Below are 57135 nucleotides of genomic sequence, written 5' to 3' on the forward strand. Positions count from 1 at the left end.
CGTGCTCCATCGCCATCAAGGAATGACGATCCAACTCGATATGGCTGTGTTCCGTTTCACGATCCAACAATGTCAGGCGCGCAAGACCGTTGCGCCATTCGCATTTCATCACGGAGCTGCCATCACGGGACTCAATGATCAATGTGCCACGATCGGCGAGTTCTATGATCTCTTTTTGAAGTGTTGGGAATTTTGAGATCGTTACCGATAAAAGCCGTGACCAATCCGAGCCGACATCGGCGGCTGCCGCAAGCACGCTTTGCGCGGAGGCCGTCGCGTTTACCAGTTTTTCGTCATCGAACAGAAAGACGATGTCATTGTCCTGATCTTTCAGAGTGATCGCCTCTGACTTTTCTTTCCTGGCAGCCATCCAGGCAAACCCATAGAGCGCCAAAAAGGCAATGCACAGGCTTCCTATGATGAGGGACGCAAGAGTGGAGAGGAGTTCGACCGACATGTGATTCCCGACAAAAATACGCTTCTGCGACGGGATGATTTTGGGTAAGGATAGTTAACGCACCGTTAAAATCCCAAGAAATCATGCATCAAATCGGGCATTTTCACCCAAAGCCTTGTTTTGTTCACCTTCCTGGACGCTGATCCGCTCTTTGGGCCAACTCAGTTCGACAATTGCGCCAGACCGACGACCGGCATGCAGATGGAGGTCGTGGCGGTCCGATCCATTGGCGAACGCAATCTCGGCCCCGGTTCGCTCCAAAAGCGTTTTGGCAATAAAAAGCCCAAGCCCCATACCCTCATAGCCCGGACGCCGGTCAATCTCGCGCTCGGTGCGGCGGCGGCGCATGAAGGGGTCGCCAATCCGGCCAATCACCGATGTCGGAAATCCGGCCCCATCATCAATGATCCGAAGCGTGATGGTGCGCGCGTTCCATGTAATATCAATCCACGCCGTCGTTTCAGAAAAATCCACCGCATTTTGAACCAGATTGCGCAACCCATGGATGATCTCTGGACGCCGGTAGACATAGGGCTGCGGTGTCCCGTCTTCGCTACCCAGCACTTCAAGTTTGACTGTTTTGCCCCGCGCAACATGCGGCTGTGCGGCCTCTTCGACCACGGCCTGAAGCGGCGCAAACCGCATATGTAGATCATCTTTGCCGGCCTGCCCCATCGAGCGCAAAATATCACGACACCGATCCGCCTGTTCATTGATCAACTGCGCATCCTCGCGCAAAACGTCATGGTCTGCCAGATCGTCGACCAACTCGCTGGACACCAGTTTGATCGTGGCCAGAGGCGTGCCCAATTCATGTGCTGCAGCGGCAATCACACCCCCTAAATCCGTCAGTTTCTGTTCGCGTGTGAGCGCCATTTGGGTTGCCAAAAGTGCCTCTGACATGGTGTGAATTTCAGAGGCGACTTTCCACGAAAATACTCCCAAAAACACCACACCAATCACAATCCCTGCCCAGCTCCCAAATAGGAAAATTCGTGGCATGCGCAGGATTTCACCGTCTAAAAGCTCAAGCGGGACGTGATAAAGCGCGGTGATTGACACCAAGGCGATGGCCGCACCCCCCGTCAACACCGATGATTTTGGCCGAAGTGCTGAGGCCGAAATTGACACAGGCGCCAAGATCAAAAGGGCGAATGGGTTGTTCAACCCCCCTGACAGATACAAAAGCGCTGACAATTGCACGATGTCGAACAACAACATCAGCGTTGCACCATGTTCGCTCAACCGGGTGTTTTCCGGGTAAATGAACGTGACCACGATGTTCAAAATGATCGACGCGCCGATCACAACGGCAAAGCCGCCCAGATCAAATTTGAGGTGAAATACCGTCATCGCCAAAATAATCGTGGCAATTTGACCCGTGATCGCAATCCATCTCAGCGCAGTGAGAGTTCTCAGGCGAACCCAATTGGATCTGCGCTCTTCGGTGATGAGATCGTCACTATTTTCAATCATTGACAGGTTTTTGATCCAACTGCGGCATTAAACCCCTTGTTAGTCCGTGCTGATGCGCCGATCAATGCGTCGCACACATGAGGAGAGAAAACATGTCGACAAAATCTTTCGCCATTGTCGCCGGTGTTGCCGTTGTCGCCTTATTGGGCGCAAGCGCTTGGTATGCCACACGCCCGGCTGGTGATGATCAATTTGCCCAATGTCGCGGCTCCGCTGTCAGCGGTGGTGCGGGGTCCATTGGCGGGCCTTTTGAGCTCGTGAGTGAAGATGGTGTGACCGTCACCGATCAGGATGTGTTCACCAAGCCAACGATCCTCTATTTCGGCTATACCTTCTGCCCCGATGTCTGCCCGCTCGACAATGCGCGTAACGCGGATGCGGAGCGTCTCTTGGACGAACGCGGCTATGACACACAAACTGCTTTTATCTCCATCGACCCGGACCGTGACACGCCTGAGGTGGTCAAAGAGTTCACCGATCTTTTCCACGAAAACATGATCGGCATGACCGGCTCTCCTGAACAGGTGAAAGCCGCTTCAATGGCCTACAAAACCTATTACAAGAAACAAGAAGAGGGTGATCCGGAATATTACCTCGTGGATCATTCGACCTTCACCTATCTGGTGTTCCCTGAAATCGGGTTTGTCGATTTCTTTAAACGTGATGACACGCCAGAGCAGATGGCGGATCGTGTCGCCTGTTTTATTGATGCGGCCAAATAGAACGCCGGGTAGAAATTGACCCGCCGCCATCCGCACTCTAGGTTGATACAAATTCAGATAATCACGCACATTGGCGCAAGGGGGTCCCATGGCCGGGGATGAAATGATGGACTTGGGTGTGGACAAGTCACTGTTGCTGGTCGATGACGACGAACCGTTTTTGCGTCGCTTGGCGCGGGCCATGGAAAAGCGCGGCTTTGAGGTCGAAATGGCGGGTTCTGTCGCGGCCGGTAAAGCCATTGCGACCGCCCGCCCGCCTGCCTATGCCGTGGTTGATCTTCGGCTTGAGGATGGCAACGGGCTTGATGTCGTTGAGGTGCTGCGGGAAAAACGCCCCGACAGCCGCATCGTGGTCTTGACCGGATATGGCGCGATCGCCACCGCTGTGGCGGCCGTCAAAATCGGTGCCACGGATTATCTGTCAAAGCCGGCTGACGCCAATGACATCGTCAATGCGCTTTTGGCAAATGGCGATGCCTTGCCCCCACCGCCCGAAAACCCGATGTCGGCGGATCGGGTGCGTTGGGAACATATCCAACGCGTCTATGAGCTTTGTGATCGCAACGTGTCCGAGACGGCGCGACGCCTCAATATGCACCGACGCACTTTGCAGCGCATTTTGGCCAAACGCAGCCCGCGCTAACGCGAAAGTACTAAGGCAATAAGACTTGGAAAGACCTGCTTGGGCGGGTCTTTTTTATGGCTTTGATTGTGGCCCCAAGGTCTTGAGCCAATCAATGAACAGCCGGGTCGAGGTCCGTTGCGGGCCTTTGGGTGTGACGGCGAAATAGGAAAAATCGGCGTCAATTTCAAACGGCACATGCAAAAGTGCGCCAGAGGCAAGGTCATCACTCACCGCGATTTCAGAGACAAAGGTTACCCCCAATCCGCGCACGACGGCTTGGACCGCATCGGATTGCCCCTCGATAAAAATTGCCGGCGCTTTGTGGCCATCGACGCCACCCTTTTTCATGTAAGCCAAATCTTGGCCATGAGCCTGCGACCTGATCCAAGGCATTGTCTTTAAAGGAAGATTGTTTACATCCCCACCGTATTTTGTGACCAAAATCGGACTGGCGACAAGGATGAATCTCGTCCTCCAAAGCAATTCAACATCCACGTCGGGCCAGTTGCCCGACCCAGAGCGAATGCCAACATCAAATTGCCGCCGCTTCAGGTCGTCGACCGTGCCGGACGGGGTCAGGGACACCGGGATATTTGGATGCGCATCCCAAAATTGGCCAAGGCGCGGAATGATAAACGCATAGGACAAAGCGGGCGTACAGGTGACCCTTAGCCCACGTGAACGCGGCCCATTGCGCAGGCGCTCGACACCCTGGGCAATCGTCGAAAATCCCTCGCCCAAAGCCTCGGCCAATTGCGCACCCGCTTCAGTCAACGCCATGCCTCGCCCTTCCCGCTGAACAAGGACCACACCAAGTTCTTTCTCAAGCGTGCGCACCTGCTGCGTGACTGCCGCATGGGTCACGTTCAGCGCGCGTCCTGCGGCGGTAAAACTGCCCAGCCGTGCTGTCGCCTCAAAGGCGCGCAGCGTAGAGAGAGACGGAATTTGACGCCAATCGATGTCACTCATGTGTAATCACAGCTTACATGTTCAAAAAATCGTTGAGTCGCGATAGAAGACTATAAGCGATAAATAGGGATCATACCCAAAGATTTGGAGAGATCAAATGTTACAGATTATCGCGCCTGACATCATGCGTCAGCCGGAGGCGACGCCAGAGGTTCAACATCGGCGCGCCCTCATGGAGCGTCAGCATGTTCAGGCCCAAGCTGCGCGTGCAGTTTGGCTCTCGGAGCTACGGATCTGGGCTGGAAAGCTCGGCTTTGTGCCTCGGCTCAAAGCGCGGCCATCAATTCGGCGTGTCGCGCCGTAAAGGCCGTGCGCGCATAGATCGGCGGACGCAGGTGAATCCGCAGATCGCGCACCAAATCCGGGTTCATTTTTCCAAAAATCTTATTGCCTTCTTCAACGGAAAACCCGGCGATTTGTGTCGCTTCGAGCCATGCTGAGACTTTATCCGCCTGTTTGATCTTTTTCTTGATTGCCACGGGGATTTTTGCGGGCAACCCAAATCGAATGTGAATGGCCGCAGTGAGGCGTTCATCCAACTCACCGTAATTCGGCCCAACAGCAGCCTTCACCGGTGAAATCATATCGCCGATGACATATTCGGGCGCGTCATGCAAAAGCGCTGCCAGTTGCCACTTAACTGGCTCCGATGGGTAGAGTTTGCGAAAAATCTCTTCAACCAAGACGGAATGTTCGGCCACGGAATAGGCAAAATCACCGCGTGTTTGTCCGTTCCAGCGCGCCACAAAGGCCAGCCCATGGGCAATATCTTCGATTTCAATATCCATTGGAGTGGGGTCCAAAAGATCAAGTCTCCGACCCGATAACATCCGTTGCCACGCGCGTGGTTGAGCCATGGTTGCCTCATCTGTGTTTGGCCTTTGGTAGCGTCTGAGCAGCACAGTTTCTATGATTTTTCTCGACTTAACCGGAAATCAATGCCTCTGCGTTGTAAGGTGTGCCTCAAGCTGGTAACCAGCGATCAAATTAACCGTATTTATGCAGGAGCCAGAGATGGGCACCGATTACATCGTGAAAGATATCGCGCTCGCCGCTTTTGGGCGCAAAGAGTTGGATATCGCAGAGACCGAAATGCCGGGCTTGATGGCGTTGCGTGAGGAATTTGGCGTAAGCAAACCGCTCAAAGGGTCCCGCATTGTTGGCTCGCTGCACATGACGATCCAGACCGCTGTGTTGATCGAAACGCTCGTGGCACTGGGCGCCGACGTACGCTGGGCTTCGTGCAATATTTTCTCAACACAGGACCACGCGGCGGCGGCCATTGCCGAAGCAGGTGTGCCGGTGTTTGCCATCAAAGGTCAGTCTTTGGTTGAGCATTGGGATTACCTCGACCGCTCGTTCCAATTCCCGGAAGGTCCGAACCTGATTTTGGATGATGGCGGTGACGCAACTCTTTACGTTCTCTTGGGCGCGCGTGTTGAGGCGGGTGAAACCGATCTGATCGAAGTGCCGACCTCTGAGGAAGAAGTCGCAGTTTTCGCCCAAATCAAAAAGCGCATGAAGGAGAGCCCGGGCTGGTTCACCAAAATGCGCGGTCAAATTGTTGGCGTTTCCGAGGAGACCACCACCGGTGTCCATCGTCTTTACGATCTGGTGAAAAAGGGTCAACTCCCCTTCCCCGCGATCAATGTCAATGACTCTGTGACCAAGTCGAAATTTGACAACAAATACGGCTGTAAAGAGAGCCTTGTGGATGGCATCCGCCGCGCGACCGACACGATGATGGCTGGCAAAGTGGCGGTTGTCTGTGGCTATGGCGATGTGGGCAAAGGTTCCGCCGCCTCGCTGCGTGGTGCTGGAGCGCGGGTGAAAGTCACCGAGGTTGATCCGATCTGTGCGCTTCAGGCTGCGATGGACGGGTTTGAGGTTGTTGTGCTTGAGGATGTTGTTGGTGACGCCGACATTTTCATCACCACCACGGGCAACAGAGACGTGATCCGCATCGAACATATGCGGGCGATGAAAGACATGGCGATTGTCGGCAATATCGGCCATTTCGACAATGAAATCCAAGTCGCGGCGCTTAAAAACCACAAATGGACCAACATCAAAGATCAGGTCGACATGATCGAGATGCCATCCGGTGCGCGTCTCATTCTGTTGTCCGAAGGTCGTCTTTTGAACCTTGGCAACGCCACGGGCCACCCGTCCTTTGTGATGTCTGCCTCTTTCACCAACCAAGTGTTGGCGCAGATCGAGCTTTGGACCAATGGTGACAGCTATGAGAACCAAGTCTACATCTTGCCGAAACACCTCGACGAGAAAGTGGCGCGACTGCACCTTGCTCGCATTGGCGTGAAACTCACCGAACTTTCGAAAGATCAGGCGGATTATATTGGCGTGACCGTCGAGGGCCCGTTTAAGCCGGAGCATTACCGCTACTGAGGTCAAGCATAGAACGAGACAGAAACCGCTCATGGGAACATGGGCGGTTTCATTATGAGTTCATTCGCCAAATTTTCCCTTTTTAAAGCACTGTGATCCCACTAGGCTTTGCGCGAGCCTTGTTTGGGTTCCGAGATGAATGACATAACACTTTGAATGGTGGGAGAATAAAATGGGAAAACGTGACGATCTGATCGCCAAATATGCAGAGGATCTGAAATCCAAATGTGGTGTCGAACCTGACATGGATTTGTTGACCAAAGTGACCATCGGTTGTGGGCCTGCGATCTATAAAGAAGATGCGTCCACAGTGGCAGCCTCGCAAGAAGGCGAACTCGAAACGGTCAAAGCCAATTTCCTCATGAAAAAACTAGGCCTCCCAGACAGCCCCGAGCTTATGGATGCGATCAATGTTGTGATCGACACATACGGTCGCTCTGAGCGCAACAAATATCGTGCCGTTTTCTACTACATGCTTGTTAAGCATTTCGGCAAAGAAGCCGTTTATAGCTGATTTCGTTTCGATCTATTGAGAGCCGCCTCGATTGTTCGGGGCGGTTTTGCGTTGGTTGTTTCTCATTCGAGTTAATCGAAGGTTTCAAAATCAGATTCAACCCTAGCTACTTCAGGTTTGCAGTGAATCAGCAAAGCGCCTAGGTTGATTACACGGGCCAGGACGGACCGGACCTTATATCGAACACGTGTGGTGCCTAAGGGAGCACGTGGGGTGGTGGAGGGTCCCGGGGGGTCGGGACCCTCCTTTTTATTGAAATTCAACTTTGAAACGGCGCAAGGTCAGGTCGATCAAAGCGCTACTCCGGATCAGTGTCTCCCAACTCACATATAATCGCCCATTCCGCCTCCGACACGGGTTGAACGGAAAGGCGCGAGTTGTTCACCAAAACCATCTCCGACAGGCGTGGATCGGCTTTACACATGGCAAGGGTCACGGGCGTCTTTAATGGACGCACTGCTTTGATGTCGACGCATTCCCACCGTTCGTCGTCGGTGGTGCTGTCCGGATGCGCAAGTGCACAGACCTCAACAATTCCAACGATTTCTTTTTCCGCCCGCGAGTGGTAGAAAAACCCGCGATCGCCAATCTGCATCGCCCGCATGTTGTTGCGAGCCTGATAATTGCGTACGCCGTTCCATTCCTCGCCAGCGTCACCTTTAGCAACCTGTTGATCCCAAGACCAAACTTCCGCTTCGGATTTAAAAAGCCAATATGCCATCAGCCAATCACCTTGTTCCAAGCTTCAATCCGCACATCCGCAAACAGCCCGGCCTTGGCATAGGGGTCGTTCGCGGCCCATGCGTTAGCAGCGTCAAGATCATCCACTTCGATGATCACAAGTGAGCCGCACATCTTGCCCTCCGAGTCCAAAAATGGCCCGGCCTGTTCAACAACGCCACAGGATTTCAAATAGGCGACGTGATCCGGGCGTGTGTCAGTGCGGATGTGAAGCGAACCGGGTTTGTCGGTGCAAATGACAGCGTATTTCATGGGTTACTCCCTTTTGAGTGGGCGGGAAAGCAACAGCTCTACCGCCTCAGAAATCGAAATGTGACCATCCAAAATCTGCGTGATGGTCGTTGTGATGGGCATGTCCAGGTCCAGGGTACGCGCGAGGTGCATGACGGCTTTGGCAGTGGCCACGCCTTCGACCGTTACATTTGGGTCGACTGTTGCGCCGGTGCCAAGTTTGAAACCATGCGAAAAGTTGCGCGATTTATCAGAGGTGCAGGTCAACACAAGGTCGCCAAACCCCGAAAGCCCCGAAAGCGTCGCAGGATCGGCCCCAACGCGGGCTGCAAGCCTCTGCATTTCGGAAAAGCCACGCGTCATCAGCGCCGCACGCGCGCTTTCGCCAAGCCCGGCTCCCATCGCAAGGCCACATGCTATCGCAATCACATTTTTCAAGGCCCCGCCAAACTCGACCCCCACCGGATCGAGGCTTGAATACAGTCGGATAGTGTCGGTGGTCAGCTCTGATTGCAGCATATCAACCACGTCTTTGTCTCTCGCAGCAAGAGTCAATGCGGTGGGCAGGCCGTCTGCGATGTCGACAGCAAAAGAGGGGCCGGACAGAATGGCCACCCGTGCGTCTGGCATCAAATCTTCAAGAACAGCCAGAGGACCGCGATCCGATTTAAGATCAATCCCCTTACAGCAGGCAACGAGGCTTTTATACTGGATTAGGCTCTTGTTTAGGGCTGCGAAATCCGCCAGCTGTTGCATGGGAACAGCCAAGAGAAGGATGGGTGCTTTGCAGGCCTGGGTAAGATCGGAGGTGGCACTCAAGGATGCAGGAAAAGGTTTTCCCGGCAAGCGGCCAATGTTTTCGCGCGCGGATTGCATGGATCGTGCGGCATCTTCCGAGCGTGCCCAAAGGGTGACAGTCTTACCTGATCGCGCAAGGGAGATGGCCAAAGCCGTCCCAAATGCACCGGCGCCGAGGACAGAAATCTGATCCACGTGCTGCGTCTCCTCACCCAGTCTCATCGGTCGCCCTCCGTTGAGCGTTGTTCAGATGCACTTTGGGAGGTATCACCGAGTGAACCGTCAGACAATCCCGAGACCGATTTTGCCCAGAACCGTCCTGATCACACGCCCCAAAGATGACGCCAATCGATTGGCGCAGGAATTGCGCGCGCTGGAGCCGGGGGTAAATGTTCTGATAGCGCCGGTTCTAGAGATCGTGCCTTGCGCCCCCAAACTCATGGCGGAGCAATATAGCGCGGTTATTTTGACTTCACGCCACGCGGCGCAAGCTACCGCAGAGGCGTTTCCGAAATTGACGGCCTATTGTGTTGGGGATGCGACGGCACAGGCGGTGCGGGCGCTTGGCGTGACGGCTGTGTCCGTTGCAGGGTCGGCGGATGATTTGATCTCGCATCTTGCGGGGAAGTCCCTATCGCGCGCCATCCACCTCCACGGCAAACATACGCGCGGCGATGTGGCGCGCCGATTGACGGCCAGCGGCATAGAGACCCACGAAGCTGTGGTCTACGATCAGCGCGCCCGAACATGGACGTCAGAGGAACGGGACAGCGTGGCGCAGGCGCAATCTCTCGTGGTTCCCCTCTATTCTCCCCGCTCGGCGCAGATTCTGTCGAAACGACTCGAAATCTATATTGGGCCGTTGACCCTTGTTGCCATGTCGCAAGCCTGCATTGATGCTTGGTCAGGGCCTGTTCCTATCTGCTCTGTTGTTGCGCAACGCCCCGACGGTGCGACGATGACGCAGGCCGTTGCATCGCAATTGACCTGATCATCGCTTGAGGCGCAGTGGCTCAGGGTCTAAGTTCCAGAGGTAGTTGTGAAATTGGTTCTGGATTCGAAAGGTTGATCTTTTGGCACGAGACAAAAAAACTCCGCAAAATGATGTGAGCACCGAGGCGGAAACGGTTCAGGATCAAGAGGATGCCTTGGCGGTAGAGGCAGTGCCCTCGGACGTCGGTACATCAACGGAGATGGCTTCTGAAGAGCCAATGGCAGAGGGTGATGCGGCTGATCCAGAAGCTGAGGTTTCTGAAGAGACGCATATCGAAGATCAGGATGATACGTCTAAGACGGATGAGTCGACACGGGGCGAAGACATTCCCAAAGCTGAGCGCGCTGACGCGCGGCCTGCGATCGAAAAGAGTGCGGTCAAACGAGGCGGCCTTGTTCCGACGCTTTTGGGGGGTGTAATTTGTGTGGCATTGGGTTACGCGGGTGCGCAATTTATCAAGCCTGAGGGCTGGCCATTCCCCGGAGCCAATACGGATGAGTTGGCACAGCAGCTCACCGACCTGTCGGCGCAATTGGCGGACCTGAAATCCAGCACACAGGATCAAATCGCGGCGACCCAGTCGGCGCAGGACAGGTTGAAATCCGAAATTGAGGCGCAAATTGCCGCCATTGATCCGGGCCAGGCAATCCAGCCGCTTCAAGATCAATTGTCCAACTTTGAATCGCGTCTGACCGAATTTGAGGCGCGCCCCGTGGCGGAGGCGGTGGTCTCACCGGAGGCGACAGCCGCTTATGAGCGTCAATTGGCCGAAATGCAGGACTTGCTCACCGGCGAGATTGCACGACTTGAAGCCGCCAAAGCACAGTCCGTGGCCGAGCAAAAAGCCGCCACAGCCGCAACACAAAAGGCCCGGTTGCAAAGGCTTGTGGACGCCGGCGATCCTTTTGCCTCTGTTCTTTATGAGCTTGAAGAGGATGCGCCCGCTGCACTTAAAGAGGCTGCGCAGAATGGGATTGCCAGTGTGACGGAGTTGCAGGACACCTATCCAGATGCCGCAAGGGCGGCTCTCATGTCAGCATCGCGCGCGGCCTATGAAGCGGGCGAACAGGGCTGGTTTGACACCGCACTTCAAACGCAACTCGGTCTCAGATCGACGAAGCCAAAAGAAGGCGATGACGCCGACGCGATCCTGTCCCGGGCCGAAGATGCCGTGCGCAAAGGTCAGTTTGCATCAGCAATCACCACGCTTGAGGCTTTGCCTGAGGCAGGTCAGGCGGAGATGCAGCCCTGGATTGAACAGGCGCAAAAACGGGTGGATGTGATGGCTGCTCTCAATGAAATGCTTGGTCAGTAAGGTAGGCGAAACATGCTTTGGTCTCTCGTTAAAATCATTCTTTTCGTCATTCTTGTGGCTGCGCTCGCCTATGGCGGAATGCTTCTCATGGAAACCGAAGGTGGCGCTCAACTGAGCTTTGGGAATTTCGAAATCACCCTCACGCCGCTCAAAGCCGTGCTGGCGCTGATTGTCTTGATCGTTGCGTTTTATGTGGCGCTCAAACTTATCGGGCTGTTGATCGCTGTGGTGAAATTCCTTTTGGGCGATGAAACCGCAATCTCGCGCTATTTCGACCGCAATCGTCAGAAAAAAGGTATTGAAGCGCTGGCGGATGGGATGATGGCGCTGGCCTCAGGCGAGGGTCGCGTGGCACTGACCAAGGTTGCGCGTGCTGAGAAATATTTACAAAAACCCGAACTGACCAACCTGCTCAAAGCGCAGGCTGCGGTGATGACTGGCGACAAAAGGACGGCCGAGCGTGCCTACAAACAATTGGTCGCGGATGACCGCACCCGCTTTATTGGCGTTCAGGGCATCATGAAACAGAAGCTTGAGGATGGTGATACCGCGACCGCGCTGAAGCTCGCGGAAAAAGCCTTTGCCCTCAAACCGAAACATGTTGAGACACAAGACATCTTGCTCCGGCTTCAGGCCGAAAAGGGCGATTGGTCGGCGGCGCGTTCGACCCTGTCGGCCAAGTTGAAACATGGAGCAATCCCGCGCGATGTTCACAAACGTCGCGATGCGGTTTTGGCCCTGTCAGAGGCCAAGGGGGTGTTTGAAAAAGGTGCCACGATTGAAGCGCGCGAAGCCGCGATTGAGGCCAATAAAAAGTCGCCGGATCTCATCCCTGCCGCTGTGATGGCCTGTGAAGAATATGTTGCTGATGACAAGCCGCGTCCGGCTGCCCGCGTCATCAAAAAAGCATGGGAGGCGCAACCGCATCCGGATCTGGCCGCCGCCTTTGCGGCGATTGTGCCGGATGAAACCCCGGAGCAACGGATCAAACGCTTTGCGGTGCTGACCAAAATCCACCCGGAAGATCCAGAGACTAAAATGCTGCTCGCAGAGCTTAACATTGCTGCCGAAGATTTTCCGGCGGCGCGCCGCGCGCTGGGCGATCTGGCGGAGATCAACCCAACCGCGCGCAGTCTGACAATTTTGGCGGCGATCGAACGCGGCGAGGGTGCGGATGACGTGGTTGTCCGCGGCTGGCTGACCCGAGCGCTGACAGCGCCGCGTGGGCCACAATGGGTCTGTGACAATTGCCAAACGATCCATTCGGAATGGGGCCCGGTTTGCGAGCATTGCGGCGGATTTGACACGCTGAGTTGGCGTAAACCGATGCGTTCCGAGGTCGCGATGCCACAAGGAACCGAAATGTTGCCGATGATTGTCGGCGCATTGCCGGAGCCAAAAGTGGATTTTGTCGATCCGATTGAAGAGGAGTCACAGGACGCGCCGAAAGGTATGGTAGATGTGACCCCGGTTGAAGAAGATGAAAACCCCAAGGTCGAAAATTAGGGCTACACACCTTTGAAAGAGGGTGATAAAGACCCGTTCACGTCACGCGCGATTGCGCCTGACAGAGAAGAGTGCCGCTGTAGCTCAGCTGGTAGAGCACGTCATTCGTAATGATGGGGTCGTAGGTTCGAGTCCTATCAGCGGCACCACTTTTCTACTCGCTGCCGGGAATTTCCCATGCAGAAAAGCCTCCCCGAAGGGAGGCTTTATTACTTTTAGATTGACCAAAATTAACTGCGCGGACGTTCCTTTTTAGGATCGTAATGCGGGAAGGCCGTGACCTTGGCGCTGTAGCGTTTCAAATGACCGTCCAATTGGCCAACTTCGACCTCTGTACCCGGCTCAGAATGCGCAACATCGACCCGTGCCAAGGCGATGACTTGACCGGTGCGTGGGGATCGCATCGCGGAACAGACCTCTCCCACTTGTGCGCGCCCAATGCGGATGCAATCGCCATGGGCAACGTGGTTTTGACCTTCAATCTCAAGCCCGACAAATTTGCGGGCGGGATGCTCTTTGCGCCGCAAAAGCGCATCTCGACCAACGAAATCTACAGTCTTTGATTTGAGCGGAACGGTGAAGCCAATCCCGGATTCAAACGGATCAGTCTGATCGGAGAAATCGTAGCCTGCAAACACAAGCCCCGCCTCAATCCGCACAAGGTCAAGCCCGGCAAGTCCCATCGGACGTATCCCGTAGGCCTGACCTGCTTCCCAAACGGCCTTGAACACCGCGTCGCCGTCTTTGGGGTGGCAAAAGATTTCATAGCCCAGCTCACCCGTGTAGCCCGTCCGAGACACCACGACAGGCACGCCCTCATGATCGCCAATCCGGCCCACGGTAAAGCGGAACCAGTCGAGATCGGAGATCGGCGTTTGATGCGGGGCGGTCCAGATGATTTCTTTCATCAGATCGCGGGATTTTGGACCTTGGACAGCGAGGTTGTGCATCTGGTCGGTGGAGGTGCGGATCATCACATTTAGATCGAGCTTTTCGGCCTGTTCCCGCATCCAAACGCCACCTTCGTCCGAGCCACCAATCCAACGGAAATTCGTCGGACCAAGGCGGAAAAGCGTGCCATCGTCAATCATGCCACCATGCTCATAACACATGGCCGAATAGACCACCTGACCGACTCCGAGCTTTTCGACATTGCGGGTCAGAACCCAGTTCATCAGTGCTTCGGCATCCGGGCCGGTGACCTCAAATTTGCGCAGGGCAGAGAGGTCCATGACCACAACATCGTCACGGCAGGCCCAATAGCCCTCGATCGTGTCGGTTTGACGGAACGAATTTGGCAGCCAAAAGCCACGATACTCGACGAAATCACTCGTCAGCGTGGCAAAGTTATGATGAAAGGCGCTTTCACGGGTCATGACAGGGTCCTCGTCTGGAGTGGCGCGCCAAGCCACGGAGCGGCTGAACCGCTCCTGGGCGGCATAGGTGCGCACATGAATGTCGGTCAAATTCCAGCCATTGGCCGGGGAGGTGTCATCGGGGCAGGCGGAAGACACACAGATCAGATCGGTGAGCGCGCGCAACAACACGTAATCGCCCGGACGCGACCACGGTTCGTCAGCCAACAGAACGCCATGTTCATCGACATGGGTGTTGAAGAAAAAATTCGCCGCCATCCATCCCTTGCGGCCAGGAATGTCATAGGCCGAAAGCGCGCCATTGAAATTGTCGGAACAATTGGCGTGACCGGGATAGCCGATGTCATCGTAGTATTTGGATGAACAGGCCATGGCGAAAGCGTCGTGCCGACCGCAGGTGTCCTGCACCACTTCGATGAGGGGTGTCATGTCCTGATCGAAATATTTTCCATGCAGTCCGGGCATCGGGTAGGCGTGGTTGAGGATGGTGCGCGTGGTGGTGACATCAAGGGGAAGGTAGTCGCCACGATCCGCTTTGCGCGCGTCGAAACATTGGAAATCAGTACATTGGCGACCATCGACATCAAGGATCTGGATGAACTCGCCTTTGCGTACAAAATAGGCCTGAGCCGTGGCGGATTTGACCCGCAGGTCTTGAACGGGATCGGCCAAAGGATCGGGCAGGGCGAATTGACCGGGTTGGCGCGATTTGGCACGGGTTAGGGTCACACGCAGCGGTGTTGTGGTGTCTTGCGTTTCGAAATCCATCACATCGCCGGGGGCGGCAATGATGGCCCAGCCTGAACCCTGCGCCGTAAAGGTGGCACTGTCTTTCGCGGGGCTTTCTGCGCCAAAAAGACCGACGGCACTTGCGCCCGGCAGATCAATATTACGCTGGATTAGACCCTTTTTAAGCCGATCAAAGCCCGACAGAGGTGATAGCAGCATCGCGCGCAGGCCTGAGGCGGACGTGTTTGCGGCTGCGCCCAAAAGGCCACAATCCAAGCGCCCATTGGGATGCGCGCTCAGAAGTTCGCAACGCTGGCCACCTTCGATATTCTCAATCGTGATCTGATCGCCTTGGGCGAGTTCGACCATGACCGCGCCAGAACCGGGAACGGTCACGCGCTCTTCGTTGGATTGAAGCCCATAGGCCGCCGTGCGGCGTGGGCGCGAGGCGGAGGGCGGTCCGGGGCGCAACAGGGTTGCGGGAATGTGCGTTTGCATTTTTTGTCCTTGTAAAAAGGAGAGAGACGGGCCCCGCGAAAGGCCCGTCCATTGCGTCACATGTTAGATCAGTTTTGAAGATAGGCTTCCATGGAATCGTCCAGCGCATCTTTCCACGGGGTATGGTGCGCGGGTGCCATGGTTCCGGTGATCACCGATTTATAGCTGTGATTGCGAAAGCCCATAATGTCCTCGACCTTATGGTGCTTCCATTCAAAGAAAGCCTCGCAAGCCCCATCCACATCGAAGGATGGATAGTCGGTGTCGGCGATCAGTTCTTTGACGTAATCGCCCTGATAGACGATCGCGTATTTCACATCATCCTGACGTTCTTCGCGCTCAACGCGTTCTGCAACATCGGCCAAAAGCACCTCTTTGTCAGAGGGCACCTCGATGCGGCCCATGATGATGTCCCGCACATACCAAGCCTGCGCATCGAACATGTTAAAGGTGAACCACTGATCCTGCATCCCCAGATAGAACATCTTTGGATTGTGGACATAGGCGACGCCTTTATAGAGGTCGGCCGTGGCCAAACGGTTGGCCGTTTTCAGGCGCAGATCGTCAGGCAGGAATGGGAAGTAGTGACGATAGCCAGTGCAAAGAATGATCGCATCGACATCCTTGGTGGAGCCATCTTTGAAAAAGGCGGTTTTGCCGTCGACTTTCACCAGCGCAGGTTTTTCTTCCCAATTGTCCGGCCAGTCAAACCCCATGGGTGCGGACCGATAGGAAGTTGTGATCGACTTGGCGCCGTATTTCCAACATTGTGATCCGATGTCTTCCGCCGAATAAGACGCGCCCACCAAAAGCACATCTTTGCCCGCAAATTCGCGCGCGTCGCGGAAATCATGAGCGTGGACGATGCGGCCATTAAATGTCTCGAACCCAGGGTATTCGGGCACATTTGGCGAAGAGAAGTGACCTGAGGCAACGATCACATGATCAAACACCTCTTTGTACATCCGGTCCTCTACCATGTCATGGGCGGTGATGGTAAATTTGCCTGTGTCCTCATCGTAGTCGACCCAGCGGATTACGGTAGAGAACCGAATCCAATCACGCACTCCGGCCTTTTTCACCCGACCTTCGATATAATCAACCATGACGGCGCGCGGCGGATAGGAGGCGATTTGTTTGCCGAAATGTTCCTCAAAGGAATAGTCGGCAAATTCCAAACCTTCTTTCGGACCGTTGGTCCACAGATAGCGGTACATCGAGCAGTGCACAGGTTCGCCATTTTCATCGACGCCGGTGCGCCATGTGTAGTTCCACAACCCACCCCAATCGGATTGTTTTTCAAAACAGACAACGTTGGGAATCTCTGCGCCTTTTTGCGCGGCGGATTGAAAGGCGCGGAGCTGTGCGAGACCGGAGGGACCTGCTCCGATAATTGCGACACGTTTGGTCATGAGTGTCTCCCTTGGACATTAGAATTCATTGGATTGAACCGAATTCATTAATTGGTTCAATCGGTATGAACCAAATGAGGACCAACTTTTTTCGTGGTCAATGAATTTTCTTTGTGGGAATATATTTGCAGGGGCCATTTGGCCCTGATGATCACAAAATTAGGCCAATGATGAAAATATGAGCATCTCCTCCCTCTCTCAGCGCCTGCTTGTGACAGGGTCCTTGCCGAAACTCGGTGGGCAAACCCGCGCGCCCATTCGGATTGGCTTTTTGATTCCCATGTCCGGGGATGAACAGGCTTGGGGGCTGCCGGGTTATGAGGGCTGCAAGATCTGGGTGGACTGGATCAACACTCATGGCGGGCTCATGGTGGGCGGTCGCAGGCACAAGATCGAAATGCGTGTGCATGATAGTGCAATTGGTCCAGACCAAACTTTGGCCGCGGCCCGCGATATGGTTGAAAAAGATCAGATCCCGCTGATCGTCACGCTCGGCGGAAATGATGTGGCACAGGCGATTGATTACCTGATGTCGCGAAAAGTACTTGTCGCGACCCTATTGCCCAGCGATCTGTCGCCGGACCGGCCTTATTTGATCGCACCGGCTGAGGTGCATCCCCTGTACAATGTCGCGGGTATTGAGTGGTTGGTGCGCACCCAACCTCAGGCCACGCGCGTCGCATTATGTAGCCAAACTGATTTGATGGGCTTGCCCTCACTCGCGGTCTATCGCGCCGGGTTTGAGGCGGCAAAGCGAGAAATCGTCAAAGACATTCAATACAGCGCAGACACCAAAGACGCACTTGGCATTGTCAAAGCCATGATGGCCGAAGCCCCCGATATTCTCTGTTGGTGTTCTTCGCCGCCGCCCATGGTCAAGGCTCTGACCGAAGCCGCCTACAAACTTGGCTTTGAGGGCCATATCCTGTCCTGTACCGGCGACAACTATAACAGGTTGATTGCGCGCACGTCGGCTGCGTTCATGGAGCGTTTTGTCTTTCAGTTCCCGGATTTTGATGACCCAAAACTGGCGGATAACGCGTTTTTCTTTCGTCAACCCAAAGCCTTCTTTGACACCTATTGCAGTCGCTTCCCTGGCGCATGGGGTGCGGTGAGTTGGGAATATGCGTCGATCTTGGATCTGTGGCACAATGCGGTTGAGCTCGCGGATTCGACCAATTCCGTGTCGGTATTGGCGGCGATGAAGCGGGGGCGCCGGATGTCACATGTCTTTGGTCCAGCCCGATGGTGGGGCGATGAGATTTTTGGGATTGATAATGCCTTGGTCGGAGATTGGCCGGTGGTTACAATCCGCAATGGCAAGGCCCGGATTGAAGACTTCGTGTCCGTTTTGGACTGGCTGGAACACAATGGACCACGTTTAAAACGGCATATGGAAGAGCTTGGGCAATTGTGGGATCAACGACTTGCCCCAGATCGCAGTGCCAATGCCACGTCACAGTAAACAGGGCACAAATAGAAGACCAGTTTCGAGACAGGATGCCGAATGACAAAATCACAAACCACCCTCCAACAAAATCCCCATGCTGTTCGTGAGGCGCGCGAAAAGAACCTTGAAGTGGCGATTGGACGTCAGGTGCGCGAGTTGCGCAAGCGTCAGCGCATGACGGGCGCGGATCTTGCGGGGCAGGCGGGTCTGTCGGTTGGGATGCTGTCCAAAATCGAAAACGGTGTGATTTCACCCTCTCTGAACACGATTCAAACCCTCGCCAATGCGCTGCGCGTGCCACTGGTTCAACTGTTTTCCGGCTTTGAAGAAGAGCGCGGTTGTATGCATGTGAAAGCGGGCGAGGGTGTTGAAATCGAACGCGCGGGGACACGCGCGGGGCACCAATACAACCTGTTGGGGCATATTGGGTCGAACAACTCCGGCGTTGTCGTTGAACCCTATCTCATTACCTTGGACAACGAGAGCGACCGTTTTCCGGCCTTCCAGCATGAGGGCATCGAGTTGCTCTATATTCTTGAAGGTGTGATCGACTATCGACATGGCGATAAACGGTACATCTTGGAACCGGGTGACTCGCTATTGTTTGATGCAGATTCGCCGCATGGGCCAGAGGCGCTGATTGAGCTTCCCGCGCGCTATCTTTCGGTCATCACCTACCCCCAACAAAAATGATGCGTTCTAAGGAAGTCTGTTTTTTGTGCGATGGCTGCTGCCCACGCCCTATTTCGCGACATTTCCGGGCGATTATTTCCCAAACAGAAAAACTTGCTCCTGTAGAGAAAAACTTTCTTGATGAGAAATAAGATTTCCCTCTAATCAGATCATAACGGCGATTGGGCCGAAGACTCTGATGGAGGGATATATGTGTGGCATTGTAGGCCTGTTCCTTAAAAAGGACGAACTGCGCCCCAAGCTGGGCGACATGTTAACCGATATGCTGATCACCATGACCGACCGCGGCCCCGATAGTGCAGGGATCGCGATTTATGGTGATGAGACGGGCGGCATCAAAATTACCGTTCAGTCGGATACGCCGGAGACGGCATTTGCCGATCTCGACGCCGATCTCTGCGCGGTAATCGACGGGCCTGTGACGATCAAGTCGATCAGCACGCATGCGGTGCTCACTGTCCCCGCCGGATCGGAAAAAGCAGCGATTGCTTTTCTGGAAGACAAAGGGTTGCGCATCATGGGGTCGGGCGAGTCCATGGAAATTTATAAAGAAATCGGCCTGCCCAAAGATGTGGCGGCTCGGTTTAACCTGCGCGAGATGGGTGGCAGCCACGGTATCGGTCACACCCGCATGGCGACAGAATCCGCCGTCACAACCATGGGCGCGCACCCGTTTTCGACCGCAGATGACCAGTGTCTCGTGCACAACGGCTCGCTGTCCAACCACAACCAAATGCGCCGGGTTTTGGCGAAAAAAGGTGTGTTCACACGCTCGGAAAACGACACCGAAGTGGGTGCGGCCTATATCTCCTCACGCATTGCGGACGGCGCGACGCTTGGCGAGGCTTTGGAAGGCACGCTGAAGGATCTCGATGGGTTCTTCACCTTTGTCACTGGGACGAAAAACGGCTTTGGCGTTGTGCGCGACCCGATCGCCTGCAAACCCGCCGTGATGGCCGAAACAGACGACTACGTCGCTTTCGCCTCCGAATACCGCGCGTTTGCCGACCTGCCGGGTATTGATGCCGCCCGCGTTTGGGAGCCGGAACCCGCAACTGTATATTTCTGGGAGCGCTAATCCATGACCAACACGCTCGATATGACGCAGACAGAACTGCGCGACATCAACAGCACGCTCCAGGCCGCTGCGAAAGCACAGGCCAATGCGGAATATATCATCACCAATCCGCGCGGCAGCCACGCTATGGCCTGTGGTCTCGATGGTCCGCTTGACGTGACGATCCAAGGGTCTACCGGCTACTACTGTGCTGGCATGAACAAAGAGGCGACGGTCACTGTCAAAGGGTCCGCGGGTCCCGGTGTGGCCGAAAACATGATGTCTGGCACTGTCACCATCGAAGGCGACGCCTCGCAATATGCCGGCGCAACCGGACATGGCGGTCTCTTGAACATCAAAGGCAATGCGTCTTCGCGCTGCGGCATTTCGATGAAGGGCATCGACATTGTCGTGCATGGCAACATCGGCCACATGTCCGCGTTTATGGCGCAAAAGGGCAACCTTGTGGTGCTGGGCAACGCAGGTGACGCACTTGGCGACAGCCTATATGAAGCGCGGCTTTTTGTGCGCGGGACCGTGAAATCCCTCGGCGCCGATTGCATCGAAAAAGAGATGCGCCCGGAACACATCGAAATCCTCAAAGAGCTTCTTGAAAAAGCGGGTGCCGATGCAAAGCCCGAAGAGTTCAAGCGCTACGGTTCCGCCCGCAAACTCTACAATTTCAACATTGACCACGCAGACGAATACTGAGGAGCGCGACATGGAAAAAACACCACAAACCGAACCGCGCCAGTCGTGGACCTTTTCAAAGGATGTGAATGCTGAAATCCGTCGGGCGGCGGCCACCGGGATTTACGACATCCGGGGCGGTGGCGCGAAACGCCGTGTGCCGCATTTCGATGACCTGCTGTTCATGGGCGCGTCGATGTCGCGTTACCCGCTCGAAGGCTATCGCGAGAAATGTGATACCTCCGTCACCCTCGGTACGCGTTTTGCGAAAAAGCCGATTGAGCTGAAAATCCCGGTGACCATCGCGGGCATGTCCTTTGGTTCTCTGTCGGGTCCGGCAAAAGAGGCGTTGGGCCGCGGCGCAACCCTTGCGGGCACCTCGACCACCACGGGCGACGGCGGCATGACCGAAGAAGAGCGCGGTCATTCCGAGAAACTCGTTTATCAATATTTGCCGTCGCGCTACGGCATGAACCCGGATGATTTGCGCCGCGCCGATGCGATTGAAATCGTGGTGGGTCAGGGCGCAAAGCCCGGCGGCGGAGGAATGCTTTTGGGTCAAAAGATCACCGAACGGGTCGCGGGTATGCGAGATCTTCCGGTCGGTATCGACCAACGCTCCGCCTGTCGCCACCCGGATTGGACCGGTCCGGATGATCTTGAGATTAAAATCCTTGAAATCCGCGAAATCACCAATTGGGAAAAGCCGATTTACATCAAAATTGGTGGCGCGCGCCCCTACTACGACACCGCTTTGGCGGTCAAATCCGGCGCGGATGTGGTGGTTTTGGACGGGATGCAAGGCGGGACCGCCGCCACTCAAGACGTGTTCATAGAACATGTCGGTCAACCCACTTTGGCCTGCATTCGCCCCGCCGTTCAGGCGCTGCAAGACCTGGGGATGCATCGCAAAGTTCAGCTTGTTGTCTCCGGCGGCATTCGCACCGGGGCCGATGTGGCCAAGGCGTTGGCGCTAGGCGCGGATGCGGTGTCCATCGGAACAGCGGCTCTTATTGCTTTGGGGGACAATGACCCGAAATGGGAATCTGAGTACCAAAAACTCGGCACGACCACAGGTGCTTACGATGATTGGCATGAAGGTCGCGATCCGGCTGGTATCACCACCCAAGACCCTGAGTTGATGAAGCGCCTCGACCCGGTCGCAGCCGGTCGTCGTTTGCAAAACTACCTCAATGTCTTGACCTTGGAATGCCAAACACTGGCCCGCGCCTGTGGTCACAACCATGTCCATAACCTTGAGCCAGAGGACCTTTGCGCTCTGACCATGGAAGCTGCCGCAATGGCCCAAGTGCCGCTTGCGGGGACCAATTGGTATCCGGGCAAACCGGGCTTTTGAGTCAGCGATAAAAGGGGAGGGGCCACGTGCCCCTCATCCTGCCAACAGGGACTAGAAAAAAGGACAAGACGATGAGCGTTCTTGCAGATTTCGCCGCAAAGACCGGCGTAAAATATTTCATGATCTCCTATACCGACCTCTTCGGCGGACAGCGGGCCAAGCTCGTGCCCGCGCAGGCGATTGCCGATATGGAAGAAGACGGCGCAGGCTTTGCGGGTTTCGCAACCTGGCTTGATTTGACACCGGCGCACCCCGACATGTTGGCTGTGCCGGACGCCTCCGCCGTGATCCAATTGCCGTGGAAGCCCGATGTCGCGTGGGTGCCCGCCGATTGCATCATGGAAGGCGTGCCCGTTGAACAAGCGCCGCGCAACGTGTTGAAAAAACTCGTGGCCGAAGCGGCTGAAGCGGGCCTGCGGGTTAAAACCGGGATCGAAGCGGAGTTCTTCCTTTTGACGCCTGAGGGCGATCAAATTTCCGACCCTTTCGATACGGCGGCAAAGCCATGTTACGACCAGCAGGCGGTGATGCGCCGCTATGATGTGATTGCGGAAATCTGTGATTACATGTTGGAAATGGGCTGGGGCCCGTATCAAAACGACCACGAAGACGCCAATGGTCAGTTCGAAATGAACTGGGATTTTGACGACGCGCTCGTGACCGCCGACCGCCACAGCTTTTTCAAATTCATGGTAAAGTCCGTGGCCGAAAAGCACGGCTTGCGCGCAACCTTTATGCCGAAACCGATCGAAGGTCTGACCGGAAACGGCTGCCACGCACATATTTCGGTTTGGGATTTGGAGGGAAAAACCAACGCCTTCGCCTCGAAAGATGGCAAGGGGCAAGTGGGCGAAGTTGGCCTCTCTGAGCAGGGCGGTTACTTCCTTGGCGGCATCATGAAACATGCTGAATCCTTGGCTGCGATCACCAACCCGACGGTGAACTCCTACAAACGTATCAGCGCCCCGCGAACCATTTCTGGCGCAACATGGGCCCCGAACTCGGTCACATGGACCGGCAACAACCGCACCCATATGGTGCGCGTACCGGGTCCGGGCCGTTTTGAATTGCGCCTGCCGGATGGCGCAGTGAACCCCTATCTGCTGCAAGCCGTGATCATTGCGGCGGGCCTGTCTGGCATCAACTCCAAAGCCGATCCCGGTCAGCGTTACGACATCGATATGTACGCCGAAGGCCACCTTGTCAAAGACGCGCCGCGTCTGCCTTTGAACCTGCTCGACGCGATCCGCGCCTATGAAGAAGATGAAGGGTTGCAAGCCATGATGGGGACCAGTTTCTCGGCCTCCTATTCCAAGATGAAGATGCAGGAATGGAATTCCTTCGTCTCCCACTTCTCGCGTTGGGAGCGCGAGAACACGCTTGATATCTAAGCGTTTTCCTCTTCCCAGTTTCCTTGGCGGCCCCTTCGGGGGTCGCCTTTTTGTCAGCTCCTGCGCAGCGCCGAGGGCGGTTGACCAAACTGGCGGCGGAAGCTTTCGGAAAAATGCGCCTGACTGACAAATCCAGTCATCATCGCGATCTCATGAATACGCAGCTGGGACTGGCGCAGCAAATCCCGCGCCGTTTCCAGGCGAATGTCGCGATAGGTCTCCATGACCGAACTGCCGAGGCTTTCGGAGAATTGGCGCTGCAATTGTCGCGAAGAAAGTCCCGATAAGTCAGAAAGTTGAGAGATGTCGAGCGGATCGGCGATATGGGATTCCATCAATTCAATCGCGGCCAAGACCGGCGTGGGCAAGGCACCATATCGCGCCATGATGCTGGCCTGTTGCGGTGCTTCAGACCGGCGCACTTCGGTTTGAATAAACCAGTCGCTGATCCGTTGCGCAAAGCCGACCCCGTGATCACGCGAAATGATCGCGTGCATCATGTCCAGCGGCGCAGTTCCCCCGGCACAGGTGTAGCGGTCCCGGTCAATCACGAACAATCTGCGCTCAAGCAAAAGCTTTGGGAACAGCCTTTGAATATCCTCATAGTGATGCCAATGCAGCGTGAAACGACGATTGTCCAAAAGTCCGGCCTTGGCCAAAATTGCCGCCCCGCCAGAAATACCCCCAAGTGCTGAGCCTGCGCGCGAAACACGCCGCAACCATGTCTCTAATTCAGGATCGTTGACGGATAAAGGGTCACCGCCTGCAACCACAAACACGAGATCGAAATCGGTGCCCGCCGCGTGTAGTGGCGTTGCCGTAAACATGCTTCCGGCGGAGGAGTGCACCGCCGTATTTCGGGGTGACAAAACCTGAATATTGTAGAGCGGTTCGGAGCCAAAAAGATTGGCCGCGCGCAACGGTTCAAGGGCCGCTGCCGTGGACATAAGAGCATGGCCTTCGAGCAAGACGAATCCGATTTTCCTCATGCGCTCACTGCCCAGTGTTTTGTCCTTAGTAAGAAAATAAATGTCTTTTAACGAAAAGAATAGGGGAAATTTACGAGGTACAACAATCTTACCCGAATGGAGCGATACGCATGAAATTCTCCGGATTTAAGGTCATCAAAGAGGCTCTGACAGGTCACAAAGGCTGGACGCCCTTATGGCGCGATCCCGAGCCGCAATCAGCCTATGACATTATCATTGTCGGCGGTGGTGGGCATGGGCTTGCCACAGCCTTTTATCTTGCCAAAACCTTTGGACAGGCGCGGATTGCGGTGCTTGAAAAGGGGTGGCTCGGGTCGGGCAATATTGGCCGGAACACCACCATCATTCGCTCCAATTACCTCTTGCCGGGCAATGAACCATTCTACGAATTCTCAATGAAACTCTGGGAAAAACTGGAACAAGAAACCAATTTCAATTCCATGGTCAGTCAGCGCGGGATCATCAACTTGATCCACACCGACGCACAACGTGACGCCTATCGCCGGCGCGGCAATGCGATGCGGTTTGCGGGCGCGGATTCGGTGCTTTTGTCGCGAGAAGAACTGCGTGAGAAAGTACCGTTTTTGAACTACGACAACGCGCGCTTTCCGATCAAAGGCGGCTTGATGCAGCCTCGCGCAGGCACAGCGCGCCACGACGGTGTTGCTTGGGGTTATGCCCGTGGCGCCGACATGCGCGGCGTCGATATCATCCAGAATTGCGAAGTCACCGGGTTTAAAATCGAAGCCGGCAAAGTTTTGGGCGTTGAGACCTCGCGTGGGTTTATCGGCGCGAAAAAGGTCGGTGTGGCTGTGGCAGGTTCGTCCAGCCGCGTCATGTCGATGGCTGGAATGCGCCTGCCGATTGAAAGCCATGTGCTTCAGGCGTTTGTGTCCGAAGGCCTCAAACCGACCATTCCCGGCGTGATTACATTCGGTGCCGGGCATTTTTACATCAGTCAATCTGACAAGGGCGGGCTTGTGTTTGGGGGCGACATCGACGGCTATAACTCCTACGCCCAACGCGGCAATCTTCCGGTGATCGAAGATGTGCTCGAAGGTGGCATGGCGCTTATGCCGATGATCGGCCGCGCCCGCCTTTTGCGCGGCTGGGGCGGTGTGATGGACATGTCGATGGATGGCTCTCCGATTATTGATCGCACCGGGATCGAAGGCCTCTATTTCAACGGCGGCTGGTGTTACGGCGGGTTCAAAGCGACGCCTGCCTCGGGTTATGCCTTCGCACATTTGCTCGCCACCGATCGCCCACATGACACAGCCAGAGCCTACCGTCTTGATCGTTTTGCCAAGGGCTACGTCATTGACGAGCGTGGCGCTGGCGCTCAGCCCAATTTACATTGAGGTCCACAGATGTTGATCCCTCACCCCCTTCTCGGTCTGCGCGATGCTCAGGAGTTCACCTATCTGGGTGACGCAAATCTGATGAACCGACCAGACCCAAACGCCCCTAATGCCGAGGCGATGTTTTGCGACTATGTGTTCTTGCGCGACAACCCGGCGGGGGTTCACCGCGAACTTTGGTATCACGAACAAGGTGACCGCAGTTGGCTTGTCGTCACGCGCAACACGGTGACCCACGAAATTCTCGGCGCAGAGCTCGCCTCTGACGTGGCCTTGGCACACAGAGAGGGATCGAAATGACGCGTTTGTCCGGCGGTCTGATTGACCGGAACACCTCCTTTTCTTTTACCTTCGATAGCAAAACCTACACGGGTCACGAAGGCGACACTTTGGCCTCCGCATTGTTGGCCAATGGGGTGCGCCTTATGGGTCGCAGCTTTAAATACCATCGTCCGCGTGGCGTTGTGGCGGCGGGATCTGAGGAACCCAACGCCATGGTCGAGCTGCGCAGCGGCGCCCGCACAGAACCAAACACGCGCGCCACGGTGGCCGAATTGTATGATGGTCTGGTTGCGAAATCGCAAAACCGTATCGGCTCTTTGGCCTTTGATGCGCTTGGCGTGAACGACTATTTTGCGCCGTTTTTTGCCGCCGGATTTTACTACAAAACTTTCATGTGGCCGCGCGCCTTTTGGGAAAAGCTCTATGAACCGATGATCCGTCGCGCGGCGGGCCTAGGCCGTCTCTCGATGCAAGCCGATCCGGACAGCTACGACAAAGGGTTTTTACATTGCGATGTCTTGGTTATTGGCGCCGGTGCGGCGGGTCTTGCGGCGGCTTTGGCGTCGGCGCGGGCTGGCGCACAGGTCATTCTGTGTGACGAGGATTTCCGCCTTGGTGGCCGTCTTATGACCGAAAGCCATAGGCTTGATGGTGCGCCAGCAACGGATTGGATTTCGAGCCTTGAGGCCGAATTCGAGACGTTTCCGAACCTACGCATCATGCGTCGCACGACGGTGTTTGGGGTCTATGATCACGGGATTTATGGTGCGGTTGAGCGCGTCTCCGACCATGCCGCCGAACCCGGCGATAAGGTGCGTCAGACCCTTTGGCGCATCACCGCGAAACGTGCGATTTTGGCGGCGGGCGCAACCGAACGACACATCCCCTTTGCCGACAACGACCGTCCGGGCGTGATGTTGGGTGCTGCGATGCGGGCCTATGCCAACCGTTGGGCCGTTGCCCCGACCAAATCGGCCAAAGACCCCATCGCGATCTTTACCAATAACGATGACGGTCACCGCACAGCGCTTGATCTGATGTCGAAAAACGTCCCGATTTTGGGTGTGATCGACAGCCGCGAAAATGCGCCGCGCTTTGGCGATTACGACCTCTTCGCGGGGTCAATGGTGACCGGCACCAAAGGCCGTCTTGGCCTCAAAGAAATCGAAATCACCAACGGCGGTACCGCCTCTTGGCATCGCTGTGCTGCACTTGGTGTGTCGGGCGGATGGAACCCGAATGTGCATCTTGCCTCGCACCATCGTGGGCGTCCGGTTTGGGATGATACGCTTTTGAGCTTTGTGCCGGGAGCCGATGGTCCGGCAGGGTTGATTCCGGCTGGCGCATGCGCCGGACTGGGCAGCACCGCAAAGGCACTGGCCGATGGCGCAAAAGCGGCGCGCACCGCCTTGAGTGAATTGGGCATGAAAGCCCCCGACATCGCGCTGCCCGACGCCGAGGACATGCCCGTGTCGCAGGCAGATTTTTGGCATGTGCCCGGCAAAAAACGCGCTTGGGTCGATTTCCAAAATGACGTGACTGTCAAGGACATCGTCTTGGCACACAAAGAAAATATGAAGCCGGTTGAGCATCTGAAACGCTGGACCACCCTTGGCATGGCGACGGATCAAGGCAAAACGTCCAACGTCTCTGCGCTGGCCGTCATGGCGGAACTCACCGGGAAATCCATCCCTCAAACCGGCACAACCATCTTTCGTTCGCCGTACACTGGCGTGTCTCTTTCGGTCTTGGGGGGCGGTGATACGGGTGTTAATTTCCGCCCGCGCCGCCTGACCCCGACCCACACATGGGCCAAATCGCAAGGCGCTGAATTTGTCGAAGTCGGCCAATGGATGCGGGCGCAGTATTTCCCGCAAGCGGGTGAGACGGATTGGCGTGAAAGCGTTGATCGCGAAGCCAAAGCCGTGCGCAAGGACGTGGGTCTGTGTGATGTGACCACGCTGGGCAAAGTGGACGTGCAGGGCGCGGATGCGGGCGAATTCCTCAACCGGATGTATTCGAACATGATGGGCACTGTCGCTGTTGGCAAAGTGCGTTATGGTCTGATGCTGCGCGAAGACGGGTTTGCCTATGACGACGGCACCTGTGCGCGACTGGGTGAGGACCATTATGTGGTGACCACCACGACTGCGAACGCCGGGCTGGTGTATCGCAATATGGAATTCGCGCGGCAATGCCTCTGGCCAGAACTTGATGTTCAATTGATTTCCACAACTGACGCTTGGGCGCAGATCGCCATTGCGGGTCCGAAATCTCGGCTACTCTTGGAGCGTGTTGTTGACGAGTTTGATCTCTCAAATGACGCCTTCCCCTTTATGGGCTGTGCGAAACTCACGGTCTGCAAAGGTCTGCGGGCGCGGCTGTTCCGGATTTCGTTCTCTGGCGAGTTGGCCTATGAAATTGCGGTCCCGGCCCGCTATGGCAATGCCTTGATGGCGCGGCTGATGGAGCTTGGCTCCGATCTGGGTGTCACGCCTTATGGCACCGAAGCCTTGGGCGTGTTGCGGATCGAAAAAGGTCATGCGGCTGGGGCGGAACTCAACGGTCAAACCACAGCCAAGATGCTGGGTTTGGGTCGCATGGTCTCAGTGAAAAAGGACTCGATTGGCGCGGTGATGTCGCGTCGTGAGGGCCTTGCAAGTGATGCGCGCCGCCTTGTTGGGCTGCTACCTGTTGGCTCAACAGAACGCTTGATGGCCGGGTCGCACCTCTTCGCCCAAGGGGCGGCACAGACCATTGAAACGGATCAGGGTTGGGTCACCTCAGCCTGCTATTCACCCCATGTCGGTGGTTATATCGGCCTTGGCTATCTTGAGAATGGGGACACGCGGATGAATGAGGAAATTATCGCCGCCAACCCGGTTGAGGGCAGTGAAATGCGCCTGCGCGTTGTGCCCGCCCATTTCGTTGATCCAGAAGGGGAGCGGCTCCGTGACTGATCTTACACCCATCACCGCCTTGGGCGGAACCATAGCCCGCGTTGAAACTTATGGCGCGCTGAGCTTGACCGAAAACCCGGCTATGGCGCTTGCGTCACTTGCTTTGCGTAAGGGGCAATCGGTCCCATCTCCCTTTGGGATGACATTGCCTGAACCCGGGAAATGGACCAAATCAGGCGCGATTGGGGTCTATTGGATGGCAAAAGATCAATGGATGGTCGAGGCCGAAGGCCGCGCCGAGGAAGATTTTGCGCGGGTTTTGAAGGTCGAAGTGCCCGAGGCCTCTGTGACCGAACAGACCGACGGTTGGGCTGCGATTGAAATCACCTCATCAAAAGGGGCTGCCCCGATCAAAGCGCTGCTTGAGAAGCTCGTGAACCTTGATGCGGCGGCTTTCACCCACGGGGCGGCTCTACGCACCGGGCTTGAACATATGAGCGTTTTCCTAATCCGTCGGGCCGAAGATCGGCTGGCGGTTTGGGGGATGCGCTCATCGACTGAAACGCTGTGGCACGCCCTCGTGGTGGCTGCGCGCCGATTGGAGGACATTTGATGTCTGCACAACTCATCGACGGCAAAGCCTTTGCCGCCACCGTGCGTGAAAAAGTTGCGACACAGGTGGAAAAACTCAAAGAGGTTCATGGCATCACGCCGGGATTGGCTGTGGTCTTGGTCGGCGAAGATCCGGCCTCCGAAGTTTATGTGCGCAACAAGGGCAAACAGACCCTTGAATGCGGCATGAATTCTTATGAACACAAGCTTTCGTCAGACACGTCTGAGGCGGATTTGCTGACCCTGATCGAGACTTTGAACGCTGATCCTGCGGTGCATGGCATTTTGGTACAACTGCCGTTGCCGGACCATCTCGACAGCGATCTGGTGATCAATGCGATTGACCCGGCGAAGGATGTGGACGGGTTTCATATTTCCAATGTCGGACTTTTGGCCACCGGGCAAAAAGCGATGGTGCCTTGCACGCCGCTGGGCTGTTTGATGATGCTGCGTGACCATTACGGTAGCCTGTCTGGCCTGAACGCTGTCGTGGTTGGACGGTCCAACATCGTGGGTAAACCGATGGCGCAACTTTTGCTGCGCGATAGTTGCACCGTGACCATCGCGCACAGCCGCACGAAAGACATTGCCGAGGTGTGTCGCGGCGCGGACATCCTTGTTGCCGCTGTGGGGCGTCCCGAAATGATCCCCGGAAACTGGGTTAAACCGGGCGCGACCGTGATTGATGTGGGCATCAACCGGATTGAGCGCGATGGCAAACGCAAACTTGTAGGTGACGTGGATTTTGCCAGTGCTGTTGAGGTCGCTGGAGTCATCACGCCGGTGCCCGGTGGTGTTGGTCCGATGACCATTGCCTGCCTTCTTGCCAATACACTGACTGCATGTTGTCGCGCGCATGATCTGCCCGAACCCAGCGATCTGACGGCTTGATTTAGAAAAATAAGAGACGAACCGAAAACCCGCAGGGGCGAGGTTCGCGATCCAACAGGAGACCCTGATGACCAAATATTGCCTCACCGTAACCTGCCCCACGTCACGCGGCATTGTCGCGGCCATTTCCACGTTTCTGTCCGATATGGGGTGTAACATCACTGACAGTTCGCAGTTTGACGACGTGGAAACCGGAAAGTTTTTCATGCGCGTCAGCTTCGTCTCCGAGGACGGGTTTGATGATGTGGCGCTTGCAAAGGATTTTCACGACATCGCCAAATCTTTTGGCATGACCTACGCTTTCCACGATGAGAGCGAAAAGATGAAAGTCGTGATCATGGTGTCGCGGTTTGGTCATTGCCTCAACGATCTGCTTTATCGCTGGCGCATTGGTGCCTTGCCGATTGAGATCGTTGCGGTCATTTCAAATCATATGGAATATCAAAAGGTTGTCGTCAATCACGACATCCCGTTCCATTGCATTCCGGTGACCAAAGAAAACAAACCCGTGGCGGAAGCGGCGATTATGCAAGTGGTGGAAGACACTGGCGCCGAACTGATCGTTTTGGCGCGCTACATGCAGATTCTTTCTGATGCGATGTGCCAGAAAATGTCAGGTCGGATCATCAACATCCACCATTCGTTCCTGCCATCGTTTAAGGGTGCGAACCCGTATAAACAGGCGTTTGAGCGGGGGGTGAAACTGATCGGAGCGACGGCGCATTATGTCACCGCCGATCTGGACGAAGGTCCGATCATCGAACAGGACATCGTTCGTATCACTCACGCCCAATCGGCGGCGGATTATGTGTCGCTTGGCCGTGATGTGGAGAGCCAGGCGCTTGCCCGTGCGATTCATGCCCACGCCAATCATCGCGTGTTTCAAAATGGCAATAAAACCGTGGTTTTCCCGGCAAGCCCCGGCTCCTATTCTTCCGAACGGATGGGCTAACAACCTCATCACCCCATGGTCTCTTGGGGCATCATGCGAGCCCTAAGAGATCAAAACATGCCCCGCCTCTCTCCCCTGAGCGTGGGGCATGCGTTCTTGGTCTGGATTTCGCCTCAGTGAAGGCGTTATCTTGTACCGCGTCTCAATCGACGCGGCCAAAGGACCAAAACGTGACAAACTCTCCCAAAGCATCGACCTTGACCGGACTGGCGCATTCTTTGCCCGGTGCCACCGTGCGTTATGTGATTGACACGTTGAGCACACGCATTGCGGCACAGGAATTTGCGCTCGATGAACGCTTGCCCTCCGAGCGGCAATTGTCGCAGGATTTGGGCGTGGCACGCAACACCGTGCGGGAGGCGTTAGACCACCTTGAATTGCGTGGAATGATTCGCCGACGGGCGGGGTCCGGGTCGTTTGTGACCTTCAATCCGGGCGGATCGAGCCAAGCGCTCTCAACTGTTGCCGCAGAGACAGGCCCTTTACATCTTCAGGCGGTGCGCGGGATTTTTGAACCTGAAATGGTGCGCCTCGCGATCATCTCCATGTCCCCGAAACAGATCGACGCCCTGTCCGAAGTTTTGTCACAAATGGAAGCGGTTCAAGCGGATGCGCTGGCCTTTGTTCGCCTTGAAGAAGAGTTTCACCGGATGATTGCCGTAGGTACGGGCAATCCGCTGTTGGTAGCCTGCTACAATCTGGTGATTGATGCGCGTCGTCAGGCTTTTCGCGCCGCGATGTACCGTCGTCATCTGACGCCCGCGCGCATTGCCACTTACCAGCGTGGCTACAACGGGTTGTTCAATGCCATCGCGGCGCGCGACATCGAAGAGGCCACAGAATTCATGAAACTCTCTTTGATCGAAGACCAAAAACTTTTGCTGCAAGACGAATAATTGGTTCCCTGAGTGGCCTGAATGAAGTGGCCTGAATGCGTGCCGCAGAAGGGTCTTTTTGATCCGCCTATTGCCATTAAGACCGTGCCGCTCGTGGCCTCTTTGGGCGAATTCCTTGCGCATTTTCGGATCGAAAGTGCGCCAACATGGGATTCGCACGTTTCCCTTTATTTGTTGGCTCTCCTTGTTCACAGCTCCCATGTTTTTGTGGGCTGCGTAATAATTGCCCATTTGAGGGCTGTGGGTGTCCGATTTGTCCTAAAATTTGGGTTTCATGAAATTCCCATGGGGAAAAAATGTTGACCTATAGTGATTGTTTGACGTGAACTTTGTCCATCCGAGATACCAATTTCGGAATTGGTTCAGGCCAAAACAGGGCTGACCCTTCAATAACGACCTCCACAGGACAGGGAGATCTCAAGTGGAACAGGACCTTGCATCTTTGGCCGCCGCAGTGGCGGAACTCAAAGGCAGCGTAGCCGCAACGAACGGCACGTTTTCCGAGACTTTTTACTTTTTGACGATCCCGCTCATGGTGCTCATCCATGCCGGGTTCCTCGCATATGAAATGGGCGCATCGCGTTCGAAAAACGCATTGGCATCCGGGATCAAAAACATCCTCGCCTTCGCGCTGATCGTGCCTTTTTTCTATTTTATCGGCTGGTGGATCTATTGGGCGTTCCCGACAGGTCTTTCGCTGTCTGAAGGTGCGATGGGCATCTCTGGGCTGGCCTACGCCAATGACGTGGCTCTGCCATGGAGCCAATACATGGGGCCAAACCTTGATGACCGCTCTTCTGGCGTGTTCTGGGGGGCGTTCGTGCTGTTTGCGGCGACCACCGCGTCCATCCTTTCGGGCGGCGTGATTGAGCGGATCAAACTCACTGGCTTTGTGGTTTTGGCGATTGTTTTGGGATCCTTTGTTTGGATTCTTGCCGCCGCTTGGGGTTGGCACGCAGATGGTTGGCTCGTCACCAAATTCGGCTACCATGACTTTGGCGCCGCAGGTGTCGTTCACATGATCGCGGGGTTTTTCTCCCTCGGTGTGATCATCAATCTCGGCCCGCGGATTGGCAAATTCAACGCCGATGGCTCTGCTAACAACATCCCCGGTCACTCGATGCCAATGACCTTGATCGGTCTGATGCTGATCATCGCGGGCTTTTGGGGCTTCCTCATGGGCTGTGTCATCGTTCCGGGCGAAGCCTGGTCTTGGGGTACCGAAATCGAAGCCACGATCTATGGCACTCCAATGACAATCTCCGGCATGACCTTCAACACGTTGATGGGCTTCTCTGGCGGTATTGTTGGTGCCTGGATGATCACACGCGATCCGTTCTGGATGATGTCCGGCGCGCTTGGTGGGATCATTTCCTGTGCGGCGGGTCTCGACCTTTGGTATCCGCCCATGGCCTTTGCCATCGGTTTCATCGGCGCAGTTGCGATGCCGTTTGTCGCTTCCTTCATCGAGAAACGCGGCATCGACGACGCTGTGGGCGCCTTTGCAGTGCATGGCTTCTTAGGCATGTGGGGTTTGCTTGCAGTTGGTATTGCGGCTCAGGGCTATCCGGCTTTGTTCGGTGAAGATGTCATCGAGACCTCATTTATGGGTCAGCTCGTTGGTGTCGTTGTCATGGGTGCTTTGGGCTTTGTCCCGGGCTACGTGATCTCTTGGCTTTTGAAAGTGACCGGCCAACTCCGCGTCCCGAAAGAGGCAGAACTCCTTGGTCTCGACGCCGTCAAAGTTCCGGCTTCCGCCTATCCCGAAGCCATTCATCCCTCTGTCAGCCCTGCTGAATAACGCAGGGATCAGGAAAGGAAATATCAATGGAAGCTCCTTTTGAAGCCACAAGCTGGGACGGGATCACCGGCGCCATCTATGCCGGATACGGCAGCGTTGAAGGTCTTTGGCTTGCACTCGTTCTTGCCATGGTGGTGGTCGCCGTCGTGCTTGGCTGGCGTCACGAAAAACACGCCTACAATGCGGTCAAGTCCAAGGACTGATCTTGTCGACATCGGCACAATCCGGGCGGCGGTTCTCTGTCGCCCGGTTTCAAAATCAAAAAGACAAAGCAATCTAAAGGACACGTTTCATGACCGCATCATGGAGATTTTCGGCGCTGGCAGACCGGCATCGTGCGCTGGGCTCAAACCTCGAAGACTGGAGCGGAATGGGCACCGCTTGGACCTATGACAAGGACCAGACGGAAGAATACCTCGCCATTCGGACCAAGGCCGGCGTCATGGATGTTTCGGGCCTGAAAAAGGTCCACCTCATGGGGCCGCACGCGCAATATGTGATCGACAAAGCGACCACCCGTGACATTGAAAAACTCAAACCGGGTCGTTCGACCTATGCGACTATGCTCAACGATGTGGGCAAATTTGTCGACGATTGCGTGATTTACCGTATGGGCCCGCACAGCTTTATGGTGGTGCATGGCTCCGGTGCAGGGCATGAGCAACTGTCAAAATATGCCGCAGGCCGCAATGTCATGATGATGTTTGACGATGATCTGCACGACATTTCTCTTCAGGGGCCGATGGCCGTCGATTATCTTGAAAAACACGTTCCGGGCATCCGCGATGTTGTTTATTTCAGCCACATCCAAACCACGTTGTTTGGCAAACCTGTGATGATTTCGCGCACGGGCTATACCGGCGAGCGCGGCTATGAAATCTTTTGCCGCCGTCAGGATGCTGTGGAAATTTGGGACACGATCGTCTCTGAGGGTGCCGAGATGGGCATCATCCCCTCGCGCTTCACCACGCTCGATCTGTTGCGGGCCGAAAGCTATCTGTTGTTCTTCCCCTATGACAACTCGGAAATGTACCCGTTTGAGGACGAGGCCGCAGGCGACACTTTATGGGAGCTTGGTCTTGAGTTCACCGTCTCTAAAGGCAAAACCGGGTTCCGCGGAGCCGAGGAACATTATCGTTTGCAAGGCAAAGAGCGGTTCAAAATCTACGGGGTGAAACTTGAGGGCACCACGCCAGCCGCCGAAGGTGCGCCGCTTTTGCAAGATGGCAAGCCCGTCGGCGTTGTCACCATCGGCATGTATTCTCCGCTCAACGAACACAACGTCGGTATCGCACGGATGCCCGTTGAGTGCGCTGTCGATGGCACCAAGCTGACAGTTCAGAATCCGGACGGCGAAATCGCGGCCATCGCTCATTCGATGCCTTTCTATGACGTCGATAAAAAGCGGCGCACCGCCAAGGGGTAATCGCCTGTCACACACCCGGGGCAGGGCGCGGTAAAGCGCCCGCACCGATCCGACAACAGGACCAAAACAATGCCGAACACTTCTTTTTCACCCTCAATCGAAAGCCGCCCCACCTATGCGGGACTCGTGCCACAAGGCTCTGCTCCGTCGATCATGATCGCGGATGCCGAGGGCGCCGAAGCGATCATGGATCTCGCGGAACGGGACGCTGCTGTGCTCGATCAAGCGCATCTGATTTACATCCCAAAAGGGGCTAAATTCGGCTCTAAACTGGCCGAACTCGGTGCTAAGGGTTATCATGAAGAGGCGTCTTTGGACGCGGCGATGGCCCTGATCAACCGGCTCTTAGGGTCCGCCCATATGGGGACTCAGCTTTACCTCGCGGGATCAGAGGGGATGATGGGGCGCGTTTCGGCGCTGGCTTTGTCGCTTGGTCTGCCGCTGGACGCGATCCAGATGGAACATCGCGGCTCCATTGGGCGACCAATGCAATGCGTCCATTGCAAAGGTGTGACCCAAGACGTCACCACCGATCCGTTTACCTGCTCTCATTGCGGGCTGACCCTGTTTGTGCGGGACCATTTTTCCCGCCGGCTTGGTGTGTTTCAGGCCGTTTGCGTCGACGCGGAAACCCCCGGCGTTGTTCCTGAAATACAGGAGATCACAGCATGAGCAAACAGATGATGCTTGAGGTCACCGAGGTCGAGCCTCTCACCCCGCTTGTGACCCGATTCCGCTTTGAACACCCTGAAAAAGCCCCCTTGCCGATCTTTTCCGGCGGCGCGCATGTGGTCGTCGAAATGCCCGATGGCGAAATGCTTAGGCGCAATGCCTATTCTCTGATTTCTGATCCCAACGATGCGTCCGGCTATGAGATCGCCGTGCGTCGCGAAGAGACAGGTCGTGGTGGCTCGCGCTACATGCACAGCGAGGTCACGCCGGGCACCAGGATGCGTATTTCCGTGCCGACCAACCTGTTTGCACTCGATCCTCGTGCCCGCAAACATGTGTTGATCGCGGGCGGTATCGGCATCACGCCGTTCCTGTCGCATTTGCGTCAACTCGATTTGCTGCAACAGCCCTTTGAGCTGCACTATGCCGCGCGGTCGCGTGACGAGGCCGCTGGGCTGAAACTTCTGCCAAAATCCGCGCGCATTCATGTGCAGATTTCGGACGAGGGCAATCGCATGGATTTGGGTGAAATCCTGACGGATCAACCGATTGGCACCCATGTTTATGTCTGTGGCCCCGAGGGGCTGATTTCTGCGGTGTTGGACGCTGCAGCGCGCCATGGGTGGCCCAAAGGCGCGCTGCATTCAGAAGCCTTTGCCTCGCCGCCGCCAGGTAAGCCTTTTACCGTTACCCTCGCGAAATCTGGCCGCACGATTGAGGTCAGCGCCAGCCAAAGCCTGCTCGAAGCCCTTGAGGCCGCCAAGGTCGAGATTGATTGGAGTTGCCGGGGTGGGGCCTGTGGCCGTTGTGAGACCAAGGTGGCCGCCTGTGATGGCCAGATTGAACATAATGACCATTGGCTGTCGCGCGATGAGCGCGCCGAACAGAAAAAAATTATGCCCTGCATGTCGCGCTTTACCGGCGCTGCGCTGGTCCTCGACCTGTAACGGAGAGAGAGTATGACCCTTCAATTCAATGACGAAACCTTCCGTGGTGATTACAGCTATTTCAACACGGAACACGCGATCAAACGTTTGCCCTTTCCGTTTGATCGCGATGAATACGTGTACTCGGTCAACATCGAGGCTCATCCGGGCGGCCCCAAAGGTTCGCCGTTTGAGTTCCGCTTTGATGTCGACGAGCACTATGTCTCTGAGATGAAAGACCGGGCGATCACCCTGGATGACGATCCTTTGCGCTGTCAGTCCTTGCCGCATATGGAGCTGGCCGGATGGGACCTTTTGGAGATCATCATGGTGTCCAAGGCCGAAGATTATACCGACCTCTTTACGCTGCACCGCGATGGCAACCGCTGGCATTGGATCAACCGTCCTTTGGGGATCGAACAACGGTTTACATTTCTTGACCCAACGACTTTGCCTTGCGGTCCGATGGAATATATCACCCGCCAGACCCAGGGCGACTTCGCGCTCTTGCACGAGCGCGATGGCAACCTGTGGATGGACGCCGGAATGGTCACGTCTCAGGCGGATTGGTCTCTTGATTTCGACATTGGCATGAATTTTTTCGAATGGCACGCGCCTGTGCCAAAAGCCAAGCAAATGGGCGTGTTTGATAAGGCGCTGAAATTCCTTTTGGCGATGCAACAGGGGCAAAGTTATCGTCGTCTGAATTGGACGATGACGGTCAATCCCCGCCTCGACACCAGCCCCGAGAATTACCACAAATGGGGCCCGGAAAAGCGCACCATCACGCCGGAGAATGTGGGTCGAAAGCAGCATCTTCGGATCGAATTGCAGAGCTTTTGGCGCTTGCCACGCTCTAATGCGATCGCCTTTCCGATCCGTTGTTACCTCGCCTGTCTCGAAGATATTTGTACGCAACCGAAATGGGGGCGGCGTCTGCACCGGGTTTTGCGCGATATTGATCCGACCTTGGCCGAGTACAAAGGTTTTGCAGTCAATCAGGATATGATCGTCAATTACCTCTCGCAATTTGATGATGGCGCACCAACCTCTCCGGGGATTTTCCCGGACGCGTGAAGATATGACCCTTTCTGCCAATGATGTAAGAGTCGCGCCGATGAGAGGTACGGCTCTTACGGTTCTGCTCTTCAAAATTCATACAATTTTAGGAGTTAAGCTGCTTTTCATTCCTCTTTGCTAGACCTGTTCTCGGGTGAAGAATGAGGTGGTGTGATGAGCGCTAAAGGCAATGCGCCAATTATCATCAAGAGAAAAAAGGTTATCGCCGGTGGCGGTCATCATGGCGGTGCCTGGAAGGTGGCCTATGCTGACTTCGTGACCGCGATGATGGCATTTTTTCTTTTGATGTGGCTGTTGAATGCGACAACGGAAAAGCAACGCAAAGGGCTTGCGGATTATTTCAATCCGACCATTCCCGTAAACCGGATTTCCGGCGGTGGGGACGGGGCTTTTGGTGGAGACTCGGTGTTTACCGAAGAAACCCTGTCGCAAAACGGGACGGGTGCTTCAAGCTCGCATACCGCAAGTAAAGATGGCTCCTCCAAATCGTCCACCTCAACCGAGGATGCAAATGCCGAAGCCATAGAGGCCAAAGCTTTTGCCGAAGTGCAGGAACTGCTCACGGCATTCAGTGGCGAAAGCATGGCCGCCGATGAGGCGATGCGCCATATCGTGACGCGCGTGACGGATGAGGGTTTGATCATTGAGCTGCATGATCTGGATGACGAACCACTGTTCAAAACGCGCTCGGCTGAGCCGGAGGAGATCATGACGCTTCTGGTCGACATGCTGACCGATGTGTTCAAGATTGTCCGCAATGACATCGCGGTCACAGGATATGTTCAATCGCAGCCACTGGTTGTCGCTGACAATCCGGTCTGGGATCTTTCGACCAAACGTGCAGATCAGGTGCGCCTGCTGCTTGAGGGTAATGGCACGCCGACCAATCGCATTCAGCGCGTGACGGGCTATGCGGACCGCAAACCTGCCGTGGGAAACCCCATGTCGGCGCGCAACAACCGTGTGGAGATCATCCTTTTGCGCAACAATGCGAAAAAGAAATAGATTGGATTTTACGCGTTAGGGGGCCGTTAAGCCTAGGTGTGCATTCTGTGACTCGATCTTCGGATCTTAGCAGCAGAAAGGCGCTACCTATATGTCTATTTCCTCCTCGCTCAACGCTGGCGTGGCGGGCCTTGCGGCCAATGCCACCCGCCTTGCGACCATTTCAGATAACATCGCGAACTCTGGCACCTATGGCTACAAGCGAGCCGAGGCTGATTTTCAGTCTTTCGTGATCACCAATAGCAACAATTCCGGCACCTATTCTGCCGGGGGTGTGCGAGCCTCCACAAACCGTCTGATCGGCGAACAAGGCTCGCTTGTCTCAACCTCAAATGCCACCGATATCGCGATTTCTGGAAATGGGTTTATCCCCGTGACCACCGAAGTTTCGATTGATGGGTCGATGGGGGATCAGCCCCTGATGATGACAACCACCGGGTCATTTTATACCGATGCCGACGGGATTTTGAAAACCGACTCCGGCCTTGTTTTGCTGGGTTGGCCCGCCGACGCTGACGGAACAATCGCCACATATGCTCGGGATACAATGACCGGGCTCGAACCTGTTGTGATCAATTCAAACCAAACCGCCGGTGACCCGACAACGAAAATCAATTTGGGTGTGAACCTCCCGGCCGAGGATGCCACGGAGGTTCTTCCGCTTTCTGTTGAGTATTTTGGCAACCTTGGGACGTCTGAGTCACTCAACGTGACCTTCACGCCGGATGCAGTCGCCCCCAACACGTGGGTGATGTCGATCACAGATTCGGCCTCCGCCGGAGCGATCATTGGCGAATACACCATCGTTTTTGATGACTCTCGCGGTTCTGGCGGCACGCTTTCGACGGTCACGCCAACCGTCAATAACCCGGCAACAGCGACCTATAACGCAACGGATGGAACCTTGGCGCTGACCGTTGATGGTGGCCCGCTTGAAATGACGATCGGCAAGCCTGGCGATACAAATGGGTTAACCCAACTGTCTGACACGTTCGCTCCAACGTCGATCACCAAAGACGGTTCACCCGTTGGTAACCTCACCTCGGTAGAAATTGCGGACAACGGATATGTCACCGCCACCTATGACACCGGCTTCACGCGGACGATCTACCAAATTCCCTTGGTGGATGTGCCAAATGCCAACGGTCTGACATCGCTGGGCAATCAGACCTATCAGGTCTCACCAGACTCGGGCTCCTTCTTCCTTTGGGATGCGGGAGATGGTCCGACGGGTACGATCGAAGGCTTTGCGCGTGAAGGCTCCACCACGGATGTCGCGGCGGAATTGACCGATCTGATTCAGACGCAAAGGGCCTATTCGTCGAATGCGAAGGTCATCCAAACGGTCGATGAAATGCTTCAGGAGACCACGAACATCAAACGGTAACAGTGAACAGGCCCGGGGCAAAGGAGGATAAGAGATGAGTATCTCTAACGCTATGGCGAATGCCTTGACGGGTCTGAACGCTGTCTCACGCGCGGCCGATGTTGTGTCGTCCAACGTCGCAAATGCCATGACCGAAGGCTATGGCCGACGCGATATTGAACTGTCATCGCACCAAGTTGGCAGAACCGGCTCCGGCGTCGCCGTGGACGGCGTGTCGCGATATTATGACCCTGTCACCACAGGCGAGCGGCGCATCGCAGATGGCGATGTCGCCCTCGAAGATGTGCGTGCAGAGTTCTATGACACATTCACCAAGGCCATGGGACAGCCGGACGAAGCAGACTCGGTGGCTGGCCGCATCACCGGATTGGAGACCGCGCTAATTGAGGCGGCGAGCCGTCCCGATTCAGAGGCGCGATTGACCACGGTCTTGGATGCGGCGACGGAATTGACGAGCCAAATCAAGACTGCGGCCGATAGCCTCAAAGACATCCGTATGGATGCGGATAAGCAAATCGGCAAAGCCGTCGATTTTCTGCAATCTTCTCTTCAGCAAGTGGTTGATCTGAATGTTGCGATCCAAAAACAGGTTTCCCAAGGCTATGATCCCAACGCATTGATGGATCAAAGACAAACCCTTGTAGATCAAATTTCTGAGATCATTCCGGTCAAGGAAATCCAAAAAAACAATGGCATGATCTCGCTTTATACCTCGGGCGGCGCTGTTTTGGTCGACTCCAAAGCTGCAACGATCGAGTTCACAGCCACCCCGACCATTTCGCCCGACATGACCGTCGAAAACGGTGCCTTGTCGGGCCTGACCATCAACGGTCAATTGGTTTCGACCGACACGGAAAAAGGGGCGATTGCTGGCGGAAAGTTGGCGGGCCTCTTTGAGGTGCGCGACAAACTCGTGCCTGACGCGCAGGTCCAATTGGATGCCCTTGCCCGTGATCTGATTGAGCGTTTTGAAACCACAGATGCGGACCCGACGCTTGGCATAGGGGCCGCCGGCCTTTTCACCGATGGCGGAAGTGCCCTTGACCCTCTTGTCGAAGAGGGGCTGTCCAGTCGGATTTCGGTCAATGCCCTCGTAAATCCCGATCAAGGCGGCGATCTATGGAAAATCAGAGATGGTCTTGGGGCCATTTCTGAAGGGGATCAAGGCGATGCGACCATCCTGAATTCTTTGGCCGATGCTCTTCAAAAGACCCGCATTGCATCTTCGGGTAGCCTGACCTCAATCGAACGCTCTGCTCTGGGCTTTGCATCTGACATTTACTCACTCGGGAAAACCAATCAACTCAAAGCCGAGGCGGACCTGACGTTCGCAACCGCACGGCAAGAGTCCCTTCATTCGATCGAATTGGAGAATGGTGTGGATACAGACAATGAGATGCAAAAACTGCTCGTGATTGAACAAGCTTACGGGGCAAACGCAAAAGTTATTCAAACGATCCAAGCCCTTATGGATCAGTTGATGGGGATTTAAGATGACAGCAATTTCCTACGGCGATATGGGCGCATCCTTGCGCAACATGCGCTTGATCACCCAAGTGAAACAGGATCTCGACAAATATAGCTACGAGGTCTCGAGCGGCCAGAAACAGGACCTTGGCGCGGCGGTGTCGGGGGATTTTACGCCGCTTGCCTCGATCGAACGGTCTTTGCGCACACTCGAATCCTATGATGTCGCAATCCAGGAGGCGAACCTCTTTGCCACGAGTATGCAAACGACGTTTGGCGCGATTTCATCCCATGTTGCGGACTTGTCCTCCACGCTTTTGACCTCTTCAACCAACGGCGACGCGACCAGCATTTCGGTTGCAGCGCAGGATGCCCGGACGCGGTTTGACGCGGTGGTCTCGGGGCTCAACACGCGCATTGGGGATAGGTCTTTGTTCTCGGGCACAGCCACCAGCAAGACGGCGTTGATCCCAGCCGAGGACATGTTGACGGACCTCCAAACCGCGGTGGCTGGCGCGACAACGGCGGCGGATGTTGAGGCCATCGTGGATGACTGGTTCATGTCGGCGGGCGGCGGCTATGAAACCCTTGCCTATCAAGGGTCCGACAACGCTCTGTCTCCATTCTCACTTGGGGAGAATGAATCCGTTCGACTGGGGATCACCGCGAAAGATGATGCAATTCGCCAAACCCTTAAGGGGCTTGCTTTGGCGTCTTTGGTGGAAGAGGGCGTGTTCGCCTCAGATTTGAGCGAACAGGCCAGTTTGATGCGCTCTGCTGGCGAAACCCTCATGGGATCTCAGGCCGGTATGGCCGACCTTCAGGCCCGCGTGGGGACTGTCGAGGCCCGTATAGAGGACGCAAACCTGTCCAATTCCAGCATGACCTATGCGTTTGAGACTGCAAAATCCGAGATCATTTCATCGGACCCTTACAAAGCCGCATCGCTTTTGACGCAAACCGAGACACAACTCGAATTGGTCTACACCCTCACTGCGCATATGTCGCGCCTCAGTCTGTCGGACTATATCTAATGCTCAAAGCTATACTCGCGGCCGTTTTTTCCGTCCTTCTTGTCGCAACGGCGCAAGCGAATCCGATCCGAATAAAAGATCTCGTCGAATTCGATGGCGTGCGTGGCAACGATCTTGTCGGCTACGGTCTTGTTGTTGGTCTCAATGGCACAGGTGACGGTATTCGAAATGCGCCATTCACCGAAGAGATCATGTCGAACATTCTGGAGCGCTTGGGTGTCAACGTTACAGGCGAACAGTTCAGACCGAAAAACGTCGCAGCCGTCTTTGTGACCGCGACACTTCCGCCCTTTTCGCGGGCGGGTGGACAGATTGATGTGACCGTGTCAGCGATTGGCGATGCCAAAAGCCTTTTGGGCGGCACGTTGATCATGACGCCGCTCAATGCTCCCGATGGACAGATTTACGCAGTCGCACAGGGCACAGTGATCGCGGGCGGTGCATCGGCGCAGGGCGACGGCGCCTCTGTAACTCAGGGCGTTCCGACATCTGGGAGCATCCCCGCCGGCGCGCGGGTTGAGCGCGAAATTGATTTTGATTTTACCCAAATGAAGTCCGTCCGGCTGGCCCTGCGCGATCCCGATTTCACCACCGCAGAACGCATTGAAAATGCGATCAACAAAGATTTTGGTCGTGTGGTGTCGCGTATGCTGGATGCGGGCACTGTCCTTTTGGACATCAAAGCGACCCGTGAACTTTCGCCGGCGCATGCGTTGGGGCGGGTGGAAAATATCTCGGTTCAGCCCGAGCGCAAGGCACGTGTGGTTGTGGATCAGCGCTCTGGGACCATTGTGATGGGCGAGGATGTGCGCATCTCCCGCGTGGCTGTGAGTCAGGGAAATCTGACGCTTCGGATCGAAGAGGAACCCCTTGTCATCCAGCCCAATCCCTTTTCCGAGGGGGGCACTGTCATCGTGCCACGCACACGTGCAACCCTTGAAGAAGAGCCAGGCATCGGGCTTGCGGAAATCGACGAAGGCACGTCTTTGTCAGAAGTTATTGCGGGCCTCAATGCGCTGGGGGTCTCTCCGAGGGATATGATCGACATTCTTAAAAGCATCAAAGCGGCAGGGGCGCTTCATGCCGAATTCCTCGTGCGGTGATCTTTAAACGAATGCTTAAAAGGGGGCCTATGCGCGCTTAAACAGGCAAAGAAAAACGCGCCCAAAAGCGCGTTTTTTTAATCAATGTCGAACGACTTAGCTGATGGCTTTGACGCGTGCCGCAAGGCGGGACATTTTGCGGGCTGCAGTGTTCTTGTGAATAACGCCTTTGGAGACGCCACGCATCATTTCCGGCTGCGCGGCGCGCAGAGCAGCCAAAGCGACGGCTTGATCACCGGTCAGGATGGCTTCTTCGACTTTACGGATAAAGGTACGGATGCGCGAACGACGTGCTTTGTTGACGTCTGTACGGGCGACGGCCTGACGGGCGCGTTTTTTGGACTGGGGCGAATTTGCCATGATCGTTTCCCTCTTTCGGGGTTGGTTGCATATATGTTGCACACGGTCCCCAACACCCCGTTAAGGGCAGGACAATCATAGCCTAAGCGGGCTCCACGCGCATGTGAGGCCTCCCATAGAGCAGAATCGCCCATAAGGGAAGCCAGAAATAGCTTTATTTGTCGCGGAACTGTGGCGCGCGTTTTTCCAAAAAGGCGGCCATACCTTCCTTTTGGTCCTCTGTCGCAAAGAGCGCATAGAAAGCCCGGCGCTCAAACAACACACCCTCAGTCAAGGTGGTTTCATAAGACCGATTGACCGCCTCTTTCGCCGAGGCGACAGAAATCGCGCTTTTCTCCGCAATTTTGGCGGCAGTTGCCATCACATCCTCAAGCAGGTTTTTGGCCGGAACCACGCGCGACACAAGACCCGAGCGCTCCGCCTCGGTGGCATCCATGAAACGGCCCGTCAGATGCATTTCCATCGCTTTGGATTTTCCCACAAAGCGCGTCAATCGCTGTGTGCCGCCAAGGCCTGCGATGATGCCAAGATTGATTTCGGGCTGGCCAAATTTCGCTGTGTCAGAGGCAATGATGAAATCGCACATCATTGCCAATTCACACCCGCCGCCCAGTGCATAGCCAGACACCGCGGCGATGATCGGCTTGCGCGCGGCCAAAATGGCATTGGAATCGTTGGTAAAAAAATTCTCCGTCGCCATATCGGCGTAGGTTTTTTCCGACATTTCCTTAATGTCAGCGCCCGCTGCAAAGGCCTTTTCGGATCCGGTGATGACAATCACCCGCACCTTCGGATCGCGGTCGGCTTTGGTGACGGCATCGGCCAATTCGCACAAAAGCTGTGAATTCAAAGCGTTTAGAGCATCAGGGCGGTTCAGCCGGATCAGTTCCACGTCATCTCTGATTTCTGTAATAAGCGTTTTGTAGGCCATATCACCCTCCATGAGTGGATCGCAGTTTGGGGAGTCCTAACACTTGGCCCAGAGGGATCAAGTCATCTCTGACAGATTGGACAAAAGAAGGTCGAGCGCCCGGACTGAACGATCCTTTTAATCTCGGATGTGCACTCGGGTGAGACACAAGGCGCGCCTTCGCGACCATAGACGCGAAAGTTGTGTTGGAAATAGCCAAGCTCACCATCCGCCTGACGGAAATCTTTCAATGACGATCCACCCGCTTCGATCGCCTCCGACAACACGTCGCGTATGATTGGCACAAGTGAAGCGACACGCGCTTTGGCAATCTGACCCGCCTTGCGCGTCGGATGGATGCCCGCGCGAAACAACACCTCGCACACATAGATATTGCCAAGCCCAGCGACAATATGCTGATCCAAAAGCGCGGTTTTAATCGGGCTGTTTTTGCCTGTAAACGCAGCGATCAAATGCGCCTCATCAAACTGATTGCCCAAAGGTTCGGGGCCAAGTTTGGCCAAAAGCGGATGCGCCGCCTCGGCGTCCGTCGCCATCAAATCCATAGCCCCAAACCGGCGCGGGTCGTTAAACGTCACGCGCGCGCCGTTTCCCATGTGGAAAACCACATGATCGTGCTTTTCCAACTGCGGATGCTCATGGGCGAATTGGCCCAAGGGGTCGCCTGACACAGTCATGCGTCCCGACATCCCCAGATGGATCAAAAGCGTCTCAGCAGTATCGAGATCGGCGAGGATGTATTTTGACCGCCGTCTGAGTCGCTCGACACGCGCGCCTGTCAGCCGCGCGGCCATGTGTTCGGGAAAGGGCCAGCGCAGATCGGGACGATTGACCTCGGCCCGCGCGATCACTGCCCCCGCCATAGAGGGTTCCAACCCGCGACGAACCGTCTCGACCTCTGGTAATTCCGGCATTTTGATCTCTCCGTTTTCCACATGCGATTGTCACGCCCGGTATGAGGCCTATAAGAAGGGTAAGTTTCGAGAAAGGTGCAAGCACGATGACCAATACCGGCGAGAAGACGACACATTTTGGTTTTAAAGATGTGGCCGAAGATCAAAAGGCCGGGATGGTCCATGGTGTCTTTACCTCCGTGGCCTCGAAATACGACATTATGAACGATGTGATGTCGATGGGCATTCACCGGATTTGGAAAGACGCGCTGATGGACTGGCTCGCTCCGCGCCCCGGTCAGCGGCTTTTAGATGTGGCGGGTGGCACGGGTGACGTGTCGTTTCGGTTCCTCAAACGCGCGCCGGGGGCAAGCGCCGTTGTGCTCGACATGACAGAGCCGATGTTGGTTGCGGGCCGCAAACGCGCTGAGGCCGAACAGATGGCCGAGAGCCTGAATTGGGTCACTGGCGATGCAATGGCCTTGCCATTTGAGGATAACCAATTCGACGTTTACACAATCTCTTTTGGCATTCGAAATGTGACCCGGATCGAAGATGCCCTGTCTGAGGCCTACCGGGTGTTGAAGCCTGGCGGACGTTTGATGGTGTTGGAGTTCTCGCAACTGCCCAACCCTGCGATGCAAAAGGCCTATGATCTTTACTCGTTCAACGTCATCCCGCGCATGGGTCAGATGATTGCCGGCGACCGCGACAGCTATCAGTATTTGGTGGAGAGCATCCGCAAGTTTCCCGACCAAGAAACATTTGCGAATATGATAAAGGCCGCAGGATTTCATAATGTGAAGTATCGTAATTTGAGCCTTGGCATTGCGGCGCTTCATTCGGGATGGAAAATCTAATGCGCGGTCCCCACAATATTTGGCGGCTGATCCGTACCGGGGCTACGATGGAGCGCACCGGCGCGATGAAACAGGCCATGGATGCGATGGAGGCCCCGCGTGCCTTTCGCATCTTTGCCAGAACCGTGGTTTGGCCGTTTCGTTGGCTCGGCTATCGCGGTGACGAGACCTTGCCGCCACTGACCCGTGCGATCACGGCGCTCGGACCTGCCTATATAAAATTCGGCCAAATTCTATCGACCCGACCTGATGTGGTGGGGGTCGATCTGGCCAAGCAATTGCAAGTTCTCCAAGACGACCTGCCGCCCTTCCCGCGCGATGTGGCGATCAAAATGGTCGAGGCTGAACTCCAGCAGCCCATCTCAGAACTGTTTTCGGAGTTTTCCGAACCTGTGGCGGCGGCCTCTATCGCCCAAGTCCACAAGGCCGTACGCGCCGATACCGGACAGTCGGTTGCGGTGAAGGTGCTACGTCCCGGTATTGAAAAAGCGTTTCGCAAAGACGTGGATGCGTTTTATTTCGCCGCATCCCTGATCGAAAAGTTTTCCCCCGCCTCTCGCCGCCTGCGCCCCACCGAAGTGATTGCGCATTTTGAAGGCGTGGTGAAAGGTGAGTTGGATCTGCGCCTTGAAAGCTCTTCGGCGTCTGAGTTTGCCGCCAATACCGCACATGATGAGGGCTTCTCTGTGCCTGCCGTGGATTGGGCCCTGTCGGCGCGCCGGGTGATGACGCTTGAATGGGTCGATGGGATCACGGCCTCCGACATCGACCAAATCATTGCCGCCGGGCATGATCGCGCCGCTCTTGGCAGCAAGGTGTTGCAGATGTTCCTGAGTCATGCACTACGCGATGGTTTTTTTCACGCGGACATGCACCAGGGCAATCTCAAGATCGCCGCAAATGGCGATGTCATTGCGCTCGATTTTGGCATCATGGGCGTGCTGGATGAGTATACCCGACGCGTTTACGCCGAGATTATCTACGGATTTATCAAAAAAGACTATAAACGCGTGGCGGAAGTTCATTTCGAAGCGGGCTATGTTCCCGCTGACCGGGATGTTGATGAATTTGCCCGTGCGCTTCGTGCCGTGGGCGACCCGATTTTTGGTATGGATGCGAGCCGGATTTCGATGGCGCGACTCTTGTCCTATCTGTTTGAGGTGACGGAACGGTTCGGCATGGAAACGCGTACCGAGCTGATTTTGTTGCAACGCACGATGGTGGTTGTCGAAGGCGTATCGCGTTCGCTTGATCCGCATATCAACATTTGGGAAGTCTCCCGTCCCGTGGTCGAGAGCTATATCAAATCCAACATCGGCCCACGCGCGCTGACACGGGATTTGTGGCGCACGGCAACTGTTTTGGCGCGATTTGGCCCGAAATTACCGCAGTTGGCCGAGGCATTGTTGATCGCACAAACGCAAAAGGCCCCAGCCGTAGAGCCGCGTTCGAACAGAAAGCAGGCGCTTTGGCTGGTGGCGGGCGGTGCGGTTGCGGCCGGGATCGGTGCGGTTATAGCGCTTGCTCTAAGCTGAGCTCTGCCTCGGCGGCTTGCGCGTAAATCTCTTCGCCCATGGTCGCTTTCCAAGCGCAATAGGCCGCCATACGCCACCTGAAAAAGGGGCGCAGCTGTCGGTAGCGATCCACAATCTCCGGGTTGGGATAGCTCTCAAGGGCGGACATTTCATCCGCGAGGCTCAGTTCGGCCTGACCGTAAACGTGATGCATGGCTGGCGAAAGCGCGATGGCCAAATCCGCTGTCGGGTCTCCGAGTGCCGGGCATTGCCAGTCGACAAACCGGATCATGCCGCCCCGTGACAGCGCATTCGCGGGCGTTGGATCGCCGTGAAGAAACGCGGGCGGCATGGGCGGCACATCGCGCAGAGCGGGTCTGTGGCTGCGCAGTCGCTTGGCGAAGACCGTCGTTTGCCCATTCAGAAACCGATTTCCGTCTGCCAATAGCGTTGATGGGCTGACATCAACCTGCCGAATCCCAAGGGGGGCGGGCAGGGCATGTAATTGCCCTAGCGCCCTGAGAACCGAGCCATCGGTTTTGGCCACCGATGCGCCGGGTAGGTAGGTGTAGATCAGACAAGGCCCCTTTGATGTTGCAAACTGGGCGACGAACTCAGGCGCAAGGTCATTCCCTTTAAGGCCACAAAGCGCGGCAATTTCGGCCTTGGGGTCGTTCGGGAACAGAGGGTTCGCGCGCGATTCGTCAAAGAGCTTAAACACCCAATCACCGCTTGGGCTGACGCCGCGCCAAATGGCGTTGGTCCGGCCACCAGACAAACGCGACCAGTCCATCTGCCCTATCATCATGCGGTCCGCCTGACCCAAAATCTCTTTTGGCGGCATCACATCTGCGTCATGGGCTGGGGATGTCATCAATGCGGTCTCCGAACGCGGGATCGTCGGAGTTTAGGGAGGTCGGGCAGACGTCGCAACCCGCGAATACATCAACTTGGATCGCGTAGCGCCGTGACGGAATCGGAATCAATTTCATTGCCGCCTTCCAGCACCAAAATGGTCGATCCTCCGTCAAATCGTGCTTCAACAATGCGGGAATAGGTTTCGACAGATGTGGTGGAGAGATAGGTTTCGCCGCTGTAATTTTCGAGTTCGAAACGATAAAGCCCGGTCTTGAATGGGTCGCCATCGTCACCGACGCCCGCCCATTCCACAACATCCGAGGTTGGGTCCATGGTGACCTGTTGGACAACATTTCCTTTCGAATCGCGCACGACCAAAACAGTTTTGTCTGCGGCAGTGGCAGGATCGGATTTGATCGAGATCGGTGAACCATCGAAATACGCGGCCTCTTCGCTGCGCGCCTCCATACCGACCCAGCCTGACAATTGCGAAAACCCCATAAGCCCAAGCTGAGCCGAGAGGTTTTCTAGAAGATCATTGGTTAAAACCGCTTGTTCGACCGATGAGAATGTCGCGAGCTGCGTTGCGTAATCGGTCGAATCAATCGGGTTAAGCGGATCTTGGTTTTGCATTTGCACGGTCAGCATTTTGAGAAACGTATCAAAATCGGACCCAACGGCGCTTGACGTGTCGTTGGCGTTCGAGAATTTCGAGCTTGTCGAACTGGAGGACGTGGTCGTCGCGGGTGTAATTGTGTTGGTCATCTGACACTCCTTTAGAGTCTAAGATCCATGCCGGACGTCGCATCAAGCGCAAGGCGCACGGGCTGAATGTGTGGGTTGGAGGCGGGAGGCGTGGCGCTCAAACTCTCCGCAGATGTTCCTTCAGAACTGTCGAATTTTTGTTGATCACCCCCTTGAGATCCTTGATCAAAGCTCTGAAAGGAGAACCCGCTGTTCTCATATCCAAGATCTTGGAATTCGGTCATCAGGCTGTCGATGTTGCGCCGCAAAAGATCAAGCGTTTCACCCCGTTCAGCCGCAATCACCACATGTATCGCTCCGTTTTCTGACAGCTGAAAAGAGAGTCGGACTTTGCCCAATTCTTCTGGGGAGAGAGTGATTTCAACAGGGCGATCAGGAAGTTGCCGTGCCGCATCGGCAAGCTGCATCGCGACCCGAGTTGGCAGGTCCGCTTTTGTTGCCATACTGACCGGGGAATTGGGTTCATTCGCACGATCGGCGGATGACAGAACATGCGCCTGTTCGCCAAGCCTCTCGGAGATGCCCTCTACGCCCGCCTTGAGCTCTTCTGCTTCCGCATGCGTCAACGGCGTGATTTGAGACACGACGAGAGCCGAAGGGGCCACGGTCGATGTGCTGAGTATCGCCGTTGCGCGGGTTGCAATGTCGGTCCCGTCGCCGTCCTGCCGCGCTTTCTCAGCCGCGGCCCCATCCGAATGACGCCCGATGTGCGCATCGCCGTCATTTTGCTGAGTGGCGACGTGAGCGGTAGCGGATTGTTCTGTGCCACCCTTCGCTTGCAGCGTGTTTTGTTGGGTGAACGTCTGCGTTTCCGTCGCGGCCTTTGGCGCCTCAATGCTGCTCGCAGTCTCTGACACCCCCTCTGACATGAGTGGCGTGAGCGTCGTTTTTTCTAGACCGGAGGGGTTTGGAAGTGTTCCGATTTGACCCGCTGTGGCTTTGAGAGGCTCGGTGCCAACTTTCGGTCCGATCAGATCAGAATCCAATCGGACCTTGTCATCTTTCACCGTAAGGATGTCGTCCGACTGAGATTCTGATGTCTGCTCTGTTGTGGTGTCTGCCTGCAAAAGAACGGAGGAGATCGCAGGTTTGGCATTTGCATGTCCTGCCGCCTCAGAGCGCGCGCTTGGCTTTTCAACCGCTTTTGAAATCGTGGATTGATCCACATCCGGCACCGCATCATCTGACGCAAAATTCATGCCCAAAAGCACTGTTTCATTACGGCTTATTTTGAGTTCACCGTCTTTGGAAGGCTCCAAGTGTATGGTTTTTGAACGCGCGACTGTGGATTTGAGGGACTCATTTTTGTACGCAGCAGCATCAAAAGAGCGTCCCTGTCCAGTCATCTCTCCTGTGGAGACTTCGCTGGTGTGGCTTGGTGTCGCCGTGGCTTGAGGCGTGTTACCCTGGTTTTCAGGGTGATTGAGGAAATCTAAACTCCCTGACCCATTTTGGCCGTTCTGGGCCGAATGCACCTCATTCCCGGTTTGTTCTACGGGGAAATCAGCCTCTGCCTTACCCAAAAAGAGATCGGCGATTTCGTCAGCCGGATTTTGCGTGGCGTCTTCTTTGGATTCCAACTCAATGTTTTTGGTGAAAGACGGGGTGTTGTCGACCTCGGATGACGTCACGGAAAGCGGAGTATTGGGCCGATCATCTCCTTGCGGTGCAAAGCGTACCTCAACAGAGGTTGTTGTAAAAGGTTGAACTAACAGAGCTTTGTCGACCTGTCGTCCATCAAATGGAATGGTCTCAGGCGCAAAACCGTCGTCTGGCGTGTCACTCAGTTCATAGCTTTCGTCGTTCGTCGTGGTGCGCTCACCCGCAACAACCGTCAGCCCATCAAAGACATCCTTGGCGGAGGTTTGCATCATTTGACCATGCCCCGCAACCATAGCCACGCCGGGCATAGCCGCGTCACCGCCACCCTGCTTCACCTCCGGTTTTGCTGTGTCGCCTTGTCCCCCGAAAACGGAGGCAAAGGGATGTTCGGGCAAAATATCCCCTGGCACAGGTGTGTTTTGGGAACGGTTTTGACCGTCAGTGCGCGCAATCGCTGCGAAGTCTAAAGTCTGTAATTGCATTTCTTGCATCCGGGATTTCTTTCGCCGTGATGTCACTATCCTCCGCGAGTGGTTACCGCTTCTTTACCGAATGGGGGGTATGAGTCGAAAAATACTTCGAATTGGAGCGACCCGCCCATGACCCCGAACGCAATCAATGCGATCCAACACAGTCAGACTTTAAAGAGGTCCCAAGAGGAAAAATTGCAGGATGCTGCGAATAAGCTCGAGGCAACATTTCTTGCCGAAATGTTGAAAACTGCTGGATTCGGTGAAACGCCAGATACATTCGGAGGCGGAACGGGCGAAGATCAATTTTCCTCCTTTTTGGTTCAGGCTCAGGCAGAAAAGATTGTTGAAGCTGGCGGAATCGGTCTCGCGGAACACATATTTGACGCTTTAAAGGAGAGTATAAATGGCACTTCTTGATGCCTTTCGGCCGGCTGCAGCGCTGTTAGATCTTTTGGATAAAGAAAAGGCCGCGATTCTCAAAAGCGACTTTTCGACTCTCGAAAAACTCTCGAAGACCAAAGAATCGCTTCTTGTCATGGTGGCCAAAGCGCAGATCTCTCCATCTGATTTAAAGGCGTTGAAGCAGCGCTCAGAGCACAACAGTCGTCTTCTTATGGCGTCTGCAAAGGGGATCAGATCTGCGCGGGAAAAATTGCTTTCGTTGCGCAATACATCACGCAGCTTCACGGCCTATGGGCCCGCAGGGAAAACCATCCCGATTGGCAATAAGTCGTTAACCATGAAGAGAAAAGCATAAGTGTTTGCCCGATTTTTGCCTCAAATTAGAAGCATCAATTCGGAACAGCTTAGGGAACTCTTAGCCTTTAAGCTTCATAGATCAGAGTGCATCCCGAGGGGGTGGCACGGTAGACCGGAAGCGGTCATCCGTAATCAGTCAGAATGACGATCCTGAACCTGCCCGTGGGGGTGGATCTCGAAACTCATGCGGCGCAAAACGCGTCCCTAGATCAAAGGAAATTATGCTATGTCCAGCATTCTGACCAACAATGGCGCAATGGTTGCGCTGCAAACCTTGAACTCCATCAACTCTAATCTTTCCAAGACTCAGAGCATGATCTCGACCGGTAAAGATGTTGCATCCGCCAAGGACAACTCTTCGGTCTGGGCCATTTCGAAAGTCATGGAATCGGATGTTGCCGGTTTCAACGCAATCTCTGACAGTCTTGCCCTCGGTGAATCAACGCTTTCTGTTGCCGCTCAAGCCTCCGAGACGGTCACCGACCTTTTGACCAACATCAAAGAAAAAGTTGTGGCGTCTCAGGAAGAAAACGTCGATCGCGCAAAAATCCAAACCGATATTGACGCTTTGGTCGGTCAGGTGAAATCGGTCATCGGCGCAGCCCAGTTCAATGGTCTGAGCCTTGTTGAAGGCACCGACGACGTTAAAATCTTGTCCTCTTTGGACCGTGCTTCTGACGGGACTGTGACGGCCTCGGACATCACAGTAAATCGCATGGATCTTTCCACCAGTGCAGGGACCTATGGTTCGGGTACATCTCTCGCATCCAACGCAACCGCGTCTGCCGCAGCTGTGTCCAATACCGCAAATACTGCAATTGTGACGGTCGGCAACACCTGGGCTGCGAATGACGTGGCAACCTTGAGCGTCGCCGGCATTGAGGTCAGCTTTACTGCCACCGGCACAGCCGTTGCTGACGTTGGAGATGGTCTTGCTGGTCTCATCAATGGTCTCGGCATCGAAGGCGTGACAGCGACTGGCAATGGTGACGGTACGCTGACAGTCAGTTCCACCAAGGCCTTCGAAGGTGTTTCTGTGAGCGTGGGCGAGACGACAGCAGGTGACGGTGATGTCTTGATCACAACCCTAAATGGCACCGGCTCTCTGACGGCAACATCTGGTGACATCGACGAACGTGCAGAAAACATTGCTCTTTCGACTTCAGCCGCTGTGAAGGACGGTGATGGCTACAAAGTCACTGTCGGCGGAAGTTCCTACAACTATGTCGCCGGTAAAGGCGAATCAATGGAGGACGTCGCCAAGGGGTTGAAAACGGCAATTGACTCGGCTGGCCTTGCAGACATCAGCACAACCGTAGCCAAGGACGCAACCACTGGACAGTGGTCTTTGAAAGTCGATAATGCCGGGTCTTCTCTTGCTTTCTCCGTTACTGGTAACGAAGGCGGTAAAGCCTCTGGTGGTCTTTTCGGGCTCGACAGCATTGATGTAACCAGCAATTCAGGCGCTGATGCGGCTCTTGGGAACATCGAGACTCTTATCAACAACTCGATCGACGCAGCCGCGTCGTTTGGTTCGGCCCAAGGTCGCATTGAAACCCAATCGACCTTTATCTCCAACCTGACCGATGCATTGACGTCCGGCATTGGCTCTATGGTTGACGCGGATATGGAAGAGGCTTCTGCCAAACTTCAGGCGCTTCAGGTTCAGCAACAGCTGGGCGTGCAGTCTCTTTCGATCGCAAACCAGGCACCGCAGTCGATCCTGTCGCTCTTCGGCTAAGAGCAACCTTCCGGGCGCCAGATCGGCGCCCGGTTTTCACCGCGGTAAAACCCGCGCTGTAGAATTCATTGTCACCGGAAGGATACGACGTGAACGCTCTCCAAATGGCCCGAACGGCCTATTCCAATACCACCGCCCCAATTCGTACACCTCGCGGCACCGAGTACGAGGCTTTCGCGCGCATTACGCACCGTCTGCGCCAAGCCTCAGAAGATAAGAAAACGTCTTACCCTGATTATGTAAAAGCTCTTTACGACAATCGTCGCCTCTGGACGCTCCTCGCCTCCAGTGTTGCTGATAAAGACAATCAACTCCCAAAAGAGCTCAGAGCAAAAATCTTTTATCTTGCTCAATTCACAGCTCAACACACATCAGCGATTCTTTCTAAAAAAGCCAATGAGACAGCTCTCATTGACATTAACACAGCCATTATGCGCGGCTTGCATCGGGAGGGTCAGTAAATGAGTGGCCTCGTACTAAAACTCGGCCCAAAAGAACGGGTTCTGATCAACGGTGCCGTGATTGAAAATGGAGATCGACGGTCCCGGCTTTCAATCGTGACGCCAAATGCAAACATCCTCAGGCTACGCGATGCGATACACCCTGAAGAAGTAAACACTCCAGTTCGCAGAGTGTGCTATATAGCGCAACTCGTCCTCTCGGGCGACGCTGAGCCAAAAGATGCGCGCATTCAGCTTATGCGTGGCATTGAGCAGCTTAGTCAGGTTCTAACAGACCCCGACAGCCGCAAAATTTTGAACACTGCGACGGCTGAAATCCAAAACGATCAGTATTACCAAGCACTCAAGTTGCTTCGCGCGCTCATTCCAAGAGAAGAACGGCTCTTGTCGGCCGCTAAATATCAATGAGCTATCAGCCTGTTGTTCCATTTGGTGGCTACGCTGGATGGGTTGTCCTTCAACGCACAAAGGACAACCAGCAAGAGGCGTTCAACGCCTCCTCTGAAATCAAGCGCGACATCGATTACTTCCGCGAGAATATCGCGGAGGTAAAGTCAGCCGAGGAACTGGTGTCCAATTTCCGCCTTCTCAAAGTTGCTCTGGGAGCATTCGGGTTGGATGATGACATCAACAACAAGTACTTCATCGAACGTGTTTTAGACGAGGGAACACTAGATTCAGATTCACTTTCCAATAAGCTGTCCGACAAACGCTACTTTAAATTTTCAGAAGCATTCGGGTTTGGAAATTTCGACATCCCGAACACTGTACTGAGTGATTTTCCGGACGAGATCATTTCTTCTTACCAAAATAAGCAATTTGAAATTGCCGTTGGAGAGCAAAATGATGACATGCGGCTTGCTCTAAATATTGAGACAGAGCTGACAGAAATTGCAAATAAAGATACGACGGAAAACGGTCGTTGGTACTCAGTTATGGGAAATGAAGCTGTGAGGTCTGTACTGCAAACTGCGCTTGGACTTCCGAGTTCTGTCAGCACATTGGATTTGGACCAACAGCTGACGATTTTTAAAGACAAAGCCAAACAATATTTTGGAAACGCTGAGGTCGCGCAATTTTCAGACCCTGAAAAAAGAGAGGACCTCGTGAAGCTTTTTCTCATACGGTCCGAACTCAATGCAGGGTCTACAGGTACGTCCGCAGCCTCTAATGCGCTTGCGCTCTTGACTGGATCTTTTTGAGTCAAAAAGTCTTATTGAGCTGACGAGAATGGAGAAATTCACTGTAAGTGGCGTATTCCCACTGAAGCGCCCCTAGATTTACAGACGCTTTGCTTGGCAATGGTAAACGTCTTCGACAATGTGGCGGCAAAGTCGACCGCGCGGTGTCCCGTATCCGAGCCGCCCGTGGCTACAACGATGTTTCTGCCATTGCTCCTTGCTCCCTCTTTGAAGCGAAATTTCGTTCAAACATCGCATGTTGGCGGGGTTATGGCATTGCGTGGCGTCAATGTGGTACCGACCGGTCGTGGGTGACACTGGCACTGCCAACGGGGGGCGATGGAACAGGCCGAAACGATCCAATCCCTTTCCTCGGACCATGCGTTCGCCACTGATGATCCCGTCGAGGTCATCGAGACGCAGGGCGCTATGTGTTTCTTTGAGGCGACACTGGCGAAAGCTGAAACGTGCCGTCAAATACGACGACATGGGCCTGAGCACGGTTGCGCTCCGCAGGGGCCTGACGGCCCGCGAACTGGAACTGAA

Annotated in this window: 56 protein-coding genes and 1 tRNA gene (2 of these 57 only partly in view); 40 read left to right on the forward strand and 17 right to left on the reverse strand. The window is 55.2% G+C overall.

What is annotated here, in order from left to right:
* Positions 1-457: the 5' portion of a PAS-domain containing protein gene (locus B30_RS02445; RefSeq protein WP_009570415.1), read on the reverse strand. It extends 1130 nt beyond the left edge of the window; only the first 457 of its 1587 coding nucleotides appear in the window; the start codon lies at positions 455-457; its stop codon lies off the left edge, out of view.
* A gap of 81 nt (positions 458-538) precedes the next feature.
* The gene (gene regB / locus B30_RS02450; protein WP_009570416.1) at positions 539-1933 is read right to left on the reverse strand and encodes a sensor histidine kinase RegB; all 1395 of its coding nucleotides are present in this window, start codon (positions 1931-1933) and stop codon (positions 539-541) included.
* Positions 1934-2025: 92 nt separating this feature from the next.
* Between regB and B30_RS02455 the strand changes: the two genes are divergently transcribed.
* Positions 2026-2655: an SCO family protein gene (locus B30_RS02455; RefSeq protein WP_009570417.1), complete on the forward strand. Its 630-nt coding sequence runs from the start codon at positions 2026-2028 to the stop codon at positions 2653-2655.
* A gap of 88 nt (positions 2656-2743) precedes the next feature.
* Positions 2744-3298 carry an ActR/PrrA/RegA family redox response regulator transcription factor gene (locus B30_RS02460; protein ID WP_009570418.1) on the forward strand — a complete coding sequence of 185 codons (555 nt, stop codon included), beginning with the start codon at positions 2744-2746 and terminating at the stop codon, positions 3296-3298.
* Positions 3299-3352: 54 nt separating this feature from the next.
* Here B30_RS02460 and B30_RS02465 read toward each other — a convergent pair whose 3' ends face one another.
* Positions 3353-4249, reverse strand: a complete 897-nt coding sequence (locus B30_RS02465; protein ID WP_009570419.1) for a LysR family transcriptional regulator — start codon at positions 4247-4249, stop codon at positions 3353-3355.
* Positions 4250-4515: 266 nt separating this feature from the next.
* Complete coding sequence (locus B30_RS02470; RefSeq protein WP_040401737.1) at positions 4516-5106, reverse strand: HD domain-containing protein; 591 nt, start codon at positions 5104-5106, stop codon at positions 4516-4518.
* Between the two features lie 157 nt (positions 5107-5263).
* On the opposite strand from B30_RS02470, the gene ahcY reads away from it, so the two are divergent.
* Together ahcY and B30_RS02480 are read left to right on the forward strand one after the other, a co-directional pair.
* Positions 5264-6655: an adenosylhomocysteinase gene (gene ahcY, locus B30_RS02475; RefSeq protein ID WP_009570421.1), complete on the forward strand. Its 1392-nt coding sequence runs from the start codon at positions 5264-5266 to the stop codon at positions 6653-6655.
* A 172-nt stretch (positions 6656-6827) separates the two neighbouring features.
* Entirely contained in the window at positions 6828-7169 is a 342-nt protein-coding gene (locus B30_RS02480) for a DUF2853 family protein (RefSeq protein WP_009570422.1), read from the forward strand.
* Positions 7170-7467: 298 nt separating this feature from the next.
* Here the strand turns inward: B30_RS02480 and B30_RS02485 are convergent, their stop codons facing one another.
* Genes B30_RS02485 through B30_RS02495 form a run of 3 tightly spaced genes read right to left on the reverse strand, consistent with a single transcriptional unit; the run spans position 7468 to position 9161 of the window.
* Positions 7468-7890, reverse strand: coding sequence for an EVE domain-containing protein (locus B30_RS02485; protein WP_009570423.1), 423 nt, complete (start codon positions 7888-7890; stop codon positions 7468-7470).
* Positions 7890-8162, reverse strand: coding sequence for a YciI family protein (locus B30_RS02490; protein WP_009570424.1), 273 nt, complete (start codon positions 8160-8162; stop codon positions 7890-7892). The genes B30_RS02485 and B30_RS02490 overlap by 1 nt, the downstream gene beginning before the upstream one ends.
* 3 nt (positions 8163-8165) lie before the next feature.
* Positions 8166-9161: an NAD(P)H-dependent glycerol-3-phosphate dehydrogenase gene (locus B30_RS02495; RefSeq protein WP_051130573.1), complete on the reverse strand. Its 996-nt coding sequence runs from the start codon at positions 9159-9161 to the stop codon at positions 8166-8168.
* A gap of 52 nt (positions 9162-9213) precedes the next feature.
* On the opposite strand from B30_RS02495, the gene B30_RS02500 reads away from it, so the two are divergent.
* The 4 genes from B30_RS02500 (at position 9214) to B30_RS02515 (ending at position 12903) form a co-directional block, all read left to right on the forward strand.
* On the forward strand, positions 9214-9930 hold the full coding sequence (locus tag B30_RS02500; RefSeq protein ID WP_009570426.1) for a uroporphyrinogen-III synthase: 717 nt from the start codon (positions 9214-9216) through the stop codon (positions 9928-9930).
* Positions 9931-10012: 82 nt separating this feature from the next.
* Positions 10013-11248: a COG4223 family protein gene (locus B30_RS02505; protein WP_009570427.1), complete on the forward strand. Its 1236-nt coding sequence runs from the start codon at positions 10013-10015 to the stop codon at positions 11246-11248.
* 12 nt (positions 11249-11260) lie between these two features.
* A complete protein-coding gene (locus tag B30_RS02510) occupies positions 11261-12754 on the forward strand; it encodes a heme biosynthesis protein HemY (protein WP_009570428.1) in 1494 nt (497 codons plus the stop codon).
* A gap of 73 nt (positions 12755-12827) precedes the next feature.
* Positions 12828-12903: transfer RNA gene (locus B30_RS02515), tRNA-Thr, on the forward strand.
* A gap of 81 nt (positions 12904-12984) precedes the next feature.
* Here B30_RS02515 and B30_RS02520 read toward each other — a convergent pair.
* Positions 12985-15357: a DUF1989 domain-containing protein gene (locus tag B30_RS02520; protein WP_009570429.1), complete on the reverse strand. Its 2373-nt coding sequence runs from the start codon at positions 15355-15357 to the stop codon at positions 12985-12987.
* Between the two features lie 68 nt (positions 15358-15425).
* Complete coding sequence (locus tag B30_RS02525; protein WP_009570430.1) at positions 15426-16769, reverse strand: NAD(P)-binding domain-containing protein; 1344 nt, start codon at positions 16767-16769, stop codon at positions 15426-15428.
* 178 nt (positions 16770-16947) lie between these two features.
* Between B30_RS02525 and B30_RS02530 the strand changes: the two genes are divergently transcribed.
* The 6 genes from B30_RS02530 (at position 16948) to glnT (ending at position 23407) form a co-directional block, all read left to right on the forward strand.
* Complete coding sequence (locus tag B30_RS02530) at positions 16948-18234, forward strand: ABC transporter substrate-binding protein (RefSeq protein WP_009570431.1); 1287 nt, start codon at positions 16948-16950, stop codon at positions 18232-18234.
* Positions 18235-18276: 42 nt separating this feature from the next.
* Positions 18277-18912 carry a helix-turn-helix domain-containing protein gene (locus B30_RS02535; protein WP_009570432.1) on the forward strand — a complete coding sequence of 212 codons (636 nt, stop codon included), beginning with the start codon at positions 18277-18279 and terminating at the stop codon, positions 18910-18912.
* Positions 18913-19102: 190 nt separating this feature from the next.
* Entirely contained in the window at positions 19103-19990 is an 888-nt protein-coding gene (locus tag B30_RS02540; protein ID WP_009570433.1) for a class II glutamine amidotransferase, read from the forward strand.
* Positions 19991-19993: 3 nt separating this feature from the next.
* On the forward strand, positions 19994-20680 hold the full coding sequence (locus B30_RS02545) for a GXGXG domain-containing protein (RefSeq protein WP_009570434.1): 687 nt from the start codon (positions 19994-19996) through the stop codon (positions 20678-20680).
* Positions 20681-20690: 10 nt separating this feature from the next.
* Positions 20691-22016: an FMN-binding glutamate synthase family protein gene (locus B30_RS02550; protein WP_009570435.1), complete on the forward strand. Its 1326-nt coding sequence runs from the start codon at positions 20691-20693 to the stop codon at positions 22014-22016.
* A 71-nt stretch (positions 22017-22087) separates the two neighbouring features.
* The gene (glnT, locus tag B30_RS02555) at positions 22088-23407 is read left to right on the forward strand and encodes a type III glutamate--ammonia ligase (protein WP_009570436.1); all 1320 of its coding nucleotides are present in this window, start codon (positions 22088-22090) and stop codon (positions 23405-23407) included.
* 53 nt (positions 23408-23460) lie between these two features.
* Here the strand turns inward: glnT and B30_RS02560 are convergent, their stop codons facing one another.
* Positions 23461-24396 (reverse strand): GlxA family transcriptional regulator, encoded by a 936-nt coding sequence (locus B30_RS02560; protein ID WP_040401738.1) that lies wholly within the window; start codon positions 24394-24396, stop codon positions 23461-23463.
* Positions 24397-24506: 110 nt separating this feature from the next.
* Here B30_RS02560 and B30_RS02565 point away from each other — a divergent pair, with 110 nt between their 5' ends.
* From B30_RS02565 to B30_RS02650, 18 genes are all read left to right on the forward strand, one after another.
* A complete protein-coding gene (locus tag B30_RS02565) occupies positions 24507-25757 on the forward strand; it encodes a sarcosine oxidase subunit beta family protein (protein ID WP_009570438.1) in 1251 nt (416 codons plus the stop codon).
* Between the two features lie 9 nt (positions 25758-25766).
* Positions 25767-26057 carry a sarcosine oxidase subunit delta gene (locus B30_RS02570; protein WP_009570439.1) on the forward strand — a complete coding sequence of 97 codons (291 nt, stop codon included), beginning with the start codon at positions 25767-25769 and terminating at the stop codon, positions 26055-26057.
* Positions 26054-28999 (forward strand): sarcosine oxidase subunit alpha family protein, encoded by a 2946-nt coding sequence (locus B30_RS02575; RefSeq protein ID WP_009570440.1) that lies wholly within the window; start codon positions 26054-26056, stop codon positions 28997-28999. The genes B30_RS02570 and B30_RS02575 overlap by 4 nt, the downstream gene beginning before the upstream one ends.
* The gene (locus tag B30_RS02580) at positions 28992-29552 is read left to right on the forward strand and encodes a sarcosine oxidase subunit gamma (protein ID WP_009570441.1); all 561 of its coding nucleotides are present in this window, start codon (positions 28992-28994) and stop codon (positions 29550-29552) included. The genes B30_RS02575 and B30_RS02580 overlap by 8 nt, the downstream gene beginning before the upstream one ends.
* On the forward strand, positions 29552-30442 hold the full coding sequence (gene folD, locus B30_RS02585; RefSeq protein WP_009570442.1) for a bifunctional methylenetetrahydrofolate dehydrogenase/methenyltetrahydrofolate cyclohydrolase FolD: 891 nt from the start codon (positions 29552-29554) through the stop codon (positions 30440-30442). The genes B30_RS02580 and folD overlap by 1 nt, the downstream gene beginning before the upstream one ends.
* 67 nt (positions 30443-30509) lie before the next feature.
* Positions 30510-31394: a formyltetrahydrofolate deformylase gene (gene purU / locus B30_RS02590; protein WP_009570443.1), complete on the forward strand. Its 885-nt coding sequence runs from the start codon at positions 30510-30512 to the stop codon at positions 31392-31394.
* 170 nt (positions 31395-31564) lie between these two features.
* The gene (locus B30_RS02595; protein WP_009570444.1) at positions 31565-32290 is read left to right on the forward strand and encodes a FadR/GntR family transcriptional regulator; all 726 of its coding nucleotides are present in this window, start codon (positions 31565-31567) and stop codon (positions 32288-32290) included.
* Between the two features lie 421 nt (positions 32291-32711).
* Positions 32712-34091, forward strand: coding sequence for an ammonium transporter (locus B30_RS02605; protein ID WP_009570446.1), 1380 nt, complete (start codon positions 32712-32714; stop codon positions 34089-34091).
* A 26-nt stretch (positions 34092-34117) separates the two neighbouring features.
* Positions 34118-34294 carry a hypothetical protein gene (locus B30_RS22095; protein WP_157789776.1) on the forward strand — a complete coding sequence of 59 codons (177 nt, stop codon included), beginning with the start codon at positions 34118-34120 and terminating at the stop codon, positions 34292-34294.
* Positions 34295-34383: 89 nt separating this feature from the next.
* Complete coding sequence (locus B30_RS02610; protein WP_009570447.1) at positions 34384-35517, forward strand: aminomethyltransferase family protein; 1134 nt, start codon at positions 34384-34386, stop codon at positions 35515-35517.
* Positions 35518-35586: 69 nt separating this feature from the next.
* Positions 35587-36189, forward strand: coding sequence for a dimethylamine monooxygenase subunit DmmA family protein (locus B30_RS02615; RefSeq protein ID WP_009570448.1), 603 nt, complete (start codon positions 35587-35589; stop codon positions 36187-36189).
* Positions 36186-37136 (forward strand): PDR/VanB family oxidoreductase, encoded by a 951-nt coding sequence (locus B30_RS02620; RefSeq protein ID WP_009570449.1) that lies wholly within the window; start codon positions 36186-36188, stop codon positions 37134-37136. Before B30_RS02615 ends, B30_RS02620 begins: the two co-directional genes overlap by 4 nt.
* A 12-nt stretch (positions 37137-37148) precedes the next feature.
* Positions 37149-38192, forward strand: a complete 1044-nt coding sequence (locus tag B30_RS02625) for a heme-dependent oxidative N-demethylase family protein (protein WP_009570450.1) — start codon at positions 37149-37151, stop codon at positions 38190-38192.
* Positions 38193-38348: 156 nt separating this feature from the next.
* A complete protein-coding gene (locus tag B30_RS02630) occupies positions 38349-39200 on the forward strand; it encodes a flagellar motor protein MotB (protein ID WP_009570451.1) in 852 nt (283 codons plus the stop codon).
* A 91-nt stretch (positions 39201-39291) separates the two neighbouring features.
* Positions 39292-40587, forward strand: coding sequence for a flagellar hook protein FlgE (locus B30_RS02635; RefSeq protein ID WP_009570452.1), 1296 nt, complete (start codon positions 39292-39294; stop codon positions 40585-40587).
* 34 nt (positions 40588-40621) lie between these two features.
* Positions 40622-42079, forward strand: a complete 1458-nt coding sequence (gene flgK / locus B30_RS02640) for a flagellar hook-associated protein FlgK (RefSeq protein WP_040401739.1) — start codon at positions 40622-40624, stop codon at positions 42077-42079.
* A 1-nt stretch (position 42080) separates the two neighbouring features.
* A complete protein-coding gene (locus tag B30_RS02645) occupies positions 42081-43088 on the forward strand; it encodes a flagellin (RefSeq protein WP_009570454.1) in 1008 nt (335 codons plus the stop codon).
* Complete coding sequence (locus B30_RS02650) at positions 43088-44191, forward strand: flagellar basal body P-ring protein FlgI (RefSeq protein WP_009570455.1); 1104 nt, start codon at positions 43088-43090, stop codon at positions 44189-44191. Before B30_RS02645 ends, B30_RS02650 begins: the two co-directional genes overlap by 1 nt.
* Positions 44192-44287: 96 nt before the next feature.
* On the opposite strand, the gene rpsT is transcribed toward B30_RS02650, so the two are convergent.
* The 3 genes from rpsT to mutM form a co-directional block, all read right to left on the reverse strand.
* The gene (gene rpsT / locus B30_RS02655) at positions 44288-44551 is read right to left on the reverse strand and encodes a 30S ribosomal protein S20 (RefSeq protein ID WP_009570456.1); all 264 of its coding nucleotides are present in this window, start codon (positions 44549-44551) and stop codon (positions 44288-44290) included.
* Positions 44552-44705: 154 nt separating this feature from the next.
* Complete coding sequence (locus B30_RS02660; protein WP_009570457.1) at positions 44706-45482, reverse strand: enoyl-CoA hydratase; 777 nt, start codon at positions 45480-45482, stop codon at positions 44706-44708.
* A 62-nt stretch (positions 45483-45544) separates the two neighbouring features.
* Positions 45545-46396 carry a bifunctional DNA-formamidopyrimidine glycosylase/DNA-(apurinic or apyrimidinic site) lyase gene (mutM, locus tag B30_RS02665; RefSeq protein ID WP_009570458.1) on the reverse strand — a complete coding sequence of 284 codons (852 nt, stop codon included), beginning with the start codon at positions 46394-46396 and terminating at the stop codon, positions 45545-45547.
* Positions 46397-46482: 86 nt separating this feature from the next.
* Here mutM and ubiE point away from each other — a divergent pair, with 86 nt between their 5' ends.
* The gene (gene ubiE, locus B30_RS02670; RefSeq protein WP_009570459.1) at positions 46483-47235 is read left to right on the forward strand and encodes a bifunctional demethylmenaquinone methyltransferase/2-methoxy-6-polyprenyl-1,4-benzoquinol methylase UbiE; all 753 of its coding nucleotides are present in this window, start codon (positions 46483-46485) and stop codon (positions 47233-47235) included.
* Positions 47235-48770, forward strand: coding sequence for a 2-polyprenylphenol 6-hydroxylase (gene ubiB / locus B30_RS02675; RefSeq protein ID WP_009570460.1), 1536 nt, complete (start codon positions 47235-47237; stop codon positions 48768-48770). Before ubiE ends, ubiB begins: the two co-directional genes overlap by 1 nt.
* On the opposite strand, the gene B30_RS02680 is transcribed toward ubiB, so the two are convergent.
* The 3 genes from B30_RS02680 to fliK form a co-directional block, all read right to left on the reverse strand.
* The gene (locus B30_RS02680; RefSeq protein WP_009570461.1) at positions 48748-49623 is read right to left on the reverse strand and encodes a phosphotransferase; all 876 of its coding nucleotides are present in this window, start codon (positions 49621-49623) and stop codon (positions 48748-48750) included. The genes ubiB and B30_RS02680 overlap by 23 nt on opposite strands.
* Before the next feature lie 71 nt (positions 49624-49694).
* Complete coding sequence (locus B30_RS02685; RefSeq protein ID WP_009570462.1) at positions 49695-50372, reverse strand: flagellar hook capping FlgD N-terminal domain-containing protein; 678 nt, start codon at positions 50370-50372, stop codon at positions 49695-49697.
* An 11-nt stretch (positions 50373-50383) separates the two neighbouring features.
* On the reverse strand, positions 50384-52465 hold the full coding sequence (fliK, locus tag B30_RS02690; RefSeq protein WP_009570463.1) for a flagellar hook-length control protein FliK: 2082 nt from the start codon (positions 52463-52465) through the stop codon (positions 50384-50386).
* 108 nt (positions 52466-52573) lie between these two features.
* Here fliK and B30_RS02695 point away from each other — a divergent pair, with 108 nt between their 5' ends.
* From B30_RS02695 to B30_RS02720, 6 genes are all read left to right on the forward strand, one after another.
* A complete protein-coding gene (locus B30_RS02695; protein WP_009570464.1) occupies positions 52574-52864 on the forward strand; it encodes a rod-binding protein in 291 nt (96 codons plus the stop codon).
* Positions 52851-53204, forward strand: a complete 354-nt coding sequence (locus tag B30_RS02700; protein WP_009570465.1) for a flagellar protein FlgN — start codon at positions 52851-52853, stop codon at positions 53202-53204. Before B30_RS02695 ends, B30_RS02700 begins: the two co-directional genes overlap by 14 nt.
* 228 nt (positions 53205-53432) lie before the next feature.
* Positions 53433-54947 (forward strand): flagellin, encoded by a 1515-nt coding sequence (locus tag B30_RS02705; protein WP_009570466.1) that lies wholly within the window; start codon positions 53433-53435, stop codon positions 54945-54947.
* 89 nt (positions 54948-55036) lie between these two features.
* Complete coding sequence (flaF, locus tag B30_RS02710) at positions 55037-55408, forward strand: flagellar biosynthesis regulator FlaF (RefSeq protein ID WP_100220028.1); 372 nt, start codon at positions 55037-55039, stop codon at positions 55406-55408.
* A complete protein-coding gene (flbT, locus tag B30_RS02715) occupies positions 55409-55816 on the forward strand; it encodes a flagellar biosynthesis repressor FlbT (protein WP_009570469.1) in 408 nt (135 codons plus the stop codon).
* Entirely contained in the window at positions 55813-56610 is a 798-nt protein-coding gene (locus B30_RS02720; RefSeq protein WP_009570471.1) for a DUF1217 domain-containing protein, read from the forward strand. The genes flbT and B30_RS02720 overlap by 4 nt, the downstream gene beginning before the upstream one ends.
* 406 nt (positions 56611-57016) lie before the next feature.
* Here B30_RS02720 and B30_RS22100 read toward each other — a convergent pair whose 3' ends face one another.
* A protein-coding gene (locus tag B30_RS22100) for a hypothetical protein (protein ID WP_152003467.1) crosses the window boundary here: on the reverse strand, positions 57017-57135 show its end. 211 nt of this gene lie beyond the right edge of the window; 119 of the gene's 330 nt are visible here — the last part of the coding sequence; the start codon falls outside the window, past its right edge — the gene reads right to left on this strand; it ends in the stop codon at positions 57017-57019.

Origin of the sequence: Celeribacter baekdonensis B30 (assembly GCF_000299875.1) — a bacterium.
GTDB classification, from domain to species: domain Bacteria; phylum Pseudomonadota; class Alphaproteobacteria; order Rhodobacterales; family Rhodobacteraceae; genus Celeribacter; species Celeribacter baekdonensis_A.

What these genes read in the sequence shown, in the direction of transcription:
- regB (WP_009570416.1), bottom strand. Translation starts at nt 1,933, where the DNA reads ATGATTGAAAATAGTGACGATCTCATCACCGAAGAGCGCAGATCCAAT.
- B30_RS02455 (WP_009570417.1), top strand. Translation starts at nt 2,026, where the DNA reads ATGTCGACAAAATCTTTCGCCATTGTCGCCGGTGTTGCCGTTGTCGCC.
- B30_RS02460 (WP_009570418.1), top strand. Translation starts at nt 2,744, where the DNA reads ATGGCCGGGGATGAAATGATGGACTTGGGTGTGGACAAGTCACTGTTG.
- B30_RS02465 (WP_009570419.1), bottom strand. Translation starts at nt 4,249, where the DNA reads ATGAGTGACATCGATTGGCGTCAAATTCCGTCTCTCTCTACGCTGCGC.
- B30_RS02470 (WP_040401737.1), bottom strand. Translation starts at nt 5,106, where the DNA reads ATGGCTCAACCACGCGCGTGGCAACGGATGTTATCGGGTCGGAGACTT.
- ahcY (WP_009570421.1), top strand. Translation starts at nt 5,264, where the DNA reads ATGGGCACCGATTACATCGTGAAAGATATCGCGCTCGCCGCTTTTGGG.
- B30_RS02480 (WP_009570422.1), top strand. Translation starts at nt 6,828, where the DNA reads ATGGGAAAACGTGACGATCTGATCGCCAAATATGCAGAGGATCTGAAA.
- B30_RS02485 (WP_009570423.1), bottom strand. Translation starts at nt 7,890, where the DNA reads ATGGCATATTGGCTTTTTAAATCCGAAGCGGAAGTTTGGTCTTGGGAT.
- B30_RS02490 (WP_009570424.1), bottom strand. Translation starts at nt 8,162, where the DNA reads ATGAAATACGCTGTCATTTGCACCGACAAACCCGGTTCGCTTCACATC.
- B30_RS02495 (WP_051130573.1), bottom strand. Translation starts at nt 9,161, where the DNA reads ATGAGACTGGGTGAGGAGACGCAGCACGTGGATCAGATTTCTGTCCTC.
- B30_RS02510 (WP_009570428.1), top strand. Translation starts at nt 11,261, where the DNA reads ATGCTTTGGTCTCTCGTTAAAATCATTCTTTTCGTCATTCTTGTGGCT.
- B30_RS02520 (WP_009570429.1), bottom strand. Translation starts at nt 15,357, where the DNA reads ATGCAAACGCACATTCCCGCAACCCTGTTGCGCCCCGGACCGCCCTCC.
- B30_RS02525 (WP_009570430.1), bottom strand. Translation starts at nt 16,769, where the DNA reads ATGACCAAACGTGTCGCAATTATCGGAGCAGGTCCCTCCGGTCTCGCA.
- B30_RS02530 (WP_009570431.1), top strand. Translation starts at nt 16,948, where the DNA reads ATGAGCATCTCCTCCCTCTCTCAGCGCCTGCTTGTGACAGGGTCCTTG.
- B30_RS02535 (WP_009570432.1), top strand. Translation starts at nt 18,277, where the DNA reads ATGACAAAATCACAAACCACCCTCCAACAAAATCCCCATGCTGTTCGT.
- B30_RS02540 (WP_009570433.1), top strand. Translation starts at nt 19,103, where the DNA reads ATGTGTGGCATTGTAGGCCTGTTCCTTAAAAAGGACGAACTGCGCCCC.
- B30_RS02545 (WP_009570434.1), top strand. Translation starts at nt 19,994, where the DNA reads ATGACCAACACGCTCGATATGACGCAGACAGAACTGCGCGACATCAAC.
- B30_RS02550 (WP_009570435.1), top strand. Translation starts at nt 20,691, where the DNA reads ATGGAAAAAACACCACAAACCGAACCGCGCCAGTCGTGGACCTTTTCA.
- glnT (WP_009570436.1), top strand. Translation starts at nt 22,088, where the DNA reads ATGAGCGTTCTTGCAGATTTCGCCGCAAAGACCGGCGTAAAATATTTC.
- B30_RS02560 (WP_040401738.1), bottom strand. Translation starts at nt 24,396, where the DNA reads ATGAGGAAAATCGGATTCGTCTTGCTCGAAGGCCATGCTCTTATGTCC.
- B30_RS02565 (WP_009570438.1), top strand. Translation starts at nt 24,507, where the DNA reads ATGAAATTCTCCGGATTTAAGGTCATCAAAGAGGCTCTGACAGGTCAC.
- B30_RS02570 (WP_009570439.1), top strand. Translation starts at nt 25,767, where the DNA reads ATGTTGATCCCTCACCCCCTTCTCGGTCTGCGCGATGCTCAGGAGTTC.
- B30_RS02575 (WP_009570440.1), top strand. Translation starts at nt 26,054, where the DNA reads ATGACGCGTTTGTCCGGCGGTCTGATTGACCGGAACACCTCCTTTTCT.
- folD (WP_009570442.1), top strand. Translation starts at nt 29,552, where the DNA reads ATGTCTGCACAACTCATCGACGGCAAAGCCTTTGCCGCCACCGTGCGT.
- purU (WP_009570443.1), top strand. Translation starts at nt 30,510, where the DNA reads ATGACCAAATATTGCCTCACCGTAACCTGCCCCACGTCACGCGGCATT.
- B30_RS22095 (WP_157789776.1), top strand. Translation starts at nt 34,118, where the DNA reads ATGGAAGCTCCTTTTGAAGCCACAAGCTGGGACGGGATCACCGGCGCC.
- B30_RS02610 (WP_009570447.1), top strand. Translation starts at nt 34,384, where the DNA reads ATGACCGCATCATGGAGATTTTCGGCGCTGGCAGACCGGCATCGTGCG.
- B30_RS02615 (WP_009570448.1), top strand. Translation starts at nt 35,587, where the DNA reads ATGCCGAACACTTCTTTTTCACCCTCAATCGAAAGCCGCCCCACCTAT.
- B30_RS02620 (WP_009570449.1), top strand. Translation starts at nt 36,186, where the DNA reads ATGAGCAAACAGATGATGCTTGAGGTCACCGAGGTCGAGCCTCTCACC.
- B30_RS02625 (WP_009570450.1), top strand. Translation starts at nt 37,149, where the DNA reads ATGACCCTTCAATTCAATGACGAAACCTTCCGTGGTGATTACAGCTAT.
- B30_RS02630 (WP_009570451.1), top strand. Translation starts at nt 38,349, where the DNA reads ATGAGCGCTAAAGGCAATGCGCCAATTATCATCAAGAGAAAAAAGGTT.
- B30_RS02635 (WP_009570452.1), top strand. Translation starts at nt 39,292, where the DNA reads ATGTCTATTTCCTCCTCGCTCAACGCTGGCGTGGCGGGCCTTGCGGCC.
- flgK (WP_040401739.1), top strand. Translation starts at nt 40,622, where the DNA reads ATGAGTATCTCTAACGCTATGGCGAATGCCTTGACGGGTCTGAACGCT.
- B30_RS02645 (WP_009570454.1), top strand. Translation starts at nt 42,081, where the DNA reads ATGACAGCAATTTCCTACGGCGATATGGGCGCATCCTTGCGCAACATG.
- B30_RS02650 (WP_009570455.1), top strand. Translation starts at nt 43,088, where the DNA reads ATGCTCAAAGCTATACTCGCGGCCGTTTTTTCCGTCCTTCTTGTCGCA.
- rpsT (WP_009570456.1), bottom strand. Translation starts at nt 44,551, where the DNA reads ATGGCAAATTCGCCCCAGTCCAAAAAACGCGCCCGTCAGGCCGTCGCC.
- B30_RS02660 (WP_009570457.1), bottom strand. Translation starts at nt 45,482, where the DNA reads ATGGCCTACAAAACGCTTATTACAGAAATCAGAGATGACGTGGAACTG.
- mutM (WP_009570458.1), bottom strand. Translation starts at nt 46,396, where the DNA reads ATGCCGGAATTACCAGAGGTCGAGACGGTTCGTCGCGGGTTGGAACCC.
- ubiE (WP_009570459.1), top strand. Translation starts at nt 46,483, where the DNA reads ATGACCAATACCGGCGAGAAGACGACACATTTTGGTTTTAAAGATGTG.
- ubiB (WP_009570460.1), top strand. Translation starts at nt 47,235, where the DNA reads ATGCGCGGTCCCCACAATATTTGGCGGCTGATCCGTACCGGGGCTACG.
- B30_RS02680 (WP_009570461.1), bottom strand. Translation starts at nt 49,623, where the DNA reads ATGACATCCCCAGCCCATGACGCAGATGTGATGCCGCCAAAAGAGATT.
- B30_RS02685 (WP_009570462.1), bottom strand. Translation starts at nt 50,372, where the DNA reads ATGACCAACACAATTACACCCGCGACGACCACGTCCTCCAGTTCGACA.
- fliK (WP_009570463.1), bottom strand. Translation starts at nt 52,465, where the DNA reads ATGCAAGAAATGCAATTACAGACTTTAGACTTCGCAGCGATTGCGCGC.
- B30_RS02695 (WP_009570464.1), top strand. Translation starts at nt 52,574, where the DNA reads ATGACCCCGAACGCAATCAATGCGATCCAACACAGTCAGACTTTAAAG.
- B30_RS02700 (WP_009570465.1), top strand. Translation starts at nt 52,851, where the DNA reads ATGGCACTTCTTGATGCCTTTCGGCCGGCTGCAGCGCTGTTAGATCTT.
- B30_RS02705 (WP_009570466.1), top strand. Translation starts at nt 53,433, where the DNA reads ATGTCCAGCATTCTGACCAACAATGGCGCAATGGTTGCGCTGCAAACC.
- flbT (WP_009570469.1), top strand. Translation starts at nt 55,409, where the DNA reads ATGAGTGGCCTCGTACTAAAACTCGGCCCAAAAGAACGGGTTCTGATC.
- B30_RS02720 (WP_009570471.1), top strand. Translation starts at nt 55,813, where the DNA reads ATGAGCTATCAGCCTGTTGTTCCATTTGGTGGCTACGCTGGATGGGTT.